This window comes from Chitinophaga varians (assembly GCF_014529945.1).
In the GTDB taxonomy this organism is placed as follows: Bacteria; Bacteroidota; Bacteroidia; order Chitinophagales; family Chitinophagaceae; genus Chitinophaga; species Chitinophaga varians.
The window spans coordinates 230,686-288,356 of record NZ_JACVFB010000006.1; the positions used below are offsets into that span (position 1 = coordinate 230,686).

The 57,671-nt window shown below is 50.1% G+C and carries 46 protein-coding genes (2 of these 46 only partly in view); 25 read left to right on the plus strand and 21 right to left on the minus strand.

What is annotated here, in order from left to right; translation table 11 throughout:
- From ICL55_RS27340 to ICL55_RS27355, 4 genes are all read right to left on the minus strand, one after another.
- Nucleotides 1-619 carry the 5' end (the start) of a RagB/SusD family nutrient uptake outer membrane protein gene (locus ICL55_RS27340; protein ID WP_188103595.1) on the minus strand. 842 nt of this gene lie to the left of the window's left edge, so only the first 619 of its 1,461 coding nucleotides appear in the window; its start codon is at nt 617-619; its stop codon lies beyond the left edge, outside the window.
- A 24-nt stretch (nt 620-643) separates the two neighbouring features.
- Entirely contained in the window at nt 644-3,979 is a 3,336-nt protein-coding gene (locus ICL55_RS27345) for a TonB-dependent receptor (protein ID WP_188103597.1), read from the minus strand.
- Nucleotides 3,980-4,152: 173 nt separating this feature from the next.
- Nucleotides 4,153-5,334: a FecR family protein gene (locus tag ICL55_RS27350; protein WP_188103599.1), complete on the minus strand. Its 1,182-nt coding sequence runs from the start codon at nt 5,332-5,334 to the stop codon at nt 4,153-4,155.
- Between the two features lie 51 nt (nt 5,335-5,385).
- Complete coding sequence (locus ICL55_RS27355) at nt 5,386-5,994, minus strand: RNA polymerase sigma factor (protein ID WP_188103601.1); 609 nt, start codon at nt 5,992-5,994, stop codon at nt 5,386-5,388.
- Between the two features lie 293 nt (nt 5,995-6,287).
- On the opposite strand from ICL55_RS27355, the gene ICL55_RS27360 reads away from it, so the two are divergent.
- The 5 genes from ICL55_RS27360 to ICL55_RS27380 are packed head-to-tail and all read left to right on the plus strand — an operon-like array spanning nt 6,288 to nt 9,859.
- Entirely contained in the window at nt 6,288-6,689 is a 402-nt protein-coding gene (locus tag ICL55_RS27360; RefSeq protein ID WP_188103603.1) for a VOC family protein, read from the plus strand.
- A gap of 30 nt (nt 6,690-6,719) precedes the next feature.
- A complete protein-coding gene (locus ICL55_RS27365) occupies nt 6,720-7,769 on the plus strand; it encodes a metallophosphoesterase (protein ID WP_188103605.1) in 1,050 nt (349 codons plus the stop codon).
- Nucleotides 7,766-8,461 carry an SH3 domain-containing protein gene (locus ICL55_RS27370; RefSeq protein ID WP_188103607.1) on the plus strand — a complete coding sequence of 232 codons (696 nt, stop codon included), beginning with the start codon at nt 7,766-7,768 and terminating at the stop codon, nt 8,459-8,461. The genes ICL55_RS27365 and ICL55_RS27370 overlap by 4 nt, the downstream gene beginning before the upstream one ends.
- Before the next feature lie 55 nt (nt 8,462-8,516).
- Entirely contained in the window at nt 8,517-9,101 is a 585-nt protein-coding gene (locus ICL55_RS27375; RefSeq protein WP_188103609.1) for a GrpB family protein, read from the plus strand.
- 53 nt (nt 9,102-9,154) lie between these two features.
- Nucleotides 9,155-9,859: a membrane or secreted protein gene (locus ICL55_RS27380; protein WP_188103611.1), complete on the plus strand. Its 705-nt coding sequence runs from the start codon at nt 9,155-9,157 to the stop codon at nt 9,857-9,859.
- Nucleotides 9,860-9,944: 85 nt separating this feature from the next.
- Here ICL55_RS27380 and ICL55_RS27385 read toward each other — a convergent pair whose 3' ends face one another.
- Nucleotides 9,945-11,876 carry a gamma-glutamyltransferase family protein gene (locus ICL55_RS27385; RefSeq protein WP_188103613.1) on the minus strand — a complete coding sequence of 644 codons (1,932 nt, stop codon included), beginning with the start codon at nt 11,874-11,876 and terminating at the stop codon, nt 9,945-9,947.
- Between the two features lie 168 nt (nt 11,877-12,044).
- Here ICL55_RS27385 and ICL55_RS27390 point away from each other — a divergent pair, with 168 nt between their 5' ends.
- The gene (locus ICL55_RS27390) at nt 12,045-13,511 is read left to right on the plus strand and encodes a sialate O-acetylesterase (protein WP_188103616.1); all 1,467 of its coding nucleotides are present in this window, start codon (nt 12,045-12,047) and stop codon (nt 13,509-13,511) included.
- Nucleotides 13,512-13,547: 36 nt separating this feature from the next.
- On the opposite strand, the gene ICL55_RS27395 is transcribed toward ICL55_RS27390, so the two are convergent.
- Both ICL55_RS27395 and ICL55_RS27400 read right to left on the minus strand, forming a co-directional pair.
- Nucleotides 13,548-14,045 (minus strand): DinB family protein, encoded by a 498-nt coding sequence (locus ICL55_RS27395; protein ID WP_188103619.1) that lies wholly within the window; start codon nt 14,043-14,045, stop codon nt 13,548-13,550.
- Between the two features lie 13 nt (nt 14,046-14,058).
- Nucleotides 14,059-14,466, minus strand: a complete 408-nt coding sequence (locus ICL55_RS27400; protein WP_188103621.1) for a Dabb family protein — start codon at nt 14,464-14,466, stop codon at nt 14,059-14,061.
- 127 nt (nt 14,467-14,593) lie between these two features.
- On the opposite strand from ICL55_RS27400, the gene ICL55_RS27405 reads away from it, so the two are divergent.
- From ICL55_RS27405 to ICL55_RS27430, 6 genes are all read left to right on the plus strand, one after another.
- Nucleotides 14,594-16,105 (plus strand): sensor histidine kinase, encoded by a 1,512-nt coding sequence (locus tag ICL55_RS27405; protein WP_223151621.1) that lies wholly within the window; start codon nt 14,594-14,596, stop codon nt 16,103-16,105.
- Nucleotides 16,106-16,111: 6 nt separating this feature from the next.
- Nucleotides 16,112-17,317 carry a DUF4407 domain-containing protein gene (locus ICL55_RS27410; RefSeq protein WP_188103623.1) on the plus strand — a complete coding sequence of 402 codons (1,206 nt, stop codon included), beginning with the start codon at nt 16,112-16,114 and terminating at the stop codon, nt 17,315-17,317.
- 32 nt (nt 17,318-17,349) lie between these two features.
- Complete coding sequence (locus ICL55_RS27415) at nt 17,350-18,057, plus strand: LytR/AlgR family response regulator transcription factor (protein ID WP_188103626.1); 708 nt, start codon at nt 17,350-17,352, stop codon at nt 18,055-18,057.
- A 262-nt stretch (nt 18,058-18,319) separates the two neighbouring features.
- Complete coding sequence (locus tag ICL55_RS27420; RefSeq protein WP_188103628.1) at nt 18,320-18,910, plus strand: TetR/AcrR family transcriptional regulator; 591 nt, start codon at nt 18,320-18,322, stop codon at nt 18,908-18,910.
- Nucleotides 18,911-18,970: 60 nt separating this feature from the next.
- The gene (locus ICL55_RS27425; RefSeq protein WP_188103631.1) at nt 18,971-19,840 is read left to right on the plus strand and encodes an alpha/beta hydrolase; all 870 of its coding nucleotides are present in this window, start codon (nt 18,971-18,973) and stop codon (nt 19,838-19,840) included.
- Between the two features lie 138 nt (nt 19,841-19,978).
- A complete protein-coding gene (locus tag ICL55_RS27430) occupies nt 19,979-21,019 on the plus strand; it encodes a sugar phosphate isomerase/epimerase family protein (RefSeq protein ID WP_188103633.1) in 1,041 nt (346 codons plus the stop codon).
- A 116-nt stretch (nt 21,020-21,135) separates the two neighbouring features.
- Here the strand turns inward: ICL55_RS27430 and ICL55_RS27435 are convergent, their stop codons facing one another.
- On the minus strand, nt 21,136-21,978 hold the full coding sequence (locus ICL55_RS27435; protein WP_188103636.1) for a dienelactone hydrolase family protein: 843 nt from the start codon (nt 21,976-21,978) through the stop codon (nt 21,136-21,138).
- A 145-nt stretch (nt 21,979-22,123) separates the two neighbouring features.
- A complete protein-coding gene (locus ICL55_RS27440) occupies nt 22,124-22,918 on the minus strand; it encodes a FecR family protein (RefSeq protein WP_188103638.1) in 795 nt (264 codons plus the stop codon).
- Nucleotides 22,919-23,224: 306 nt separating this feature from the next.
- On the opposite strand from ICL55_RS27440, the gene ICL55_RS27445 reads away from it, so the two are divergent.
- Nucleotides 23,225-24,403 (plus strand): proline dehydrogenase family protein, encoded by a 1,179-nt coding sequence (locus ICL55_RS27445; RefSeq protein WP_188103641.1) that lies wholly within the window; start codon nt 23,225-23,227, stop codon nt 24,401-24,403.
- A gap of 84 nt (nt 24,404-24,487) precedes the next feature.
- Here ICL55_RS27445 and ICL55_RS27450 read toward each other — a convergent pair whose 3' ends face one another.
- Nucleotides 24,488-25,798 (minus strand): RagB/SusD family nutrient uptake outer membrane protein, encoded by a 1,311-nt coding sequence (locus tag ICL55_RS27450; protein WP_188103643.1) that lies wholly within the window; start codon nt 25,796-25,798, stop codon nt 24,488-24,490.
- A gap of 29 nt (nt 25,799-25,827) precedes the next feature.
- The gene (locus ICL55_RS27455; RefSeq protein ID WP_188103645.1) at nt 25,828-28,821 is read right to left on the minus strand and encodes a SusC/RagA family TonB-linked outer membrane protein; all 2,994 of its coding nucleotides are present in this window, start codon (nt 28,819-28,821) and stop codon (nt 25,828-25,830) included.
- 326 nt (nt 28,822-29,147) lie between these two features.
- Here ICL55_RS27455 and ICL55_RS27460 point away from each other — a divergent pair, with 326 nt between their 5' ends.
- Complete coding sequence (locus ICL55_RS27460; protein ID WP_188103648.1) at nt 29,148-29,969, plus strand: thymidylate synthase; 822 nt, start codon at nt 29,148-29,150, stop codon at nt 29,967-29,969.
- A 1-nt stretch (nt 29,970) separates the two neighbouring features.
- On the plus strand, nt 29,971-30,465 hold the full coding sequence (locus tag ICL55_RS27465) for a dihydrofolate reductase (protein WP_188103650.1): 495 nt from the start codon (nt 29,971-29,973) through the stop codon (nt 30,463-30,465).
- 3 nt (nt 30,466-30,468) lie between these two features.
- On the opposite strand, the gene dnaG is transcribed toward ICL55_RS27465, so the two are convergent.
- Entirely contained in the window at nt 30,469-32,442 is a 1,974-nt protein-coding gene (dnaG, locus tag ICL55_RS27470; protein ID WP_188103652.1) for a DNA primase, read from the minus strand.
- A 372-nt stretch (nt 32,443-32,814) separates the two neighbouring features.
- Here dnaG and ICL55_RS27475 point away from each other — a divergent pair, with 372 nt between their 5' ends.
- Nucleotides 32,815-33,987 (plus strand): acetyl-CoA C-acyltransferase, encoded by a 1,173-nt coding sequence (locus tag ICL55_RS27475; RefSeq protein ID WP_188103654.1) that lies wholly within the window; start codon nt 32,815-32,817, stop codon nt 33,985-33,987.
- A 95-nt stretch (nt 33,988-34,082) separates the two neighbouring features.
- On the opposite strand, the gene ICL55_RS27480 is transcribed toward ICL55_RS27475, so the two are convergent.
- Complete coding sequence (locus tag ICL55_RS27480; RefSeq protein ID WP_188103656.1) at nt 34,083-34,703, minus strand: hypothetical protein; 621 nt, start codon at nt 34,701-34,703, stop codon at nt 34,083-34,085.
- Nucleotides 34,704-34,948: 245 nt separating this feature from the next.
- On the opposite strand from ICL55_RS27480, the gene ICL55_RS27485 reads away from it, so the two are divergent.
- Nucleotides 34,949-35,932, plus strand: a complete 984-nt coding sequence (locus ICL55_RS27485) for a pyruvate dehydrogenase complex E1 component subunit beta (protein WP_078672086.1) — start codon at nt 34,949-34,951, stop codon at nt 35,930-35,932.
- Nucleotides 35,933-36,068: 136 nt separating this feature from the next.
- Here the strand turns inward: ICL55_RS27485 and cysM are convergent, their stop codons facing one another.
- On the minus strand, nt 36,069-36,941 hold the full coding sequence (gene cysM, locus ICL55_RS27490) for a cysteine synthase CysM (protein ID WP_188103658.1): 873 nt from the start codon (nt 36,939-36,941) through the stop codon (nt 36,069-36,071).
- 9 nt (nt 36,942-36,950) lie between these two features.
- Nucleotides 36,951-37,763 (minus strand): serine O-acetyltransferase, encoded by an 813-nt coding sequence (locus ICL55_RS27495; protein ID WP_188103660.1) that lies wholly within the window; start codon nt 37,761-37,763, stop codon nt 36,951-36,953.
- Nucleotides 37,764-38,036: 273 nt separating this feature from the next.
- On the opposite strand from ICL55_RS27495, the gene ICL55_RS27500 reads away from it, so the two are divergent.
- The 5 genes from ICL55_RS27500 (at nt 38,037) to ICL55_RS27520 (ending at nt 42,969) form a co-directional block, all read left to right on the plus strand.
- Nucleotides 38,037-39,221, plus strand: coding sequence for a sigma-54-dependent transcriptional regulator (locus ICL55_RS27500; RefSeq protein ID WP_188103663.1), 1,185 nt, complete (start codon nt 38,037-38,039; stop codon nt 39,219-39,221).
- Between the two features lie 13 nt (nt 39,222-39,234).
- On the plus strand, nt 39,235-39,888 hold the full coding sequence (locus ICL55_RS27505; RefSeq protein ID WP_188103667.1) for an alpha/beta hydrolase: 654 nt from the start codon (nt 39,235-39,237) through the stop codon (nt 39,886-39,888).
- Between the two features lie 260 nt (nt 39,889-40,148).
- On the plus strand, nt 40,149-41,336 hold the full coding sequence (gene lepB, locus ICL55_RS27510) for a signal peptidase I (protein ID WP_188103669.1): 1,188 nt from the start codon (nt 40,149-40,151) through the stop codon (nt 41,334-41,336).
- A 137-nt stretch (nt 41,337-41,473) separates the two neighbouring features.
- The gene (locus tag ICL55_RS27515) at nt 41,474-41,965 is read left to right on the plus strand and encodes a cytidine deaminase (protein WP_188103672.1); all 492 of its coding nucleotides are present in this window, start codon (nt 41,474-41,476) and stop codon (nt 41,963-41,965) included.
- Nucleotides 41,966-42,090: 125 nt separating this feature from the next.
- Nucleotides 42,091-42,969 (plus strand): tetratricopeptide repeat protein, encoded by an 879-nt coding sequence (locus tag ICL55_RS27520; RefSeq protein ID WP_343067894.1) that lies wholly within the window; start codon nt 42,091-42,093, stop codon nt 42,967-42,969.
- A 299-nt stretch (nt 42,970-43,268) separates the two neighbouring features.
- Here the strand turns inward: ICL55_RS27520 and ICL55_RS27525 are convergent, their stop codons facing one another.
- The 4 genes from ICL55_RS27525 to ICL55_RS27540 all read right to left on the minus strand — a co-directional run bounded on the left by ICL55_RS27525 (nt 43,269) and on the right by ICL55_RS27540 (nt 47,974).
- Complete coding sequence (locus ICL55_RS27525) at nt 43,269-45,197, minus strand: arginine--tRNA ligase (RefSeq protein WP_188103676.1); 1,929 nt, start codon at nt 45,195-45,197, stop codon at nt 43,269-43,271.
- Nucleotides 45,198-45,348: 151 nt separating this feature from the next.
- On the minus strand, nt 45,349-45,930 hold the full coding sequence (locus ICL55_RS27530) for a porin family protein (protein ID WP_188103678.1): 582 nt from the start codon (nt 45,928-45,930) through the stop codon (nt 45,349-45,351).
- 82 nt (nt 45,931-46,012) lie between these two features.
- Entirely contained in the window at nt 46,013-46,489 is a 477-nt protein-coding gene (locus ICL55_RS27535; RefSeq protein ID WP_188103680.1) for a GNAT family N-acetyltransferase, read from the minus strand.
- Between the two features lie 123 nt (nt 46,490-46,612).
- Nucleotides 46,613-47,974: an OmpA family protein gene (locus ICL55_RS27540; protein WP_188103682.1), complete on the minus strand. Its 1,362-nt coding sequence runs from the start codon at nt 47,972-47,974 to the stop codon at nt 46,613-46,615.
- 304 nt (nt 47,975-48,278) lie between these two features.
- On the opposite strand from ICL55_RS27540, the gene dnaK reads away from it, so the two are divergent.
- The 3 genes from dnaK (at nt 48,279) to ICL55_RS27555 (ending at nt 54,123) form a co-directional block, all read left to right on the plus strand.
- The gene (dnaK, locus tag ICL55_RS27545) at nt 48,279-50,183 is read left to right on the plus strand and encodes a molecular chaperone DnaK (protein WP_188103684.1); all 1,905 of its coding nucleotides are present in this window, start codon (nt 48,279-48,281) and stop codon (nt 50,181-50,183) included.
- A 197-nt stretch (nt 50,184-50,380) separates the two neighbouring features.
- Nucleotides 50,381-53,038 (plus strand): 4-alpha-glucanotransferase, encoded by a 2,658-nt coding sequence (locus tag ICL55_RS27550; RefSeq protein WP_188103687.1) that lies wholly within the window; start codon nt 50,381-50,383, stop codon nt 53,036-53,038.
- Between the two features lie 68 nt (nt 53,039-53,106).
- Nucleotides 53,107-54,123, plus strand: a complete 1,017-nt coding sequence (locus ICL55_RS27555; protein ID WP_188103689.1) for a dipeptide epimerase — start codon at nt 53,107-53,109, stop codon at nt 54,121-54,123.
- Here the strand turns inward: ICL55_RS27555 and ICL55_RS27560 are convergent.
- Nucleotides 54,120-56,714, minus strand: coding sequence for a hypothetical protein (locus ICL55_RS27560; RefSeq protein WP_188103691.1), 2,595 nt, complete (start codon nt 56,712-56,714; stop codon nt 54,120-54,122). The genes ICL55_RS27555 and ICL55_RS27560 overlap by 4 nt on opposite strands.
- Nucleotides 56,711-57,671, minus strand: the 3' end of a protein-coding gene (locus ICL55_RS27565) for a hypothetical protein (RefSeq protein ID WP_188103694.1). 1,388 nt of this gene lie beyond the right edge of the window; 961 of the gene's 2,349 nt are visible here — the last part of the coding sequence; its start codon lies off the right edge, out of view — the gene reads right to left on this strand; the stop codon is at nt 56,711-56,713. Before ICL55_RS27565 ends, ICL55_RS27560 begins: the two co-directional genes overlap by 4 nt.

Below are 57,671 nucleotides of genomic sequence, written 5' to 3' on the forward strand. Positions count from 1 at the left end.
TGGTGGCGCGACCTACATCGGCGCCGGAATATTTGGCGGGCAGTTTACTTTCGGCGTCTGTCAGCGCGGTTACCAGCTTCTCCCGGATATCGGCAGCGGATACACGGGGCAGGCTTTGTGTACTTTCGATGGCGTAGTTGGTTTCGTCATAGTACACCACATCGCCAAAGAGACTGGTGAGATAATAGTAGTACAACGACCGCAGGAATTTGGTTTCGCCGATAACGCGGTCTTTCACTGCTTTGCTGACACCGGCGGAGTTACTCACTTTATCGATGACCAGGTTAGCGTTGCTAATGCCGCGGTACATGGTGGTCCAGATAGCGGAAGTATAGCCGGGATTAAAAGAGGTGAGCTGGTACGTAGGTACGGGATCGTTCGCCCAGATGCGGCCGCGGATAACATCGGTGCCTTCGTCGAGGGCGCGCCACAGGCTGCTCTTGAAGCCGCCGGAAGTGCCCAGCCAGGAATATACGCCGTTTACGCCCAGGATAGCTTCTGCATCGTTGGAATAAAAAGTATTGGTGCCAATCGCGCTTTTCGGGTCTTCTACCAGCTGCTTCCCGCAGGAAGAAGCGAGTAACACACAGGCGCTAAAGAGGATATATATCTTTTTCATGTTGTTTGTCTGATTTCGGGGAGATTAAAGATCTATTTTGATACCGGCCACATAGGTCCTGCTTTGCGGATAGTTGGTCGCGTCAAAACCACGTACGGTGGAACTTCTGCCGTAGGCATTGCTCTCCGGGTCGTAGTACGGATAGGAAGTGATCAGGAACAGATTAGAACCGGACAGGTATACGTTGATATTCTGAAACCAGCGTGCATGCACAGCTTTGGCGGGGATATTATAACCCAGCGTGAGTGATTTCAAACGAATAAAGGAGCCATCGTATACCCAACGGGTATTCGGAATATAATCCCTTGAGAGGGCCGGTATGTCGGAGGTAGGGTTCTGCGGAGACCAGCGGTTGACCATTGTTTTATATTGATTGGACAGGAGGTCGCCGGAATTGTAGAAGGCATCGGCGATGTTCATGATCTGGTTGCCCGCTGAATAGGAGATGTAAAAGTTGAGCGTAAATCGTTTGTACGTGAAGTTGTTGGCCATACCCCCGAAGATGCGGGGATTGGCATCGCCGATCACGTGATAATCATCCACGCTTAATTTACCATCGCCGTTGCGGTCTACGTACAGCGCTTCGCCCAGTCTGGGTGTGGCATTGGGAGAAACGGCGCCGGGTATTTTATCCAGCGTTTTACGGGTACCGTAATAATCAGCGCCCCAGAAAGTGCCCACAGGATCGTTGAGCGTAAGGCGACTTACATTGCCTGCATAGGTAACGTTTTGGGTGAGAATATAATCTACCCCGCCCAGGTCTACCACTTTGTTTTTGTTATGGGCGATGTTAAACGAAGTATTCCATTTGAAATTTTTTCTGTCGATGTTAACGGTGTTGATCATCAGTTCCACGCCGCTGTTGCGGATGGCGCCGATATTGGTACGGATGCTGGAATAGCCTGTTTGTTCCGGCAACTGTTTATTGTTGAGCAGGTCGTTGGTGCGTTTGGTATAGAAGTCAGCTTCTATGGTGAGGCGGTTGTTGAAGAAACCGGCTTCGAGGCCTATATCGTACTGGCCGGTAGTTTCCCAGCGGAGATCGGCATTGCCGTAATTGCCCTGTACATAACCGAGGGTATTGTTATTGTTGCCCAGTATGTAGCGGGAACCGGTGAGGGTGGGCAGTGAGCCATAAGGCGCAATCGCCTGGCTGCCTACTTTGCCATAAGAGGCACGCAGTTTCAGGTTGGAGAACACATGCAGGTTTTTAATGAACGGTTCTTCGATGGCGCGCCATGCCAGTGCCACGGCGGGGAAGAAAGCGTATTTGTTGTTAACGGCAAAACGGGAAGAACCATCTACCCGGCCGGTAAGCGTTAGCAGGTAACGGTCTTTGTAACCGTAGTTAACACGACCCAGATAAGATACGATGGCAAACTGCGAATAAGAGGAGTTGATGTTAAACGTACTCTGATCGGTGCCATTGAGGTTATTGTATTCCATACCGTCCGTAGGATATTTGGAGCCTTGTGCGCGCACGTATTCTGTATTGGCGGTCTGGAATGTCATACCGGCTACCGCATCGATGCGGTGATGTTTCCGGAACGTCTGGTTGTAGGACACGGTGTTTTCCAGCAGGTACATCATGTCCTGTGTGGTGGCCACGCTGGCTACGCCGCCACCATTACCGTTTTTAGCTACTGGTAACTGACCGGAAGAGTAGGAGTTGTTTTTGGTGAAGTTCAGCTCGGTGCCAAAGGATGTTTTGAAGGTCAGGTTTTTGATCGGTTTATAGTTGATGGTCACATTGCCCAGCAGGTTGTTTCTGCGGATAGGGTTACTGATATATGTAGCCTGTGCCAGCGGATGGTTGAGGTTACCGGAGCTGTATTCCCTTTTCAGGGCGAAAGTACCATCGTCTTTATATACCGGCATGGTAGGCGCTACGCCCAGTGCGGAAGAGTAGTAGTCGAGGCCGCCGAGGGAAACGGGGTTGTTGTTGGTAAGACCGCTGCCTGCGTTCAGGGTGGTGCTTACCTGTACTTTGGAGGATATGTTTCTGGAATAGTTCAACCGGAACTGGTAGCGTTTGAAACCGGAGTTAAGGATGATACCTTCCTGATCGGCGTAGTTGCCGGAGATCATATAACTCGATTTGGCGTCGGCGCCGGAAGCCTGTGCCGTGATGCTGTTCTGTCTGGCGGCACGGGTAATTTCTTTCTGCCAGTTGGTATTAGGCACATTGTTCACATCCGGATAGAAGGGTACTTTGCCTTGTGAGGCCAGCTGGTCGTTGACCATCTGGGCGTATTCCGGTCCGCTCATCATGTCAATAAACTTCGGCAGCTCCTGGTAGCCGGAGTTAACGTTAACGGATATACGATCTCTTCCGGTCTTTCCTTTTTTGGTGGTGATGAGGATAACACCGTTAGAGCCACGGGCGCCATAGATGGCGGTGGAAGAAGCGTCTTTCAATACATCAATGGAAGCGATATCTTCCGGATTGAGCAGGTTCAGGTTAAATTCATCACCGGCGGCAATGATACCGTCTATGACATACAGCGGTTCGTTGGACGCGCTGAGGGAGTTGCCGCCACGGATGCGGATACTGGTGCCGTCGCCAGGCTGGCCACTGATGGAGGTGACCTGCATACCGGGCGCTTTACCCTGCAGCATCTGGTCGAGGGTGAGGATAGGCACGTTCTCAAAAGTTTCTCCTTTGATCGTGGCTACAGATCCGGTCAGGTCTTTTTTAGCGACCTGTCCATAGCCTACCACCACTACTTCGTCCAGACCGGTGGGTTTTTCTTTTAAGACCACCGTAAAGCCGTCTTCACCGTTGTAGGGTACCTCCTGTGTAACAAAACCCACATAGGACACCACCAGCACGGCATTGTTGCCGGCTTCCTTAAAGAGAAATTCTCCGTTGCCATTGGTGGTAGTTACCGCTGTCGTGCCTTTGATTCTGACAATGGCGCCAGGGAGACCGGTACCTTTTTCATCGGTGACTTTCCCTTTTACCTGAAGGAGGGCCAGGGGATTGAAAGGGGCCGGTTGTTTGGCGGTGACCACAATCACATTGTCCACGATGCTGTAGGCAAGGGGCTGATCTCTGAAACAGGCGTCGAGCACCTGTTGCAGGGAGGCTTCTTTCATCTGTATGGTGACCGGTTTCGTACGGTGGAGGCTGGCATTTTCGAACCAGAAAAGATAGTGGCTCTGTTGTTCGATCTTTTTGAAAATACGCTCCAGTGGCATGTTCTGCTCAGACAACGTGAGTTGCTGGGCATAGCTGGCAGCGCTTAGCTGCAGGCAGGCCACGAGGAGTAAAAATACCGTCAGTTTCATGAGCAGCAGGATTTTGAAATGCTTCTTCCATTGTTCTTTTGGAGGAACATAAAGCGTAGAAAATTTCATACTTTTGAAAAGTTTGAGTGAAGTGTTTAATCGTCTATTGCGGATTGTTAACATGCGCTCAACAGGGCAGTTTTGAGAAAACAGCTCCCACCGGTAGTGTTACCAGCACTACCGGATTTTTTTTGAACGGCATGAAAGTATGGATGTCGTTGTGTTATTTCATGTCAGGTTTGTTAAGGTGTTACAATGATCTTTCTTCCGTCTATCGTAAAATGAATATTGCTTAGTTCAAGAATCTTCAGCACTTTGGAGACATTGGCGTGGCGGGGTATTTTACCCGTGAATTGCCGTGGTGGTATCTCTCCCTGATAGACGATCTCCACATCATACCAACGGGCTATCTGCCGCATGATGCTGTGTATATCGGCATCGGAGAAAACGGTCATTCCGTTTTTCCAGGCCACCGCTGCCTCGGTGTCCGCATCCCGCACCTGTATGCCGTTGCCGGCGATGGCCTGTTGGCCGGGCTGCAGCACTTTACCGGCATCGCCTTTGGTAACGCGTACAGCGCCTGTCAGCAGCGTGGTGCGGCTGTTTTTTTCATCAGCATAGGCCATGATATTGAACTGCGTGCCCAGCACGTCGATGGTCAGGTCATTTACCTTTACGGTAAAGGGTTGGGCATGGGGCGTGGCGGCTACTTCGAAATAGGCTTCCCCGTTAAGGTGGACGGTGCGTCCGTCGGCGCCGAAGGCTGCGGGGAATGTCAGGGAGGTGGCTGCGTTCAGCCATACCTTGCTGCCATCGGGCAGGTTTACCTGATACTGCCCGCCTTTGGGTGTTTGGATGGTGTTGTAGCCGGTGTCTGTCAACTGGTGGTTGCCGGTAATAGTATATACCAATTGGCCGTTGCTGGTTTTATGGATGCTGATGCCGCCCTGGCTGGCCACAGTTCCTTCGGCCGTGTCATCGAGCACAATACGCGAGCCATTGGCCAGCGTGAGCGTCGCTTTATCACCACCGGCCGGAATGTCCTGCGGAGTGGTGTTTACAGCAGTTGGCTCGGACAATGGGGCGGTTGGCCGTGTGACCGCATAAATACCCCATAACAGCAATGCCAGTACGGCTGCTGCGGCGGGTATCCGGTACCATATCCTGTTTTTCTTCTGCGGAGCGGGTGCTGTGGCGGCGCCCAGCTGCTGTTGTAGCAGTTGCCATTGTTGTCGGGCTTCCTGCTGCTGCGAGGCGGTGGCCAATGCTATGACCAGCGGTTGGAGCGCTGCGGCTTCCCTGGCCAGCACCGGGTCCTGACGGAGCCGCTCCTCCCAATACTGTACGTCAGCGGCATTGCGCTGCAGGCAGTAGTTGATGAACTGCTCGTCGTGAACGAGGTAAGAGAAGTCATTTTCAGACATATGTCATCCGCTGTTTAATCAATAGAGCAGGAAAAAAATCATTTTCACTACTCAGTGGGAAAATAAAATGTGAGAGAAAAAAAGCAGGTAGATCAACACGGTGATCAACTCCTTGTTGATACTGGCTTTCAGCTTGTCGAGTGTTTTGTAGATGGTGTTGTAGACGGTATTGACAGACACGCCGTTGGCAGTGGCTATTTCGGCATAGGAGAGGTTCAGGAAAAATTTCTGGTAGATCATCTGCCGTTGCCGCGACGGGAGGTTCTCCAGCTGCCGGTTGATGGTTTGGTACAGTTGCGCGCTTTGTTCCCGGGCTATCAGCTGCTCTTCTGCGGAGTCAGACAGCAGCCAGTCGGGGACTTCGGCTGTCATCACGGTGGCGTCTATAGCCGGACTGTCCTGCCGGAACAGTGCCCGCAGGAAGATGGTCACGATATAGTTATGGAAATGTGCTACCTGCTGTAGTTTATGCCGGCCTTCCCATAATTTCAGGAAAACATCATTGATGATGTCTTTTACCAGTTCGCTGTCAAACCCTTTTTTCAGGCCCAGATAAGAGAGGTAATGGTAATAGTGCATGTAGATGCTGTAGAAAGCTTCCTGGCTTTCCTGTGTTGCAAATTCCCCCCATTCTTTCTTTAAATCTTTTCCTGAGATCATGAACTGCGATGCGCCTTTAAAGAAAAAACAAAAAATAAAAGTAGTATCTCCACTGGCATATTTTCCTACCGTGCATTAGTCTTAACAGAAACTTTACATGACCGGGTTGATGGCGGTCTGTGGCTTCATTGTTCGTTTTCCATTCCCTTAAAACGTGGTTATTGACCGCCATAATACAACAAATAATCCGGTATTTTCATACCCGAACCTGCCAGTATACCGGAAGAACCTTTATTTATACCATTTATGCCCTTTTCTCCTGTGCTACATTTGATTATCAAAATGATCATCATATGAAAGTAAAAGAATTACGGCTTGTATTGACAGTGGATAATCTGGAAGAAATCATCCGGTTTTACCGGGATACGGTAGGCCTGCCTGTTTCCAAATCATGGGACGAAGAAACCGGTAGCGGTGTTATCCTGGAAGCCGGCAGAGCATCATTGGAGCTCATTGACGCCAAACATGCCGCCACCATCGATGCCCTTGAGGTAGGCCGCCGGGTGGCCGGGCCTGTACGCATCGCGCTTAATGTGGGCAAGGAGATTGAAACGGCTACGGCTACACTGTCGGCCGCCGGGGCGGAAGTCATCAGTCCGGTGGTGGCAGCGCCCTGGAGCCGGGTGTCCCGACTGCAAGACCCGGCAGGCATGCAACTGACCCTGTTCGAAAAATCGACGTTGTTGGAGGAATAACTGTATCTTGCGTCGTATATCCCTGACAGTATGAAAACAGCCCGTCATTTTATCATCGGAGATATCCACGGTTGCTTCGATGAATTGATGATGTTGACCCGGAAAATTGGCCTCACAGACGATGATATGTTAATCTCCCTGGGCGATATTGTAGACCGTGGTAACCAGTCAAAAGAAGTATATCACTATTTCAGGAACAGGCCCCGCGCTGTTGTGTTGATGGGTAACCATGAACGTAAACACCTGAATGGCGTGCTCAACTATGCGCAGGATATTGTGAAACTGCAGCTGGGGGAGGAGTATCCGGCGTTTCTCGAGTGGGCGGCGCAACTGCCATACTATTACGAAACCCCGGAGGCTATCATCGTCCACGCGGCATTGGAAAACGGTGTGCCGCTGCCGGAGCAACGGGAAGACGTGCTTTGTGGCGCCACCGCCGGAGAAAAATACCTGGAAAAAAGATATCCCGATGGAACCTGCTGGTCGGACCATTACACTGGTGAAAAACCGGTGATCTACGGTCATCATGTGGTAGGCGATCAAATCAAAATGTCTGACAATACTTACGGTATTGATACCGGTTGTTGTCATGGTGGTTATCTTACGGCGATAGAATTGCCCGGTTTCATCATACATCAGGTGAAATGTGAGGTGGACTACTGGCGGGTGGCACAAAAGGAATGGCAGGTGCCGGTGTTGCAGGCCAAAGACTGGGCAGGTATGGAGCTCACGGCTATCCGCCGGCAGCTGGATAAACTGGCTTACATAGAAGACCCGGCAGCCAGGAAATACCTTGATGCGCTGCACCATGGCCTCGGCCGGCTGGAAGCGTTGTTTCCGGTGCTGAAGGAACAACTGGATGCTCTTACTGCACAGTTGCTGGAAAAAGGCCGGGAAGCTTTCAATCAAATGGCAAACAGCTATCCGTTCAAAACGTATTTGTTTAAAAGCAGTAATCATAATCTGAAAGTGGAAGATTTGCAGAAAAGCCTGCTTACGCCTGAAAAAATCAATCAGCTGGCAGTAGCGTTGGGCGTGCTTCCTGTTGAATTTCCACCTTTCGTTAATACAGTAAGATGAAGTATATCGGCGCGTTAGTGTTATTGTTAGCGGGAATGCAGGCGCAGGCCCAGTTTGGCATCGTACGGGATAAAAATGGTTATACCAATGTAAGACAGGGCGCAGCCATCTCCAAAAAAATTACAGACAAGGTATTGGATGGAGAAGTTGTGTATATGTGGGAGCGGGAAGGAGAATGGTGTGATATTAATTATCGCCGGAATGGTGAAATAATGGGCGGGTTTGTCCATGGTTCCCGGGTGAAAATGTTGGAAGATGTTTTTGATAAAATCAAAATAAGACAACAGGACGAGACGAATGCGGTGTTTCAGCAGGACTCCGTGACAGTCATGTTTACGACCAGGTCCTTTGTGGAAAAGGCACATCAGATTGGTCGCAGTAAAACCGACGATGGTTATTCCATTGTGGAAAAGATAGACGGCAAACAATTTTACGGCTGTGATGGCGGCTTGCCTACCCAGGAATACAACACTTTTACGATACAAATCGGCAACCGCGCCGTGGTGGTACCGGACAAGGCTATACGTGATCTCTATCAGCCCAACCCTGAGCTGACGGCAGTGTATTACGATCGTAAAAACGACCGGCTCTATATCACTGCCACCAATAGTGACGGCGCAGGTAGTTACGAAGTGTTGTTACAGTTTGATCATGGTGTGTATACCAGCAGAGCTATTTTCTTCGGATTTTAGCAACCAGCCTAACCGGAAAATTCAGGATCTTTATCCCGGACCAAACCCGACAGCCATGGAAAACAGAACGATCACGGTAGTGCCTTATACCACTGAATGGGCCCATACTTTTGAACAACTGGCCGGCATTTACCGGGCACAGCTGGGGCAACTGATCACCGGCGTAGAACATGTAGGCAGCACTTCGGTGCCCGGACTGGCAGCAAAGCCGATCATCGATATTGATATTCTCATAAAGGAGCCGGCAGGTTTATCACCGGTAGTGGCCGTGCTGGACCAGCTGGGATACACCTGGAGAGGTGATCTGGGCATCCCGGGAAGAGAGGCTTTCGGCAGAAATACGGACACCACCCCGCTGGATGGCAACGGTACTTCATGGCCGGCGCATAATTTGTATGTTTGTATAGAAGGGTGTGTCAGTTTGAAAAACCATCTACAGCTGCGCGATTATCTGCGGCAGCATCCCGACACGGCCCGGCAGTATGGCACGCTCAAACAGGAACTGGCGGTAAAATATCCCCACGATATTGATAGTTATGTGGAAGGTAAAACAGCCTTCATTACAGGGATACTGGCGCACACAGGCATGGAAGAAGACGCGCTGAAAAATATTACAGCGCAGAACAAGGCTGCAAAGTAAGGATGGATGGCGCCTCATAAGATGCTTATATTTTTCACTATAAAACAGCTTATATGAGAACATTATGCCTTCTTTTATCTTTCCTGTGTGCCTTTGCGACCATCGGGAAAGCGCAGGATAACATCCGGGGCGCCTGGAAATCGGCTCATGGAGGCGTGAGCAGCATCCTGCTGATCACGCCGAATTATTTTTCCATCACCAGCTACAAAGACACCAGTTTTATTGACACCATGGGCGGCACCTGGAAATCCGATGGCAGCAGCGATGTGGCCGTAAAAATTGAATTCAATACAGAAGAGCGTAATCAGATAGGCTGGCAAGGCTCAGTGCCTGTTTCTTATGCAGACGGCAAACTTTTCACTACCCAAAGCGGTGGGCAGCGTGTGGAATGGACCCGCGTGGACAATGGCGACGGTCCGCTGGCCGGCAGCTGGCAAATCACCGGCCGCGAACAGGACGGGAAAATGAACACCATCAGCCCCGGCGCCCGCAAAACCGTTAAAATCCTTACCGGTACCCGTTTCCAGTGGGTAGCTATTAATACCGATACCGGCGAATTTTTTGGTACCGGCGGCGGTACCTACACCTTCGAGAATGGCGTGTACACAGAAAAAATTGATTTCTTCTCCCGTGATAATTCCCGCGTAGGCGCCTCTCTTACCTTTAAAGGCAAAGTGGACGGCAACTCCTGGGACCATAGTGGCTTAAGTTCCAAAGGAGAACCCATACATGAAGTATGGACGAAACCCTCCATGTAGAAATGTAGGAATTTTGATATTTAGTTATTTTGATATTGAAGATGTATAATATCAAAATAACTAAATATCAAAATTCCTACGTGCTTTACCAGCCTATTCCGTAGTCTTCGCCATGGTTGCTGCTGCCACCCCACAGGGTACCATGTTTACGGTCCAGGTAAATTGCGTTGATAGGCCCGCTGGTGCGCTGTTCAAAGCTGAGATGATATCCCATGCCTTCCAGCATGCTGCGTGTTTTTTCGGGTGTATTGCTGTTGAGCAGCAAACTTCCCGGCCTGGGCATACGATCGCTGACCTTACTGCCGCCGAGCGACAACCATAACTGGTTGGTATTGATATTGGCCGCTTCCGTCGCCTGTTGTACTGTCATGCCAAAATCCACCACGTTGAGAAAGAACTGCAACAGGTTCTGGTCCTGTGTATCTCCGCCCTGTACGGCGAAGGAAAGAAACGGTTTGCCGTCTTTCAGTGCCATGGACGGTGTAAGGGTAACGCGGGGCCTTTTGCCAGGTGCTATCACGTTAAACGGACAGATGGCAGAATCCAGCACAAAGCTTTGCAGGCGCTGGCTCATACCAATACCTGTGCGGCCTGCGATGCAGGCTGGCAGCCAGCCACCGCTGGGCGTAACAGATACTACCCATCCGTCTTTATCCGCTGCTTCCACGCTGGTGGTGCCCCGCCACAGGCGATCGTGGTAGGCGCTGTCTGCGGCCTGTTGTGCATACAGCTGGTCCATATTTGTTTCGGCCCTGAAAGTGGTCGCATCATGTTTGGGGACAAAACCACCGGGCTTGCGGCCGTTGGTGGTATCCATATAACCTTTGCGCTCTTCAAGGAAATGCAGATAGGGGTTGGTTTTGCCGATATAAGGATACGGATCGCCCGGACCGGCGGCAGCATCGTTGCGTTCAGGCAGGATTTGTCTGGCCCGCGCTTTCGCATAGTCTTTGTGCAGCAGTCCTTCGATAGCCCTGTTCTTATTGAAATAGGGATCGCCATAATAAAAATCGCGGTCAGCAAAAGTCAGGTTCATGGTCTGATAAAGCGTATGGATATACTGCGGAGAGTTGTAGCCCATCGCTTTGAGGTCGAAGTTCTCAAGGATATTGAGGCTCTGCAGCAACATCGGTCCCTGTGTCCATTCCTGTAATTTGTAGACTTCAATACCGCGGTAATTAACATGCAGCGGCGTTTCTTCGATCGGTTTCCAGCGCGCCAGGTCTTCGAGGGTGATGAGGCCGCCCTGTTCCTGGCAACCGCGTACAAATTCTTTTGCGATGTCTCCTTTGTAAAACCGGTCGTATGCTGCCATGATGGCTTCTTTTCGGCTTTTATGTTTTTTCAGGGCCTCCTGTTCTGCTTCCACCATTTTGGAGAGCGTGGCCAGCAGGTCTTTCTGTACAAACATTTCCCCGGCTTCCGGCGCTTCTCTTTTTTCACCGGGGTGGGTGAGGAAGACCGCTTTGCTATAGGGCCACTGTTGAATATATTTTTTGCCGCGTTCTATGCTGTTAGCGGTCTGTGCTTCTATCGGATACCCGGAGGCCATGTCCATAGCGGGTGCCAGCACTTCTTTCAGGCTCATGGTGCCGTATTGTGCGAGCATATAACAGAGGCCGCCGGCGGTACCGGGGGTAACAGCCGCCAGTGGACCGTATTCCGGCGGAAAATCATATCCTTTTGATTTGAAGAATTCCGGTGTGGCGCCGGTGGGTGCTACGCCCAGCGCGTTGATGGCGATCACCTTCCCGGTCTTGGGGTTGTAGATCAATGCCTGTGTTTCGCCTCCCCAGCTTAATACGTCCCACATGGTACAGGTAGCTGCCAGCATGGCGCAGGCAGCATCTACGGCATTACCGCCCCGTTGGAAAATCATGGCGCCGGCAGTGGCAGCCAGCGGTTTGCCGGTAACGGCCATCCAGTTTTTTCCGTGTAGTGGTGGCTTCTGTGTTTGTTGCGCCTGTAGGCCGGTCCACATAAGACTGACGGCCAGCCATAAAAAAAGATGTCTCATAAAGCAAATTTGCAATGTTGGATACTGGTTTTGATAGCGGGCAACACATGACTGTGCCGCCGGTAGACTAAAATTAATAAAGTATCCCTGATTGTACCAGTGTCTGTTGCACCGGAACATTCTTTTTATTACTTTTTACCTTTCAAAAGCACGCAAATTCTATCAACCATGATCAAACCCACCTGGCTGTTGGCAGCCTGTTTGTTAATAGCAGAGAGTATATCCGCCAACGTGACCTTACCGGCATTTTTCGGCAGCGGTATGGTATTGCAACGCGACCAGCCCGTGTACATCTGGGGCTGGGCCGATAAAGGCGAAAAAGTAACCGTACAGTTTAAATCACAAAAACAGTCCGTGAAAACCGGCAGCGATGGCAAATGGATGGTGAAACTGAAGCCGGAACAAGCTGGCGGCCCATTCGTGCTGACTGTCAACGGAAAAAATAATATCACCTGCGACAACGTCATGATGGGCGATGTGTGGATATGCTCCGGGCAGTCCAACATGGAATGGCATGTAAAAGATGCCAGCAGGGGCGCGGAAGAGATACAGGCCGCCAATTACCCGCAGGTGCGGGAATTTACCGTGAAAAGGGCCGTCGCCAAAGAGCCGCTGGACAACGTGGCAGCAGCCAGCTGGCTGCCCGCTACTCCTGAAAATGTAGGCAGCTTCAGCGCTGTCAGCTATTTCTTCGGTCGTGAACTGTATAAAGACCTGCAGGTGCCGATAGGATTAATACATACCTCCTGGGGCGGTACCCAGGTGGAAGCCTGGATCAGTAAAAAAGGCTTCCTGGGCAGCGAAACATTCAAAGACATGATGTCTGCACCATTGGGCATCGATTCTATCACAGGCCCCAATGGTTATCCTGCCTGCCTGTTTAATGCCATGATACATCCGCTGCTGCCGTATGGCATCAAAGGCGCCATCTGGTATCAGGGAGAAAGTAATGCCGGTCGCGCCTACCAATACCGTCAGTCGTTTCCGCTGATGATCACCGATTGGCGCAACCAATGGCGACAGGGCGATTTCCCTTTTTATTTTGTGCAGCTGTCCAGCTTCGATGCCACCCATGGTAAAGGAGAAGGTAACAGCAACAACGGCAGCAGCTGGGCCGAACTGCGGGAAGCGCAAGCCATGACGCTGTCGCTGCCTAATACAGGCATGGCCGTTATAACGGACATCGGCGAACGAAATGATATCCACCCCAGAAACAAACAGGACGTGGGCAAACGCCTCGCCTGGAATGTGCTGAAAAACGTATATGCCCAACCGATGGTGGCTGCCGGACCGGCATTCAAATCCATGGACATCAGCGGTAATAAAGCGCTGATATCCTTCACCGATACGGGATCGGGGCTGGTGGTAAAAGACCGCTACGGTTATCTGAAAGGCTTCGAGGTAGCCGGTGCCGATCAGCATTTTCACTATGCCAAAGCAGCGATCGTGAATGGGAAAGTAGAAGTATACAGCGATCAGGTGACAGCCCCGGTGGCGGTGCGCTACAACTGGGCAGACGATGCCGCCGATGGTAATCTCTTTAACCGGGAGGGCCTGCCGGCTGCACCCTTCCGCACAGATAAGTGGAAGGGCGTGACGGATAATGCGGTGTATCAGTTGCCCGCTCGTAAATAATTCAACAAGAAAAAATAACCAAAGAAAGAGGGCTGATTACAGCCCTTTTTTGATGACGTTTACCGTCACCAGCAGCTGCCCCGTATGCCGCATCGTATGTTCTGCCGCATGGAACAGCAGCCCTTGTACAGTGGAAGGCAGTTGCTTGCGACCAACGCCTCTGAAATCCGTCAGCGTGGCCGGATCTGTCTGCGATAGCTGCGCCAGCGCTTTATCTACCTGCTGATTAAAAGCTTCCAGCAGGGCGGCAGACCCGCCAGCGGGCTTACCTTCCGCAGCCAGTTCTTCCAGCTGCTGCGGCGACAGCAGCTGTGCCTGTGCATAGGTAAAAAGCCGGTCGAGCACGCCGCGCAGGTGTTGTAAATGAAAACCGGGAGAAGCTATGCCGGCAGGCTGTTCCCACAATCGGTCTTCGGGGAAACCGGCCATCAGCGCGTTAATTTCGGCCCTGGCTTGTAAGAGCGCATGGGCTACGGGCTGCAATAAAGCAGGGATACCTGCTACAGGTCCCTGCATCCAGTATTCTGTTGCCATGGTTGTGATGCGTTTATACTTCCTGTGCGTCGTATACTACCACCTTCTCCCACAGGGAGCTGTAGTTTTTCACGAAATCGAGGTGGACGGGATGTGTCTGATAAGCTGCCTGTGAGGCCAGGTCACGGAAGAAAATCAGTTCAGATACGGCCCAGCTGCTGTCTACCACTTCCCGTTTCTCTGTGCCGGCTACGATGCCTACATGCAGCTGGCCCACGGCCGGAATACGGGAGAGCGTTTTGATACCTTCCACCAGTTTGTCGCGGTCGGCAGTGGAGCCGGGATTTTTCAGCCAGAAAAACACATGATGCACGATAGGGAATTTGTGGTTGCCGGCGGACAGTGGCATAGCGGCTGCGGCACTGCCGGCACATAAGGTGGCGGCGGTACCAAGAAATTTTCTTCTGTTCGATGTTTTCATAAGGTGTAAATTTGAAGACCTGAAAATAATAAAAGATCAGAGATTCATCCCATAATCCGGCCTTTTCATCCCATTTTGACTGGCTGCACCTTTTCAATAGCTAATATTGCCGTAAATATTCCCGCTTATGGACCAATTCAGGAAATTAGAGTTTGGTGTGGCATCAGGGTTAGCACTGCTGCTGTTGTTCGGCCTGCTGTATCCCAGTGTTATCTACAATGTATTTGAGTTACAACAAATCTATGGACGAAAGTTCGCCCAGTATGATCAGGTGTTCGATTATTATATCCATTACCTGCTGCCGTCTATGACGCGTATTGTGCTGGTGTATACCGGTTTCCTGGCGGTGAACTTTGTGATCGTTCCCCGTTTTCTGGAGCAGAAAAGATGGTGGGGCGGTATTTCCCTGCTGGCGCTGACCGGGCTGATATTTTTCCTGGGGATGATGATCGCCGGCTCTTATTACAACGGGTACCTTTTCGGTGTGTATAATACGATACAGGGCGCCCATACGCATTTTGCGAAATCAGCCTTCATCGCAACGCTCTTCAGCGGTGTGCTGTATGTAGTGTATTATTTTGTGAAGCAGACTTATTTCAACTATCTGCACGAGCGCATCCTTCTTAATCCCTACTACCGGAAAATAGCCCGTGAGGTGTTGATCATCTCCGGTATACTGCTGGCCATTATGGCGCTTATTTTCAGTGATTCCAGAGATGCTTTCTGGTTGATGTTCTACTTCGGGCCCATTATCATTGGGGTTGCTTTCATCCTTTACTATAAAATCATCCCGGATTTTAAGCTCGTACATCATAATCAACGGGTCATGATCCGGGATGTCGCGCTGCTGGTGCTGGGAACGAACTTCCTGATGGGGCTGATTATCAGGGCTGTCCGCCACGGCGGCGCCGGTACGTTCGTGCCCCTGATCGTTTTTGGCGTGCTGATATGCGTTGGAGTTGTGTTGCCGGTCGCCTGGTTTCTTTATGTATCCCGCCAGAAACAGGTGACCACCGTCAGGAAACTGCAAACAGCGCTGGGTCATTCCACGGCCAACCTGGATTTCCTGCGGGCGCAGATCAACCCCCACTTTTTGTTCAATGCGCTGAATACCCTGTATGGCACTGCTTTACAGGAAGAAGCACCCCGTACCAGCGAAGGTATTCAGAAGCTGGGCGACATGATGCGGTTTATGTTGCACGATAACCATCTGACTAAAATTCCGCTGGACAAGGAAGTGGCCTATCTGCAAAATTACATCGATCTTCAACGGCTGCGGGTATTGTCTTCCCCGGATATCCTGATCGAAGTGAATATCGATGACAGCCAGTGCGGGCATGAAATAGCGCCGATGTTGCTCATCCCGTTTGTGGAGAATGCCTTCAAGCATGGTATCAGCCTGCGAAACCGCTCCCGCATCGTGATCTCGCTTAGCTGCAACAGTGAACAACTTTTCTTCGACGTATACAACAGCGTGCATCCGCGCCCGGAAAATGATCCGGAACGTGATAGCATGGGCATAGGACTGAACAATGTGAAAGAAAGACTGGCGTTATTATATCCTAATCGCCATGAGCTGAGCATACGACATACCACCACCGAATTTTTTGTACACCTCACGATAGATGTTAAAGATTAATAGAAGATGTTAAAGAAAGATATCAATACCAAAGATGAAATTAAGCCGTTGCCGGCACCGGATGGACTCACGCGCTTCCTGTGGTGGCTGGCGGCCGCTGACGCCGATATTCTGGCAGAATGCCGTACGGAGCGGGAGAGGTACCGTATCATCGGTCTTTCCGTATTCGTGACCTGGATGTTTGCCACCCTGGCATGGGGGTATTTTTTCTCCACCATCGTGAAAGATGATATGATCGTGCTGGCGTTGGCGTTATTCTTTGGCTTTGCCATTCTGTCCATCGACAGAACATTGATTGCAGCCATGTCCCGGGGTAACGGTAATATGCGGTTTATGCCGGTGGCATTTCGTTTATTGCTGGCCGTTACCATCGGGCTTTTTATATCCCAGCCGGTGGTGCTGATGCTGTTTAAGAAAGATATCACCGCTCAACTGGAACTGAGTAAACAGACCAAGCTCGATGCTTACCGTAAAAAGCTGACCGCCATGAATGCCGGTCAACGGGCGGAGTTGCAGCAATCGCTGGACCGCGGCCGGCAACAACTACAGCAGAAAGAGAGCGAACTGAAATTTTATAAAGACGCCTATATCAAAGAAACCGATGGTACCGGCGGCTCGGGCAGAATAGGAGAGTCTTCTGTTGCCCGCGTAAAAAAATCGGCTTACATGAAGTCAGAAGAAGAACTGGCACTCATGAAGCACGAATGGGAACCTAAAGAGCAACAGTTGCAGGTACAGGTGGCAGCCATGCACAGCGCCGACAGCCTGAAGGAGACCATCTATCAGGGCACGCTGACAGACGGTTTTCTGGCGCAGATAGAAGCCCTGCATGAGCTCACCGACGAGCACCCCGCTTTACAACAACGGTACCGGCTCATCGTATTTATCATCACGTTGATAGAGATCATGCCACTGCTCAGTAAAGTGCTGATGCCTAAAGGTGAATATGAGGAAAGACTCGCCAGCGCCACCACACAAAGCACCGCTGCCGCAAGGCTGGAAACAGAAGCCGGCAAAGAACTGCTGCAGCATTATCAGGAAGCTGCGCTGACAGCCGATAAGGAAATTGTGGACGAAGTGTTTGAAAGTACCCGGGAACTGCGCCGCGAAGAAGCTGCGGCTATCGTAAAGGACTGGCAGCGCCGTGAAAACCGGCAGTACCGCCAACTATGGCAACAGATCAAGAACCTGTTGCTCGGCAGAATTTCGTAAATCCCTATCTTGTTACCGGAAAATGTAGTGTTATGAAGCTTGCCGCCATTGCAATTGATGATGAACCAGTGGCCCTGGCCGTGATAAAAAATCACGCTGCCATGGTGCCCTTCCTGGAAATGAAAGGCTATTTTACCAACGCCTACGAAGCCATGGAGTTTCTGAGCAGGGAGAAGGTAGACCTCCTTTTCCTCGATATAAAAATGCCTGATATATCCGGACTGGATTTTATTTCCAGTCTGCCGCAACCACCCATGACCATTTTTACCACTGCTTATTCCGAACATGCGGTCAAAAGTTTTGAGCTGGACGCGGTGGATTACCTGCTGAAGCCATTTTCCCTTATCCGTTTCATCAAAGCATGCAACAAGGCCCACAGCCTGTGGCAGCTGAAACAACAAAGCCCTCAGCCTAAAGAAGCGCCGGCCTATATTTTCCTGAAAAGCGGATATGAGCAGTTTAAGATCATGCTGGAAGATATCTTATACCTCGAAAGTGCGGGCAACTACGTGAATTTTATCCTGAAAGACCGCCGGCTGATTTCCCGGCTGTCTATGCAGGAAGCCATGGACCTCCTGCCGGCAACGTTTTTTACCCGTGTGCACCGTTCCTATATCGTGGCGAATGATAAGGTAGAACGTGCCGACCGTACCTCGCTGTATATCCGTAATATAGCCATTCCTATTGGCGCCGCTTATGGCACCGCTGTGGATAACATACTGGGCTCCAACGGACGCTAAAATGATCATACTGCGTCTGCAAAACAATATTATCCGATTGCTGAAAACAAATCAGCGCGCCTTTTCTAAACCACGACAGCTTCAATGACGCTGAATAACATTGCCCCGGGCGTAAGCCCGGGGATTTATGATCAATTCCATCGGAGATGCGCGATCACCACCCGCCTGCATCATCCCGGATTCCCCGGGAAATTTAACTGCATTGCCCCGGCCGTCAATTTTTTATTTGCTAAATAAGACCGAAAGGTCTAATTTTAGGATCATGAGTAAAGCAGCGAGAACGAGGCAGTTTATCATTGAAACGGCGGCGCCCATTTTTAACCAGAAAGGGGTGGCCGGCACAGCTATCAGTGATATTATGGAAGCCACGCGGCTGGCCAAAGGCGGGCTGTATGGCAACTTTTCCTCCAAAGAGGAAATTGTGGCGGAAGTATTTGATTACATCGCGGAGCAGGAAAAGCAGCGGCTCAAAGCGGTAACCGGACCGGAGCCAACAGCCCTTCGGAAATTCGAGGCTTTATTTTCGTACTATGCCCGTTACCCGCTCAACCGCGATATCGCCGGTGGCTGTCCCATGCTGAATTTCGGCGTGGAAGCAGATGATACCAATCCGCTCCTGAAAAAGAAAGTACAGGAACTGGTGCAGTATTTTCAGGACCGTATCCGGCTATTGGTGCTGCTGGGCAAGGAAAACGGAGAGTTTAAGAAAGACTGGGATGAAGATCGGTTTGCCGTGTTGATGTTCTCCATGCTGGAAGGCGCTATTTTCGTCACCGGTATAACGAACAACAACCGCCAGATGCTGGTGGTGCTGGATTTTTTAAGAAAGGAAATCAAACGTCACTGTAAATGATGCGGGACATCTTGGACAGTGATTTTTTTAGGCTAAAAAATAAACCAATCGGTCTGAAAGATGCAACAACAGATTTTACCGCTGTCACTGCGGATGACAGCCTTCCTGCTATCCGGCATGAGTAAACCCTTTCCGGGGCTTACGGCCCGCCTGTTTTATCGTTTGTACTGTACGCCACCCGGCACGAAAGTCCGCTCATCTCACCTGGAACTGCGTGACACGGCACAGCTGAGTCATCTCACCGTTACCCGTTATCCGTTCGATGAACGGCCTATGGCCATCACAACTTACCGCTGGGGCAATTCGGACAAAAAAATACTGCTGTTGCACGGCTGGGGCGGCAGTCCGTTCCATTTCAAAAAGCTCATTCATACACTCGTCACACAGGGATATGAAGTGGTGGCTTACGATGCGCCGGCGCATGGTGATTCGGACGGCAAACGGACCAATCTGGTGCAGTGGAGCCATGTGCTGGAACAGGTGATAGCCCGGGAAGGCCCGCTGTACGCTATTATCGGGCACTCACTGGGAGGGCTAAACGCAGCGCTGACACTTTCCCGGAAAATGGTACAGGTGCCCCGTCTGGTGATGCTGAGTTGTGCACTCAGCGCCCCGGTGTTTTTTAACGAAGCCCTGCAGCTATTCCGGATACATCCTGTGGTGATGCCGCCACTGCGCCAATTGATACACAAACGGCTACACGAAGACCTGGAAGAGCTGGACCTCCACCGCTACATCAATCAGATCAAAGCAGAAAAAATATTCTTCGCCTACGATACCACAGACACACTGGTGGATGAAAAGGAAGTCACCGCTTATGTGGAACAGTATCCGTCTATACACGCGCTGCGTATCACCGGGGAAGGGCATTTCCGCATCATGCGCCAGGAGCCGGTGATCAGAGAAGTAATGCAGTTTCTTGAAAACTAGGTCCCTGTCATCTTTGCCTGTCATCATATTGCCCGGGGCCAACGCTCCGGGCTTTTTTGTCATTTCTGGCAACAAACTTGCTTTACCCCGCTGAAATCAATATTTTTAGTCACTGTTAATTTTAAAAACCCACGTTATATGAGTAACACGAACAACCGCCGTCAGTTCCTGCGCCAAATGGGCCTGTACACGATGGGCATCGGTTTCCTGCCGGCTGTACTGGCAGCCTGTAATGAAGGTAAATCCACTAAAGACGCGAATGGCACGAAAGACAGCGCTGGTCAACCGGAAGCCGGCGCCGGTACGGAAACTGCCAAAGAACTGTTCTTTAAAATCTCTCTCGCGGAATGGTCTTTCCACAAAGCGCTCTTCGCCGGTAAAATGAATCACCTCGACTTCGCCGCCCGCGCTAAAAATGAATTCGGCATCACCGGCGTAGAATATGTGAACCAGTTTTTTAAAGACAAAGCGAAAGATCAGGCTTACCTCGCCGATATGAAAAAACGTGCCGATGATAACGGTGTACGCAGCGTCCTGATTATGTGCGACGGAGAAGGAGAAATGGGAGACCTCGACGCTAAAAAACGTATGCAGGCTGTGGAAAACCATTACAAATGGGTGGAAGCGGCACAGTTCCTCGGTTGCCACGCTATCCGTGTTAATGCTGCCGGTGAAGGCAAAGCAGAAGAGGTGGCCAAAGCGGCTATTGAGTCATTGACCAAACTGGCTACTTTCGGAAAAGACCACGGCATTAATGTGATCGTGGAAAACCATGGTGGCTTCTCCTCTAACGGCAAATGGTTAAGTAATATCATGAAAACGGTGAACATGCCTAACTGCGGTACGCTGCCCGACCTGGGCAACTTCTGTATCAAGAGAAGTAAACCGGAAAACAATACACCGGAAGCATGGGCCAAAACTACCTGCCTGGAAGAATATGACCGCTACGAAGGAGTGAAGGAACTGATGCCTTTTGCTAAAGGGGTGAGTGCTAAAACTTACGACTTCGATGATGCCGGAAATGAAACGACCATCGACTACAAACGCATGCTGCAAATCGTAAAAGATGCAGGCTATAAAGACGGCTTCATTGGCATTGAATACGAAGGTAATCGCTTGTCTGAGGAAGAAGGGGTGAAGAAGTCGAAAGAACTGCTGCTGCGCCTGGGAGCCATCTAGCTATTTTTTTATTTGATTATTTTTTTATTGAAAATGCAGCGAAGATCAGCGAACAAAACATGGTCTTCGCTGCATTTTCAATAAAAAAATAATCAAATAAAAAAATAGCCAAATAATTACTTGAATCTTTCCCTCAGAAACGCGATGGTATGCGTATAGGCATCTTTGGTAGCATCGCTGTTGTAAATTGGATTACTGGGGTTAGCGAAAGCATGTTCTGCATCATAACGTTCAACCGTTAGCGTTTTCCCTGCTTTTTTCATGTTTTGCTCAAACTCGTCCACCACCTGCGGGGTGATGCCTTTGTCTTTATTGGCGAAAAGTCCCAATACCGGGCCATGTAGCTGTTTCAGCGCATTGACGTCTTTTTCCGGCATACCGTAATACATCACACAACCCATGTTCCTGTCGCCGTTAATCAGTGCGGATTGCAGCGCAATGGCGCCGCCAAAGCACCAGCCGAGTGTCACTATGCTCGCGGATTTGCCGGCATAATTGCGGGCTGCTTCCATGATCGCTTTCAGTCGTTCCCTGGGCACGGATTGCATGGTTTTAGCTGCCTCTTCGCGGTTGGTAGCCACTACCTTGTCATACATGTCCACTGCCAGCACGTTTACCGCGCCGCCGAGGTCGTTGTAGAGCTTTTCGGATTCCTTTTTTACGTAGTCGTTCAGGCCGTACCATTCCTGAAATACAAACAGGTATTTGTCGGTAGGCTTCCTGGCCTTAAAGAGAAATCCGTAGGCTGTTTTTCCATCAGGTGCCGGGAAGCTCACTTCCGTGCCGGCAGTGCCCTGATAGGTGTAGGGGAGCGGGTCCTTGTGTGCCATCCGGAAGTCTTCCCGGTTAGCGAGCCCGGTAAATTCTGTCACGGCGTCTGTATGGCAGCACGGCGCTGTTTGTGCGTACAGTCCGAGTGCGCTGCCCAGCGTCAGCAGCAGTAAGGATAGTTTTTTCATAAATGGAGCGCTTTAATTGTACTAAAATTACAAAAATGTCGGGTGAATCGCTAATCGGTACCATCGGCCGGTGCAGGTCGTTATGAGGCACATGGAAAGGCCCGGCGTGGATTAACGCCGGGCCTGAATCACGTTGATGGATATACTAAAAAGTGAGTATCACTTTATTCTTATCAATTTTGTACTTAAAGCCTTGCTGGTCGCTGAGGTTACTCAACACATCATCGAGAGAGGCGTTGAAGAAGAGCGCTTCGGTAATAATGCGTGCCTTGGAGGCGTCGCCGTGCATTTCCACTTCCACGCCAAACCAGTCTTCCAACAGGCGGGACACGGCCATCGGATTGGCGTTCTGAATACGCAGGATATCGGACAGCCAGGTCTCCAGCTCTTCGGGATGATAGGTTTCTTTTTCCATCAGGTCTATCTCCCGGTTAGCCAGCACCATCTGTCCGCGTTCCAGTACTTCCGGCTGATTGTCGGTGGCAGAATGATAGGACTTGCCCACCCGGCTGGCGCCTTCCAGCTGGTAGAAAGTGGCTCCCTGCTGACTGGAGAAGGAACGCATACGGAAAGCGGTGCCCAGCACAGTAGCTTTGAGGATAACGCTGGTCACGGTGAAGCTGTCTTTTCCGGGCTTCACATCAAAGAAAGCGTCGCCGTCAAGGATCACGGAACGGTTGCCGGATGCGTAGTTTGTCGGGACATACAGGATAGATGCAGCATTCAGGATGACGGACGTGCTGTCAGGTAAAATGACCTCCGTACGGACGCCGGTCTTACCCTGATGCTGTTGGTATTCAACATTGGGTGTCTTTAATTCGGCAATGGTATGCACCGGTGTTTTCGGTGACGCTGGCTCCCGCAATTTCCAGGTCAATAAAACAATAACGCCTAAAGCCACTAGAATCAATGCATAAAGCCAGGTACGGGATTTCTTCATATTTCCGGGTGTTTGTCAACAGAAAAGCCTAAAAATAAAGAAAATAAACCGGTCCAGGCAAGAAACAGCATCCCCGCTGTCGTTCCTCCAATATTTTTTTCGGTATAGCGCTTAGATATTATATGTGGATAATAATATATTTGATAAGAATGATGTCAGATAAATTCTACCCCGGTACAGTCCACTTTTTCGGGGGTAACAATTTCTGTGAAGCAATAGACAATATCGGTTTATGCTATTAAAAATATCTGCTGATATTATAATGATTTTTGTTTAGAATGTAGGCGCACCCTAACTTTGCGCCTCATGGAAAAGCAGCTAACTTTATCATTCGATAATACGGCTATTGCATTTGAGGCAAAGACCGACAAGGCGTTAAAAAAAGCCAACTTTCTGTTCAGCAACATCGGAAAGCCGTGGCTGGTGAAAATGGGCGCGGCACTCACTCCGCTGGCGTTCAAACTCAGATTACCGATCAAAGGCATTATCAAAAGCACGATATTCTCTCAGTTCTGCGGGGGAGAATCCCTGGATGAAGCGGCACACACGGCGCTGCAACTGGGAAATTACCATGTGGGCGTAGTGCTCGACTATGGCGTGGAAGCGATGGAAGGGGAAGAAAGTTATGATCAGGCGGTACCTGAATTTATCCGGGCTATCCAATATGCGGCCAGCAAACCGGATATTCCTTTTATCGCCATCAAGATCACCGGTTTTGCCCGCTTTGAACTGCTCGAAAAAGTGCACCGCGGTGATACCCTCACGCCACAGGAACAACAGGAGTATATCCGCGTGCGTTCCCGCGTGCATGCTGTGGCGGAAGCGGCTGCTCAGTATAAAGTAGGGCTGCTGATCGATGCGGAAGAATCCTGGATACAACAACCGGTAGACGACCTGACGGATGAAATGATGTCTTTGTTCAATAAGCATCAGGTGATCGTCTACAATACGTTCCAGATGTATTGCCACGACCGCTACCCATTCCTGCGGAAGTCACTGGAAAAAGCGGCCAAAGAAGGTTATCTGCTGGGCGCTAAGCTGGTACGCGGCGCCTATATGGAAAAAGAAAACAAACGCGCGGCAGAAAACAACTACCCGACACCTATTCAGCCCAGCAAAGAGGCCACTGACAGAGATTACAATGCTGCTGTTCAGTTCTGCCTGGAGCACCTTGATAAGCTGGGCGTATTCATCGGTACGCACAACGAAAACAGCTGCATGCTGGCTGCCCGTACCATGGATGAAAAAAATATTCCGCATAGCCACCCGCATGTCAGCTTCTCTCAGCTGTTGGGTATGAGCGATAACATCACTTTCAACCTGGCGCATGCCGGCTATACTGTCACCAAATACCTGCCTTATGGCCCGGTAAAAGACGTCATGCCTTACCTGATCCGCAGAGCACAGGAGAATACCTCCATCGCTGGCCAAATGGGCCGTGAGCTGTCGCTGATAAGAAAAGAAATGAAGAGACGCGGTATTTAACTGTACGTCGACTACATAAAAGCGAAAACCGCCTGATGTATCATCAGGCGGTTTTCGCTTTTTATACCCTTTAAGACGGTTTATTTACTGATTGGACTCGTTCATCGGTATGGGATACCGTGACCATACATCGTCGCCAGGTCTGTCTACCGGCAGCTGGTTAAGCCGGTTGTACCTGCGCATGTCTATCCAGCGATGGCCTTCCATGAACAGGGAATAGCGGCGTTGATAGAGCAGTTCGGTGATGAGCGCGTCTGTGGTAACAGCGCCGGCATAAGGCGTCAGATTATGGCCTGTCCTGATTCTGTTGATCGCCACCAGCGCATCCGGGAATTGTCCCAGTTGTATTTTGGCTTCTGCATAAATAAGGACCAGTTCCTCATTCCGGATGATGGAGATGGGGCTGCTCAGGGTAGGCCAGAGTGTCAGGTCGCGGTTGCCGGTGAGGCCCACGCTGCTTACAGGAGAGGTGCGAGGCGCCGTTTTGTTGATACGGTCATCGGTCCCAATGATGTCGGCAGCAAAAGAAGGATGTGCCACCCTTACCTCCCCGGTAGCATTAGGCTGCAGATACATGGGGTTGATCAGGTCACCGCCATTGGTGGAGTAGGCAGAGTATATACCTGTGTTGAAAGGACCGTTCAGGTCAAAGAAAGACTCATTCAGGGCTGTCAGTGCAGCGGCCCAGTTTTTCCGGTACACATGCACCCTTGCGGCAATAGCCCGGTTGAATTTCAGCAGGCCCGCAGCGTTTTTGAAACCGGCAAATCCGTCGGAGAGCGGGAAGAGCACTTCAGACCCGGTGAGATCTGTTTTGCCGGCGTCGAGGAATTTCAGCACGGAATCCAGGACTACACCCGGATTGGTGATGATAGGGCCCAGGTTGGCATTGTCCGCTACCGGGATTCTGGCGCCGTTGGAATCTGTCATGTTGATATTGAGCAGCAGCTGATAACCGATCAGCGTTTCTGCAAAACCCTGAAAGGCTTTTTTCTGCGCGTCGCTGGCTACTTCGGTACGGGCGGTCTTCAGCGCCTGCATGAGGATAAAACACTGACGGGCTACCTGGTACCTGGCGGCAAACGGATTGGTGATGTAGAAGGTATTGTTGTCGAGCTGTTTGGAACCTCCACCGAGCATATCGGTTGTCCAGCGTGGCTCGGAACCGGAGAAGCGGTACTGCTCACGTCCCAGCACGCCAAAGCCGTCGAGGTAGGTGCCGAAGCTGTTGCGTAACCCGGATTCTGCACCGGTAACGAGGTTGAAAAGGTCACTCCGGCTGGGATTGACGACGATGCCGCCTACCACCGGTGTATTCAGACTGTTGATTTCTCCTTTCTGGCAGGCACTCAGGGCGAGCAGGACGCCGGACAGGTATATAATAAGCTTCTTCATTTGTTACAGTTTTAATAGTCAGATAATGATCAGAAATCGATGCCTAAGTGGAAGCTGGCCCTTTTGTTGGACGGGAAAGGCATTACGTCCACACCGGTAGACAAACCGTTGCTGCCGCGGCTTTGCGCAGTGGTAATGGTGTTACTGCCGAAGTTGGATACTTCCGGATCATATCCGATATATTTTGTCCAGGTGAAAAAGTTATTGGCGGAAACGCCCAACCGGATACCCTTAATAGTTTTGGTATTCTTCAGCGGAACGTTGTAATAAAGACCGATCTCACGGATACGCACATAGGAAGCGTCCTGCACATACACGCCGGCGCCGGCTCCCGGCCTGTATACACCGGCTTTCACGCCGTTGATCAGGTCATCATAATCGGGGGAAGTAGCGCCGCCATCATTGAGCAATTGGCTCAGGTTGAGGTTGTCGCCACCTTTCTTCCAGTGAATGAGGAAACGCACGGAGAAGTTCTTCAGGAAAGTAAGATCGTTGTAAAAGCTCATCTGGAACTTGGGTTCAGAGTTACCGATCAGTTTCAGCTGATTGTCCACAATACCTTTGATTTGGGTAACCGGCTGTCCTTCTTCCAGATAAAAAGTACCCAGGGAAGCACCAAATGCACCAATAGCATAAGGCGGAATGATCAGTTTGGTCATCTTGGAACGGTTCCTCCACCAGTTGATGTTGGAGGTCCATTTGAAATTGGTGGTATTGACAGGGATAACGGTCAGACCCAGTTCCACGCCGCTGTTGGTAAGGTCGCCACTGTTCTTCCATTCTGTTGCGTAGCCGGTGGAAGAGGGGGTCGCATGCCTTAACAATACGTCGTAGATACGTTTGTTATAGTAAGTAGCTTCGAGTGCCACACGGCCGTTGAACAGGCTGAAGTCGATACCGGTTTCCAGTTCTGACTGTCTTTCCGGTTTGATGTTCGGGTTGCCCAGCAGGTTGTCTACCAGTACACCGGGGAAACCACCGATGTTGCTGCCGATCATGCCGGTGAACTTACTGCCGTAGGGCGGTACGTTACCGGACTGGCCGTAGGCGATGCGTACCTTCAGGTTGTCTACTTTATCTACATGCCAGAAGGGCATCTTGGAGATATTCCAGGAAAAAGCGCCTTTGGGGAAAACATAATATTTAAGATAATCACCGTTGTTGGTGGAGCGGTCAAAACGTACGCCTGCACTGATGGTGAAGGCATCCATCAGGGAGAGGTCTTCCTGGGCGAAGATACCGTTGTCACGGTATTTCTGCCGGAACTGACGGGTGCTGGTGTTACCACTGGCATCGAGGTTGGTTTGGCCGGACACGAGGTTGGTGGCCACGGTCACGATATTGTCCAGGTAACCTGTTTCCAGTGTGGCACCGGCGGTGCTGGTGAGGCTGATTTTTTCATTCGGTGTCCAGGTGTTGGCCACAAAACCCAGGAGGTTGGTGTTGATGTTATTGGTATTACCCTGGATGGAATGGCCTTGCTGGGCTTTTTCTTCAAACTGAAGGTCGCGCGGGAATACGGCGATGGTTTTCAGGTTGAAGTAGTCCACACCGGCTCTGACAGCAACTTTGGTAGAGGAGTGGTTGCTTTGCTGGATACGGTATTCGATGTTGCCGCCGCCTACAAAACGATTCACGCCTTCGTTGTTCATCATCTTATCCCGTGTTTCTATCGGGTTGGATGCGGCGAACGCGTTGCGTGGGTATTCCCCGATAGCGTTGGGGTGAAGCTCCACAAATCCCGGGGTGGTGGACAGGGCCACACCAAGGGATACACCGTTGTTATCGTTATTGGTAACACCTCTGTCGGAAGAGGAGTTAATATAGTTGGTAGTAACGCCAACGGATAAACGATCATTTATCTTGTGGTCTACATTCAGGCGGAATGAATTGTTGAAGTAGCCGGTACCTTTTACGATGCCGTTTTCCTGCCTGCGGTTGCCTGCCAGATAGAACGTGGTTTTTTCTGAACCACCGCTGAGCGCGACGCCGGTATTGAGAATGAGGCCGGTTTGACCGAACATCTCTTTTTCATAGTCATAGATTTTACCGGCAGCCTTGGCAGCTTCAAATTGTGCTTTCATCGCGGCGCGGGCAGCGATCACATCCGGATCGGTGCTGCTGGCGCTGCCTCCCAGATCGGCGGCTGTTTCGGCGGTAAATTGCCGTACGCCTACGAGGTGACGCACTTTCGCAAAGCCCACTTCCTGGTTGAAAGTCACCCTGGTTTTACCGGCTTTACCTTTTTTAGTGGTGATCACGATAACGCCTGCTGCTGCTTTGGCGCCATACATGGCCGCGGCGGAAGCACCTTTGAGCACTTCTATGTTCTCAATATCTTCCGGGTTGAGATCAGCGATACGGCTCGACGGGTTGTCCTGGTTGTTGGGGTTGCCGGAAGTAGCGGCGCCGGTAACATCGTTCAGGCCGGCGGGGATACTGCTGTTGTTAAAGAAAACACCATCTACCACATACAATGGCTGTGAGTTGCCGAACACGGAGGTGATACCACGCAGTTTCACGGAAATGCCGCCACCGGGAGCGCCGGAGTTGGCGGTGATCAGTGCGCCGGGCACCTTGCCGCTGAGGGCGGCGTCGAAAGTCTGGGCCGGTGCTACGCCATTCAGTTCCTTGCCCGAAATAGTGGCTACGGCATTGGCCAGATTACTACGTTTGATATTGGTCGCCAGACCCGTCACCACGATCTCGTCCAGTCGGGCGAAATCCTCTTCCAGTGTGATATTCAGGGTGGTAGCGCCGGGAGGGATGGCTACGGTCTGTGTTTTGTAGCCGGTATAACTAACGATCAGTTTGGACACCGTTGCCGGTATACTGATCGTATATTTGCCGTCCATGTCCGTTATGGTTCCCTTGTTACTGTTGGGCACGCGTACTGTGGCGCCCGGGATGGCATTGCCATGGGTGGCATCCTTGATCCTGCCCGAAATGTTTTGTTGCGCAAATAAGGCAAGCGTACTGCATAAGCAAAGCAGCACCAGCATGCCGGATTTTGGTAGAAGCATAGCACGAAATTGGTTTAGATTAAAATGATGGTGGCATAATCACGATAGCGTAATTAAGATTTTGGTGAACGGGGAATTATGACGTTTGAGTTCGATTTTGGTTTCGGTTTTGGTTGAATCTATCTTATCTTCTGCTACCGTACTGGCAAGTATCAGGCTTTTCAATATCAGGGCGCACCTTCCGGCAGTGGTCTTCGTAGTCGTCTAATGCTGTTGTTGTAACTTCTGGCTATTTTGAATGTCAGTTTACGAAAAATCAGGCTGACTTTCACTTTTTTTGTTTGACTTATTTAGGTTATATTTTTCTCGTAACTTGCCGCCTGATTATGGAACAATATCTCACTTTATTACAACATATTATCAAGGAAGGCGCCGTTAAAACTGACCGCACCGGTACCGGTACCACCAGCTGTTTTGGTTATCAGATGAGGTTCGACCTCAGCAAAGGATTTCCGTTGGTGACTACGAAAAAATTACACCTGAAGTCCATTATATATGAACTGCTATGGTTTCTGAAAGGAGATACCAATATCGCCTGGCTGAAAGAACATAACGTGAGCATATGGGATGAATGGGCGGACGCTAACGGCGATCTGGGCCCCGTATACGGTAAACAGTGGCGCAGCTGGGAAACTACCTCCGGTGATGTGATCGATCAGATCACCATCGCGGTGGATACCATCAAAAAGAACCCGGACTCCCGCCGTATTATCGTCAATGCCTGGAACGTGGGCGACCTGCCTAAAATGGCGCTCAGCCCCTGCCACTGCCTGTTCCAGTTTTATGTAACGCCTCCCGACGCTGCCAAAGGAGAAACCAGGGGTAAACTCAGCTGTCAGCTCTACCAGCGCAGCGCCGACGTATTCCTCGGTGTGCCGTTTAATATTGCCTCCTATGCGCTGCTTACCATGATGATGGCGCAGGTGTGCGACCTCGAGGCGGGTGACTTTATCCATACCTTCGGAGATGTACACCTGTACAGCAACCACATGGAACAAGCGCAGCTGCAGCTGACCAGAACACCTTTCCCGCTGCCGGTGATGAAAATAAACCCGGACGTGAAAGACCTGTTCGCATTTAAATATGAAGACTTCGAACTGGTAGATTATCAGTTCCATCCTGCTATTAAAGCACCCGTAGCCATCTGATATGAGGGTATCCATTATAGTGGCCGCATCAGAAAATAATGTGATCGGCATCAACAATCAATTGCCCTGGCGCCTGTCTACTGACCTGAAGTACTTTAAAAGTACGACGCTGGGCAAACCCATTGTCATGGGAAGAAAAACGTTTGATTCGCTTGGAAAACCGCTGCCCGGAAGGCCTAACATCGTCATCACGCGGCAAACGGATTTCCAGCCGGAGGGCGCGTATGTAGTGGCTTCCATCGAAGAGGCCATTGCCAAAGCAAAAACATTCGACGGTGACGAGCTCTTTGTTACCGGCGGCTCCCAGATATTTGAACAGGCCTGGCACCTGATAGATCGTATCTACCTCACACGGGTATACGCAGTCGTGCCGGGAGACGCTTTTTTCCCTGCCATACACGGTAACGAATGGACGCTCGTAAGCGACGAACGCCACGAGGCAGACGAAAAGAACGAATATCCTTTCTCCTTCCAGGTATGGGAACGCAAGCAGTAAAATCTATTTGAAAATAACGGTACCGAGGCCCTGGGTAAGCTCCTTTTCCAGGGCCTTCAGGTGTACCTGCATCTCGAGGCAGCGCATCACCTGCTCCATGTCAGTGGCTTTCTCCGCTTCTTCCTGATTTTCCGTGATCAGCTTTTTGATCTTCCGGAGAATAAGATAGTTGGTAGTAGATATGGTGTCTTTCAGATAGGCATTGTCGCCATAAACGGTATCAATCTCGAACCGCTCCTTCCAGTTAACACTTAAATCGGCTTCTTTGTCTTCCAGTATCAGCGCGGTGTATTTGCTCATGTCCGGGTCCTGGTGATACAGGAACCATTTTTTATCCGGCAGGCTGCCTTCATCATACAATGCTTTGTATTCCCGGAGAATACGTTTCACCATCTCACTGTCGGCCAGCGATTCAAAATCATAGGGGAGATGGAAAATATAATCGGCTACGGTGTTGTTTTCTTCTTCGCTGAAAGGCTTGTCGCCAAAACGCAGCAATATCTTCACCAGCTCCTTCTCCTGCTTTTCATCCTTGTTGAGCAACGATGAAATGGACACACCGGTTTCGGCGGCTTCCATGGCGGCAATGGCCTCTTCGCTCAGTGCGTCGTCCTGCTCTGCCGGCGATGGGGCATTGCGGGCGATGGCTTGCTCGCGTTTGACCAGCCTCTCCCGGATGAACTTGTTGACCAGCGCCACAAGTCCCTGCTCGTCGATTTTGAGCAACTGGCTGCATTGACGGATATAGTCCTGCTGCCGGGTAAAATCTTCGGCTTTATCGATCTTGGAAATAGTTTCCGCGATCTCATTCACCAGCTGTGATTTTTTATTACTGTCGTTGCCGGCCTCCTGCATGCTCAGCTGCAGTTTAAACAGCACGAAGTCCTGCTTGTTGTCCTCAATGAACGTGCGGAAAGCAGCGGCGCCGATGCGCTGTACATAACTGTCCGGGTCTTCTTTGTCGGGCAGCAGTACCAGTTTTACGTTGAGGCTTTCTTCCACGGCCATATCGAGGCCGCGCAGCGCTGCTTTGATACCGGCACTGTCGCCATCATAGATGATGGTGAGGTTGTTGGTATATTTTTTAATGAGCCGCAGCTGGTCCTGCGTAAGGGAGGTACCACTGGAAGCCACCACGTTTTCCACGCCTGCCTGGTGCAGGGAGATCACGTCGGTATAACCTTCCACCAGCAGGCATTCATTGAGCTTGTCGATGGCATGCCGCGCGAAATAGGTACCATACAGCACCCGGCTCTTGACGTAAATTTCGTTCTCGGGGGAGTTGATGTACTTGGGGGCCCGGTCGGACTTGACGAGGATACGGGCGCCGAAGCCCAGGATTTTACCCGACTGGTTATGTATCGGGAAGATCACCCTGCCGCGGTAGTTATCCGCCGGTTGCTCGTTACGAATGGTGACCAGCCCCGTTTTCTGAAGATACTCCAGGTTATAACCTTTGGACAATGCCGTCTGGGCAAAGGTGTCCCGTTGGTTGAGACAGTAGCCCAGCTGGAATTTGCGGACGGTTTCCTCGGTGAAACCACGTTCTTCAAAATAACTTAACCCTACATTCTGCCCTTCGTCCGTATTAAACAGGGTGTCGGTGAAATACTCCCGGGCAAAACCGTTGATAATAAACAGGCTGTCGGACATCAGCTGATGCTGCCGCAGCTCGGGGCTCACCTCGGTTTCTTCAATCTCAACCTGGTACTTCTGCGCCAGCCATTTAATGGCTTCCACGTAGGAGTACTTCTCATGCTCCATGACAAAGCTGATGGCGTTGCCACTTTTGCCACAGCCAAAGCATTTGTAGATCTCCTTGCTGGGAGACACGGTGAAAGAAGGGGATTTCTCATTGTGGAACGGACAAAGGCCCATGTAATTGGCGCCTCTTTTTTTCAGTTTCACGAAAGAACCCACAATCTCCACAATATCAATGCGGCCGAGGATTTGTTGTATGGATTGTTGAGATATCACGGTTTGATCAATGCAACTGCAAACATACGGTAATTTCTCCGGAGCGGGAATATGCCAGCTTATCAAATGGCAGGAAATGATCATTCCTGTTTAAAATATATATAATTCACGGCACCGGGACCTTATGTAGCCTGTGTCGCGCCCCTGAGGGCGGCAAAGAAAAACAAAACCGGTACGGATAAGTATTCAATAAAATCAATAAAAACAGGTATTTAAAGCAGGCGGATAACGAATCCCGGGCGATACATTAAACAGCTTTCACCATTTGCTGTTTTTCGCTCAAAATTCGTTATTCGCCTGCTGTTTTTTCCAAATCAGCTTTCCTTATATTTGGTAGATTATCCAAACAAGCCAAACAATCTTAATAAACAGATGAAAGAAGTTTTTATAGTAGCCGCAGTCCGTACGCCTATTGGTGGTTTTAACGGCACACTGTCCGGCGTTTCGGCCGTAAAGCTGGGTTCTACCGTTATTAAAGCTGCACTGGAGCAGGCGGGAGTAGATGCCGCCAAAGTGAATGAAGTATACATGGGTAATGTGATCAGTGCCAACCTGGGACAGGCGCCTGCCACACAGGCCAGTCTGGGTGCCGGTTTGCCGAATACAGTGCCCTGCACGGGTGTCAACAAGGTTTGTGCTTCCGGTATGAAAGCCATCATGATGGGGGCGCAGAGCATCCTGCTGGGCGATAACGATATCGTGGTAGCAGGCGGCATGGAAAACATGAGCGGCGTCCCTTATTATCTGGATAAAGCCCGTACCGGTTATAAGCTCGGTGCCGGTGCCGTGATCGACGGTATCATCCGCGACGGCCTCTGGGACCCTTACAAAGATTTCCACATGGGCAATGCAGCGGAGCTTTGCGCCGCTGAATACAAGATTACCCGGGAAGATCAGGACGCTTATGCCATTGAAAGCTACCGCCGTGCGGCAGTGGCCTGGGAAAAAGGCTACTTCAAAAAAGAAGTGGTGCCGGTGGAAATACCTGGCAAAACAGTGGTGACCGTATCAGAAGACGAAGATTATAAAAAGGTGATCCTGGAAAAGGTGCCTACCCTGAAACCTACTTTCCAGAAAGATGGTACCATTACTGCCGCTAATGCCTCTAATATCAATGATGGTGCAGCTGCGGTGGTACTGGTGAGCGGAGAGAAACTGAAAGAGCTGGGACTGAAGCCACTGGCTAAAATTATCAGCTTTGCAGATGCTAATCAGGCGCCGGAATGGTTTACCACCACTCCTGTGAAAGCGGCTGAAAAAGCATTGGCCAAGGCCAACCTGAAAATCACGGATATGGATTTTGCAGAGGTGAACGAAGCGTTTTCCTGCGTGCCCATTGCCAATGCCAAAGACCTGAACATGCCGCTGGACAAAGTGAACGTGTGGGGCGGTGCTGTAGCCATGGGCCACCCGATCGGTTGCAGCGGTGCCAGAATCGTGGTAACGCTTAATTCCATCCTGCATGAAAATAATGCCCGCTATGGCCTGGCTGCCATCTGTAACGGTGGTGGCGGCGCCAGCGCAATGATCATAGAAAAAGCATAACACCTGGTCATTTAGTTATTTGATCATTTTGATATTGAAAGCGTTTTTTCGAAACAGCACAATATCAAAATGATCAAATAACTAAAATGATAAATTTATTCCAGCGCCAGCAGCGTATCTTTTCGCATTTTGCCATAACCCCATTGTACCAATACACTGTCAACTCCTTTCTTCTTCAGCCGCAGGTTGCCTATTGCCTGTTGGGGTTTAATCACGTCGGGCGTAATTTCTTCAAACAACCAGTATTTATCGGTGATCAGGCTGTAGGTCGGGGCGATCGACAGAATTCCACTGGTTTTACTTTGCAGGGCGTGGTCATCATCAATGGTGTACCGGCGAAAGTCGCTGTCAGACAGTAGGGTGAGTGTTGCCACCAATGTCAGGATGCGCAGGGGAGGTATGATCAGTCCAAACAGCAATACAAACGGAAAGCCGAACAGTACTGTCAGGTAAGCATACCGGGCATCGGTGTCGGGTTTGCTCAGGCCAAAGAGGACCATGCCACTGCCGGCGTAGAGCGTAAAGAATACTCTTTCCGTCTGGGTTCCTTTAAACCCGTATCCGTTGATCATCAACAACAGGCAAATCACTGAAAAGAACAGGAAAATAAGATGAACGTACCAGGTAAGGGCCAGCGCTATGGGTGATTTTACTTTTTTGATCCTGCAGGATATCGCTGTGAGAAAACAGATAGTAAGGATGGTCAGTGTAACCATTATTTGTTGATTTGATGATTGGGAAATTTTGATATTGCATGACATGAAGGCCCTGTTGCACCTCCCTGAAACCCACTCAATTCACATGTTAAAATAATCAAATATAAAAATAATAAAATAACTAAATATTATAGCAGGGTTGTCATATTAATTATTAATCCTTTGCTTTTTCGTCAACAAACAATATTTTTGCCCTGCCTTACGACAATCAGGCACTTAAACTTTCAAACTTTATTAAGAATAGCATGCGTCAGATAGCTTTCAGACAAGCCTTAAGAGAAGCCCTGCAGGAGGAATTTCGCCGTGATGAACGGGTATTACTGATGGGGGAGGAAGTAGCCGAATACAATGGTGCTTATAAAGTGAGCCAGGGAATGCTCGATGAGTTTGGTCCAAAACGTGTGATTGACACGCCGATCGCTGAACTTGGATTTGCTGCCATTGGCGTTGGTGCTGCGCAGAACGGCCTTCGCCCGGTAGTGGAATTTATGACCTGGAACTTCGCAACACTGGCTTTAGACCAGATCCTGAATACGGCTTCCAAAATGCTCGCCATGAGTGGTGGCCAGGTTGGTTGTCCGATCGTTTTCCGCGGACCTAACGGTTCTGCCGGTCAGCTGGGCGCTCAGCACTCTACTGCTTTCGAAAGCTACTATGCTAACATCCCCGGCCTGAAAGTGATCTCCGTTTCCAATCCATACGACGCGAAAGGTTTGCTCAAAGCGGCTATCCGCGATGACGATCCGGTTGTTTTCATGGAAAGTGAAGTGATGTACGGTGATATGGGTGAAGTACCGGAAGAAGAGTACATCATCCCTATCGGTAAAGCCGATATCAAACGTGCCGGTAAAGACGTGACCATCGTTTCTTTCAATAAAATGATGAAAGTGGCCCTCGGCGCTGCGGAAGAACTGGCTAAGGAAGGTATCGAAGCAGAGGTGATCGACCTGCGCACCATCCGTCCGCTGGACTGGTTCACCATCCTCGAGTCTGTGAAGAAAACCAATCGCCTGGTGATCGTGGAAGAACAATGGCCATTCTCCAGCGTATCTTCTGAAATCGCTTACCGCATTCAGAAAGAAGGTTTCGACTACCTGGACGCTCCCATCCGTCGTATCACTGCGCCTGACGCTCCGATGCACTACGCACCCAACCTGGTGAAACTGTACATGCCGGATGTAGAACGCACTGTGAAACTGGTGAAAGAAGTAATGTACATGAAGAAATAACCGGGGATTTACGGATTTAGAAATTTACGGATTTACGAATTTATAAAAGCGAAGACCTGAGCGACCTATATTGCTCAGGTCTTCGCTTTTTATAAATCCCAAAATTCGTAAATCCGTAAATCCCAAAATTCCTGAATCAGGCAAACAAGTCGCTCGACAGGTACCGGTCGCCCCGATCGCAGATAATGCCCACGATCACGCCGCTGGTCAGTTCCCGTGAAAGCCGCAAGGCTGCTGCCATAGCGCCACCGCTGCTCATGCCGCAGAAAATGGCCTCTTCTTTCGCCAGCCTTTTGGTCATCTCCCGGGCCTCTTTTTCATCGATCTCCATGGTCACATCTACCCGCGATTTTTCGAATATTTTAGGGAGATAAGCCTCCGGCCATTTGCGGATACCCGGTATTTTGGAGCCGTCGGTAGGCTGACAGCCCACAATCTGTACCGCCGGGTTCTGCTCCTTCAGGAACCGTGATACGCCCATAATAGTGCCCGTAGTGCCCATGGCGCTCACAAAGTGCGTGACCTTGCCGGCCGTGTCCCGCCAGATTTCGGGGCCGGTCGTTTTATAGTGCATCCCATAGTTATCGGGATTGGCAAACTGATTCAGCATCACATAGCCGCCTTTGGCCACCTGCGCATTGGCGTAGTCGATAGACGCCTCCATTGACTCTTCCAGCACCACTTTGGCGCCATAGGCCTGCATGGTTTGTACCCGCTCCAGGGTGGAGTCGGCAGGCATCACCAGGTCTATCTCGATGCCAAATAAATTGGCGATCATCGCCAGGGCAATGCCCGTATTGCCGCTGGTGGCTTCTATCAGGCGGGTGCCTTTGCGTATTTCGCCCCTGTCCAGCGCTCCTTTGATCATACCATAGGCAGCCCTGTCCTTCACACTTCCGCCGGGATTGGTACCTTCCAGTTTAGCATAGATTTTAACATCCGGGTTCTCCGGGATCCGTTGTAATTCCACCATTGGCGTATTGCCAACGAGGTCCAGTATTGTCGCCATAATCGGTTATTATTCGTGATTGCTCTCCAGGTATTTGTGTTCTGCTTTGTAATAGATACGGGAAAAAGGCTCGATGCTCCGTATCAGCCATACGTTGCCGCCAATGACGCTGTGGTGGCCGATGATCGTATCGCCGCCCAAAATGGTGGCGCCGGCATAAATCACCACATGATCTTCAATGGTAGGGTGCCGCTTGCTGCGCGCCATCGTTTTTTCGATGCTCAACGCACCCAGGGTTACGCCCTGGTATAGCTTTACATGCTGACCAATGACGGTGGTTTCCCCGATAACAATACCGGTACCATGGTCTATACAGAAGAACGGCGCAATCACCGCTCCGGGATGGATATCAATACCGGTGCGGGCATGCGCCAGCTCCGTGATCATCCTGGGCAGCAGTGGTATTTTCAGTTCATACAAGGCATGCGCCATACGGTAAAAGGCAATGGCATAAAACCCGGGATAGGCACGGATCACCTCATACAGACAAGTGGCCGCCGGATCGCCCTGAAAAATGGCGTTCGCGTCTTTGGTCAACTCATCATATATCAGCGGTACCCTGCTCATGAAATCCCGGCTGATATGGCCTGCTTCTTCGGGCAACTGATGCTGCATGGGCAGCAGCAATGTCTCCAGCTGTTTCTCCAGCTTGCGTCCGTACTCTTTCAATAGTACGGGATCGGCCATCACCTGACCGGTGTGTTCGGGGAATAACCAATTAATCAGACTATTGGCAAAATCACTTACAACACTCGTGGCGGGATAAGCATTTGCGGCAGCCAATTGGTGTCTTCGCTTCAGTTCTTCCAAAAAGTCGCTCATATGCGGAGGAATTACAGATCTATATTCGTTTGTATTTAAAATTACTCATATTCCCTGTAAAGTTAGTAGACTTTTCATTTAGATATTTTGATATTTGGTTATTTACACAGAGCGGAGATGGTCATTAGTTAATTTACGTATATTCAGTGCAATGATTCTTCAGCACAATATCCAAATAACCAAATAACAAAGTGAAAAAATAGGCAAATCTCCTTTATTTTTGGCGCTGATTACTACCGGACTATACCGGTATTATAAATCTCAACATTCGCTATGGCTAACATTTTAATTATTGACGACGAAAAAAGCATCCGTAAAACACTCACTGAAATTCTGAGTTATGAAGGCTATAAGGTAGAAGAGGCGGCGGATGGCTTGGAAGGATTTAAAATGTTCCAGGCAAAACAATACGATGCTGTATTGTGTGATATCAAAATGCCTAAAATGGATGGCCTGGAATTTCTGGAAAAAGCCCGGGAAATCAACCAGGACGTGCCCATCATCATGGTATCCGGCCACGGTAACATCGATACCGCCGTTGACGCTGTGAAAAAAGGTGCGTATGACTATATCTCCAAACCACCAGACCTGAACCGCCTGCTGATTACCCTGCGCAACGCGATGGATAAAACCAAGCTGGTGACGGAAACGAAGACCCTGCGCCGCAAGGTCAACAAAGTACCGGAAATGATCGGTTCTTCTGCTCCCATCCTGAAAATCCGGGAAACGATCGAGAAAGTGGCACCTACGGATGCCCGCGTACTGATCACCGGCGAAAACGGGGTAGGGAAGGAACTGGTGGCCCGCTGGCTCCACGAACGCAGCAACCGCGCCTCCGGCCCCATGGTGGAAGTTAACTGCGCCGCTATCCCCAGCGAACTGATAGAAAGCGAACTTTTTGGACATGAAAAAGGCTCTTTTACCTCCGCGGTGAAACAACGGATCGGTAAATTTGAACAAGCCAGCGGTGGCACCCTTTTCCTTGACGAAATCGGCGATATGAGCCTCAGCGCACAGGCTAAAGTGCTCCGTGCCCTGCAGGAAGGCAAAATCACCCGCGTGGGCGGCGACAAAGAAATCAGTGTGGACGTACGCGTGGTGGCCGCTACCAATAAAGACCTCCTCAAAGAAGTGGAAGACAAAAACTTCCGCCTCGACCTCTATCACCGCCTGAGCGTTATCCTCATCCACGTGGCGTCCCTCAACGACCGCCGCGATGATGTGCCACTACTGGTAGATAACTTCCTCGACGCGGTATGCAACGAGTATGGCATCGCCCGCAAAGGCATTGATAAAGAAGCCATGAAAGCACTGCAAAACCACAACTGGTCCGGTAACATCCGCGAACTGCGCAACGTGGTGGAAAGACTGGTGATCCTCTCCGGGAAAACCATTACCACAGAGGATGTGGAGGACTTTGTAGTGCCTTCCCGTGAAAGAAAAAAAGCAGGTTCCTGAATCTGAAAATGATATGTCCAGACAGCTGTATCTTATTAGTGGCCTGGGTGCCGATGAACGCATCTTCAACAACCTGCGTTTCCCGGCCGGCTATGATATACACCACCTGAAATGGATAGACCCGCTGCCCAATGAGCCCATCAGCAGTTATGCCACCCGTATGGCGGGCGGTATCACCGCCGATGGGCCCATTTCTTTAATGGGCGTGTCTTTCGGCGGTATCATGAGCCTGGAGATAGCCAAGGTGCGACCTGTCGCACAGAATATCCTGGTGTCCAGCATTAAACAGACGACCGAAAAGCCGCCATATTACAACTGGGTACGCAAGCTCCGGCTGCATCAGTTGCCCGATGCCATCATCTACCGGCAAAGAGGCATGGTAGTAAAGAAGTTCCTCAATATCGAAAGCAGGGAAGAAGGACAACTGGTAAAGGAATACCTGACTAAAAGCGACTTTACCTACACCCGGTGGGCTGTTAACGCTATCCTGCACTGGGAAAACGATACGGTGCCCCCCAACCTGGTACACATCCATGGAGGTAAAGACATGCCCTTCCCCATCCGCTTTGTGAAGCCCACGCACGTTATTCCCGATGGCGGCCACTTTATGGTTCTCAACCGGGCAACGGAAGTTAACCGCATCCTGGGCGAAGCCATGCTGGGGTAGTTCACGCAAAGGCGCAAAGCAGCAAAGACGCAAAGACTATATAAAAGCGAGCAGAGAAAGCCAGGGAAAGGGGATCAAATTTGATCTCCGTTCCCTGGCTTTCTTATAACTCTTAAAAAAATAATCTTTGCGTCTTTGCTGCTTTGCGCCTTTGCGTGCCTATTTAAGCTATTTTTAAGAAAACTTTTCTTCGGGAAAAGCTACTCACTAACAACAGAATATTATATTTGCCTTTTTAAGCATCTAATAAGCGTACTTGAATGAATCTGGCATTTTGGAAAAAAAATAAAGAAGGTCAGCCAAAGAAAAAGAAATCTACGGCGAGAGAATGGTTAGACGCTGGTATCTTTGCTATCATAGCAGCCACGCTTATCCGCACTTTTATTTTTGAGGCCTATACCATTCCTACACCTTCCATGGAAAAGACCTTGCTGGTAAACGACTTCCTCTTCGTAAGCAAGATCAGCTACGGGCCCCGGATTCCAATGACGCCGCTGGCCATGCCTTTTGTGCATCACACCATGCCGTTCACCAAATCTACCAAAGCTTACTCTGAAGCCATCAAATGGAAATACAAACGTCTTCCGGGTTTCTCCGATATCAAACGATATGATGTGGTGGTGTTTAACTTCCCGGAAGGAGATACAGTGGCTATCGGTGCAGCTGACCCGAGTTATTACAACATGGTAAGACAGAACGGCTGGCAGGCAGTCAACAATTCCTATGAGATCATTCATCGCCCGGTAGATAAAAGGGAAAACTATATCAAACGCTGCATGGCAGAAGCCGGTGACACACTCAAAATCGTACACGGCGTAGTATATGTGAATGGCCAGCCGGCCCCTGTACCTCCCGGCAGCCAGCATAAATATATCGTGGAAACGACCGGCGATCAGCTCAATGCCAGCCGTCTGGATGAATTGGGCATTGTTGGTCCGGAATATACGTTCGACAACAACAAGTACGTGTACAACCTTACACCTGACAACGTAGCCGCGCTGAAACAATTCCCGATCGTGAAAAATATCAGTGTGTACGAAGAATCCAACTATGTTGATTTTAACTATAGCATGGTATTCCCGCATGATACGGCACATTTCAAATGGACAGAGGAGAATTTCGGCCCACTGTATATCCCGAAGAAAGGTGCTACCATAAAACTGGACGACAACAATATTGCTATCTATGACCGCGCCATCCGCGTGTACGAGGGCAATACGCTGGAGCAGAAAGAGGGTAAGATCTTCATCAACGGTCAGCCTGCGGATTCTTACACTTTCAAAATGAACTATTACTGGATGATGGGGGACAACCGCAACAATTCCCTCGATTCCCGCTTCTGGGGCTTTGTTCCGGAAGATCACGTGGTAGGTAAGGCATGGCTGATCTGGATGAGCTATGGTGAAAATGGCATCCGCTGGAGCCGCCTGTTCAGAGGCATCAAATAAGCACTGGCTGAAAATATTTTTTAAAGTAAATTACGGACTGGCATATTGCCGGTCCGTAGTTGTCTTTACCCCTTTACAGCCCCAACTTGCAGGTGTATCCCGGTAAAGGCTATACGTAACAACTTCACACTTTTTTTATGGAGAAACAATTGCAACAATTCGAATTTTGGGTATATAATGATATTACCGGTCTGGATGACAGGGACGCATGGTTGCTGAAAGAGGCCCGTGATGTAACCCGCCATGCGTATGCGCCTTACTCCCATTTTCAGGTGGGTGCGGTGATACGGCTGGTCAACGGAGAGATTGTGGCTGGTTCCAACCAGGAAAATGCCGCTTTCCCCGCCGGCCTGTGTGCTGAAAGAGTGGCACTGTCTGCCGCCTCCTCCGCTTATCCGGATGTACCGGTAGATACCATTGCCGTTAGTTATAACAACATGCATGGCGACAGTGATCATCCTATTTCGCCCTGTGGTGTTTGTCGTCAGACGCTGGCCGAATATGAGCTGCGTCAGGAAAGCCCGATACGCCTTATCCTGGGGGGCCTGAGCGGAAAAGTGTACGTGATCAGCAAGGCCAATGACCTGCTGCCTTTAGGGTTCTCTGCTTCCGATATGACAGAAAAATAGTCCAACTGGTTGAAAGTTAAATTATTATCATCTGAATAATAATATATATAAATATTTAAATAATATTATCTTTGTAGGGAAGCCTACACATGATGACCTTTCGCCTTATCCTATGTTTGCCTGTTGTGATACTCAACATGGCCATCCATACCGTCACCGCTGTACCATTAAACAAATGGTACGACAAAGCCCGTGATCTTTACCGCGAGGGTATTGCCTTCAGAAAATCCGGTCAGCACGAAGCGGCCCGTGAGCGTTTTGCTGCCGCCATTAAGGCGGATAGTGCTTTTACTGCTGCCTATAGTGCCCTGGGAGATATTTACTTTGAGAGAAAATCATACGCGGACGCCCTGTTCTGTTGCCGTAAAGCGCAGCAGCTCGGAGCAGCCAATATGAGCCGGCAGATAGGACTGAGTTATTACTATCTGCGTCAATACGAAAACGCGCTGGAAGCGCTGCAACAGGCCCTGCAGGAAGAACCGGGCAATAAAATGGTGCCTTATCAGCTGGCACAATTGTATGCACAGCTGGGCAACTACCGGGAAAGCATACACTATTATCAGGAAGACCTGTTGTTGGACAGCACGCACATTGCTGCCTGGTACGAACTGGGCATGATGTGGTTTAACGTGACTGAACCGGCAAAAGCGGTGCAGGCTTTTGAAAAAGCAGCAGCGCTGGGATGCAGACAGGACGCCGTGTTTCTGTTCAATACCGGCGCGGCGTGGTTGCAGTTGGAAGAGACAGAGAAAGGCATCGCCTGTCTGTTAAAAGCACAGGAACTACAGCCGGATGATGAACAGGTGGGCTTTAATCTCGCCCAGGCGTTTTATGGTAAAGGCGATTTTGAAGCCGCTATTTCTCAGTGGGAAAAGCTGTTACACTTGCAACCCACCAATGCTTTTGCTATGTTTATGCTCGGAAAGTCGTATATGGGTAAGGGTGAGATGGAAAAAGGCATCGCACTTTGTGATAAAGCCACGGCTACCGGCACCATCAGATAATATCAGACATACCTTATTTGCCACAGTGAGGAAGGATTAAAAACAACGCATCAAGGATTGGCAAGCTCCTTTTTCGTTGCTGCTAGCTGTGGTATTTTCTTCGGCAGTTTCGGCCACGGCGGCCGTAAGCTGCTAACGCTGCGGCCCGCGAGGACCGCAGCGTTTCTTTTTTTCACGCAAAGACGCAAAGCAGCAAAGAGCGCAAAGATTTTTTAAGATTGTATAAGAAAACAAAGGAGCGGAGATCAAATTTGGTCTCCGCTCCTTTGTTTTCTTTGCTGCTTTGCGCCTTTGCGTGATTACATACGCTCCGGTACATTGATACCCAGCAGCTTCATACCCTGACGAAGGGTACGTGCAGTAAGGGTGATCAGTTGCAGTCTTAATTTTTTCTTGTCTTCGTTTTCTTCACGCAGTACGGAATAGGTATATACGCCCTCTACTTTTGCGGCATAGAAGGAGTTGAATGTCTGTGCCAACAGGAATACATAGTTAGCGATAACAGACGGACTCATTTCGCGGTGCGCCTCCGCTACGGTGCCGGAGAACTGTTCGTTGAGCACAATCAGTTCTTTTTCCAGCGGCAGCAGTTCGCCGTTGTAACGGAAATTTTCAAGTCCTTCCACAGGTCCCACATCTCTCAGGATAGATTTGATACGGGCATGCGCATACTGGATAAACGGCCCGGTAAAGCCATGCAGATCGATGGATTCTTCCGGATTGAAGATCATTTTTTTCTTAGGATCTACGCGCAGCAGGAAGAATTTCATACCACCCAGGCCAATGGTTTCATACAGTTCATGCAATTCAGCTTCCGTGATATCGGTATGTTTCTGCAGGGCCTTTTCTGTGGCTTCTTTAGCGGTATTCACCATTTCTTCGGTGATGTCATCTGCATCCACTACGGTGCCTTCCCGGCTCTTCATCCGGCCATGAGGCAATTCCACCATGCCATAGCTGAGATGGTAAATGCCGGGGGCGGAAGGATCGCCGAGTTTGGACAGGATCAGTTGCAACACTTTGAAATGGTAGTTCTGTTCGTCGGCCACTACGTGGATGCTTTGTTCCATCTGGTAGTCGTCGTATTTCAACCGGGCGGTGCCCAGGTCCTGTGTGATGTATACGGAGGTGCCGTCACCACGGAGCAGTAGTTTTTCGTCCAGCCCGTCAGCGGTGAGGTCTATCCATACGGAGTTATCCTCTTTTTTAAACAACACACCTTTTTGCAGCCCGTTTTCAACGAGATCTTTACCCAGCAGGTAGGTATTGCTTTCGTAGTAGGTTTTGTCGAAGTCGATACCGAGGCGTTTGTAGGTTTTGGCAAAGCCTTCGTATACCCATCCGTTCATGGTGGCCCACAGGTGGCGTACTTCCGGGTTGCCGGCTTCCCATTGTTGCAGCATGATTTTAGCCTGCTGCATGATTTCCGTTTTATTACGGGACATCTCTTTGATGTCGCCCATAATTTTATCGGTTTTATCTTTATCGGCTTTTACTTCCGGCTTGTGCAGGGCGGTTACCAACTTGGTGAGTTTCTCCACCTCAGCGCCTTCAAAGTCCTGAAAATCGTTTTCCAGTACCCGGTCGATGATAGGTTCGGCCTGTTCTTTTACGACGCTTTCAAATTTCACGTAGTAGTCGCCCACGAGATGGTCGCCTTTGATCCCGGTGGATTCCGGCGTGTCGCCATGTGCAAACATCTGCCAGGCGAGCATGGATTTACAGATGTGAATACCACGGTCGTTGACGAGGTTAGTTTTAATGACCTCGTACCCGTTGGCCTTCAGGATTTCTGCGATGGAATAACCCAGGAAGTTGTTACGCAGGTGCCCGAGGTGCAACGGTTTGTTGGTATTGGGGGAGGAGTACTCCACCATGATTTTTTTGCCATTGGAAGGCTGTATACCGACGTTTTCGTTGTTATAGTTCTCTTGCAGGAAAGCAGTCCAGTAGTCCTGGTTGATGTCCAGGTTAAGAAAGCCTTTTACCACGTTAAAACCAGCGATCAGTTCGGGATGGTTGGCTGTGAGCCAGGTACCGATATTTTGAGCGGTATCGTCGGGTTTTTGTCGGCTGAATTTGGTGAATGGGAAAACAACAATGGTATACTCACCCTGAAACTCAGGCTTGGTAACATTGATCGAAACGTCGGCCAATGCGATGTCCTGGTTATAAAGTGATTTAATGGCGGCTACTGCAGCCGTTCTGATTGATTGTACAACACTCATGCTGAAAATGATTAATGCGAGGAGCAAAGATAGTTGAATTACGAATTACGAGTTACGAATTACGAATTAAGGGCTTCGTTATGGGAAGTTTATTTAATAACCTCTCCATAAGGAAGCCCTTAATTCGTAATTCGTAACTCGTAATTCGTAATTAGAACATGTAGAACAGGCCGATCTGTGCTACGGAGTTTTTATTGGTAACTTTATCAGCGTCATAGATGTTGGTCAGGCCAAAGTTGTAACGGCCGGACACGCCCAGGCCCATATCAAACTTGTAACCGAAACCTACGCCGATGCCAAAATCGACTGTTTTCATCTGATCTTTTACATCTACAGACACGCTACCACCTTTCACTTTAGCACCGGCGAGGATGCCCAGTTGCGGACCTGCTTCGAGGTAGAAGGCAGGAACAATGGAATACTGCACCATTACCGGGATATTGATGTAATCTGTTTTCAGGGTGCCTTCAGTAGTGATGAGGCCACCGAGGTAACTGGATTTCAGCTTGGCTCCCTGTCCGGAATAGAGTAGTTCCGGCTGGATAGCCCAGTTTTCATCCAACGCGATGTTGACCAGACCGCCGGCATAGAAAGAGGCACGGGTTTTAGCGGAGCTTTCGTTGGTGATTTTAGCCAGGTTAAGACCACCTTTAACACCAAATTTTACAGTTTGTGCTTTTACTGCCAGTACAGTACCAATGGCGAGTATACCAGACAGAATAAGTTTTTTCATGATATGAATTTTTGCTTCGCCCCTCATACCAAGAAATATGCCGGATTTAATCAGTGCATAAAAAACAACGGAACGTGGAATCCTATAAATCCTTCAGCATCCAGCTGTCACAGCCAAAATGACCGGTGTTTCCCATGGGGCCTGTCAGGTACCTGAACCCGAATTGCTCGTATACCTGCCTTGCTCTGGCCAGCCGGGGATCTGTTTCGAGATAACAGTGGGTGTAACCGTTGGCTTTGGCGTATTCGAGGCTCATGGTGATCAGTTTGCCGGCGAGGCCTTTACCTCTGGCTGCGGGAACGAGGTACATCTTCTGTAGTTCGCAGATATGGGCTTCTCCGCCATCCAGTGGATGGATGCCGGCGCCGCCGAGGATAATTCCGTTTTCTTCTGCTACAAAATAAGTGGCCCGTGGTTTATCGTAGATGACCGACAGGTGGTCGGTGGTAGGATCAGTATAAACGGTCCCGGGTATGTCCATCCCGAATTCTGCAAGGGAGGTCCGGATAATGTTGGCTAGTGTCGGGTCGTCGGCGGGTGTGATGGTTCTTATTGTCATAATATAAAATTACAAATTACGGAATTACGAATGACGAATTAGGGGCTCTTTTATGGGAAGTTTATTTAATAACCTCTTCATAAAAAAGCCCCTAATTCGTCATTGGTAATTTATAATTCGTAATTAGAATATGGTGAATTCCACCCTTCTGTTTTTCTGTCTGCCGGCAGCGGTTTTATTGCTGGCGATGGGTTGTGACATGCCATAACCCACGGCTTCAATTTTAGAGGCATTGACGCCTTTGGCCACCAGGTAAGATTTTACGGATTCCGCTCTTTCTCTGGACAGGGCCAGGTTGCGTTCTTTGCTGCCTACGTTGTCTGTATGGCCGCTGAGTTTGAGGTTCAGGTTCTTCCGTTTAAGCAGTTCTGCCACCCTGTCGAGTGCGGGATAGGAATGTGCTTTGATCGTAGCCTTTGCGAAGTCGAATTCCAGGTTCTGGATCGCTTCTTTTACGATGCGGGTATCTTCTTCTGTAATGACCACCTTTTCTTCTTTTTTCTCGATTACCGGAGCTGGCAGCGGGCAACCGGCGCCATCTACAGCAGTATTAGGCGGTGTGCCGGGGCATTTATCGAAGAAGTCGGAAACGCCGTCGCCGTCACTGTCTTTGGTCAGTTTGTCCACATCGGCTGTCAGCTTAGCATTAGCCTGACTGGCAGCGTCGAGGGCGGTGCGGAGAGAGGCTTTCTGGGCTTCCAGCTCGTCGTAGGTGGCGGCAGCAGGATTATGCCACTGCAGCTGGGGTTTGCCTTTTTTGCCCAGCGCAAATTCCAGTCCGGCGTAGCCGTAGGAATATTTATCCTTGTTGGGACCATGATGGTAGCCGTCGAGGTTGTCCCCGTCAGTATAATACATGGTATATCCCAGGTCGAGGTTGATGAATTCAGACAACCTGAATTTCAGGCCGGCGCCTACCGGAATGATCAGTTCCTTGATCGTGCCATCGGGTTTGTAGTCGAAAGATGTGTTGCTGCCGGTGGGCGTAAGGGTAGGACTGTAGCCGGCGATACCACCGCCTACCGAGCCATACAGCATCACGAAATTTTTACGGAACAGCCAGTTGACCGTCGTGATGTTGAACACTGCGTTGAGGGAGGCCGACCATTTCAGTTTGGTTTCATAAGAGCTGTAGGGGCTGATCGGTGGCTGGCCATTACCCCAGTTTTTACTGTTGTCGGCCTTTAATTTACCGCCCACATAGTCGGCCCGCAGGGCCATGAAGTGCAGTATCTGATATTTGACATAAGCACCATAGCCGCCTGACGCCTTCCATTTGGTGAAGTCGTTACTGCCGCCGGTGGCAGCCACAGGGGCCAGTAACCCGCCGTTGATGCCAATTGACCATGTTTTGTATTCCTGGGGGCCTCTAAATAGCTGTACGGTGGGAACAGCAGAAGTTGTTGTTTGGTCCTGGGCATTGCTGAAGAGGGGCAAAAGGGCCATGAGGGCACAGGATGCCCGCCAGATAATGGATTTGTTCATAAGAAAACACTTAAGTGATACAATTGCTTTGTCTGATAAAATGATTGAAATACAGGCTAGGAGACGAATAGGCTGCTAAAGGAAGGCGAGGCTAAGAACGGGTAACAGAACTACACAGGTGGCCACACTGCCTGGCCATTTTGTCGGGTTCTACAAATGACTAAATAACCAAATAATCAATCCACTTGTTCAAATATAGGACACCTGACTGACATAATTTCATATTTTTTTGCTTGGCATAATCATTGACAAACCTAAGACAAATACGACTTTTAACTTACAACTAAAGGAGAATCTTAATACTATGGGAAAAATAATAGGCATTGACTTAGGAACTACCAATTCATGCGTTGCCGTTATGGAAGGTAACGAGCCGGTAGTGATTGCCAATGATGAGGGAAGGAGAACAACCCCGTCAGTAGTGGCATTTTTGAAAAACGGAGAAAGGAAAGTAGGTGACCCTGCAAAGCGTCAGGCTATTACCAACCCCGTTAACACCATTATGTCAGTGAAACGTTTCATGGGACGTCATTTTGACGAAGTGTCCAACGAATTGACACACGTTAGCTACAAAGTGGTAAAAGGTGATAACAACACCACCCGCGTTGATATTGACGGCAGATTATATACGCCGCAGGAGATTTCCGCAATGATCCTGCAGAAAATGAAAAAAACGGCCGAAGACTACCTGGGCCAGGAAGTGACCGAAGCGGTAGTTACCGTTCCTGCTTACTTTAACGACGCACAACGTCAGGCTACCAAAGAAGCCGGTGAAATCGCTGGTCTGACCGTACGCCGTATCATCAACGAACCTACCGCAGCTGCACTGGCTTACGGTCTGGATAAAAAACATACCGACACCAAAATCGCTGTATTTGACCTCGGCGGTGGTACCTTCGATATCTCCATCCTGGAACTGGGTGACGGTGTGTTTGAAGTAAAATCCACTAACGGTGATACGCACCTCGGTGGTGATGACTTCGATAAAGTGATCATGGACTGGCTGGCCGACGAGTTCAAAAAAGACGAAGCGGTAGACCTGCACAAAGACCCGATGTCCTGGCAACGTCTGAAAGAAGCTGCCGAAAAAGCTAAAATCGAGCTGTCTTCTTCTGCTGAAACAGAAATCAATCTTCCTTATATCACCGCTGTTGATGGTGTGCCTAAACACCTGGTGAAGAAACTTACCCGCGCTAAATTTGAGCAACTGAGCGACAGCCTGGTGGAAAGAACACTGGAACCTTGCCGCAAAGCCCTGAAAGATGCCGGCATGAACACCTCTGAAATCGACGAGATCATCCTCGTAGGTGGTTCTACCCGTATCCCTAAAATTCAGGAAGTGGTAGAGAAATTCTTCGGCAAAAAACCTAACAAAGGTGTAAACCCTGACGAAGTGGTGGCCGTAGGTGCTGCTATCCAGGGCGGTGTACTCACCGGTGAAGTAAAAGATGTACTGTTGCTCGACGTAACACCACTGTCTCTCGGTATCGAAACCATGGGCGGCGTGATGACCCGACTGATCGAGTCCAACACGACCATCCCGACCAAAAAATCCGAAACTTTCTCTACTGCCGCTGATAGCCAGCCCAGCGTGGAAATCCACGTATTGCAGGGTGAAAGGCCCATGGCTAACCAGAACAGGACCCTCGGACGCTTTATCCTCGGTGATATTCCTCCGGCCCCACGCGGCGTTCCGCAGATCGAAGTAACCTTCGATATCGACGCCAACGGTATCCTGCATGTAACAGCCAAAGATAAAGGCACCGGTAAAACGCAGAATATCAAAATCGAAGCTGGTAGCGGTTTGAGCAAAGACGAGATCGAAAAGATGAAAGCGGAAGCGAGAGCCAACGAATCATCCGATAAAGAACAACGCGAAAAAATCGAAAAGCTCAATAAAGCAGACAGCCTGATCTTCCAGACAGAAAAACAACTGAAAGAGTACGGTGATAAAGTACCTGCTGATAAGAAAACTACGATCGAAACAGCGCTCAACAAACTGAGAGAAGCCCACAAATCCCAGGACAGTGCACAGCTGGATGCTGCCACTACTGAACTGGAAGCTGCATGGACCGCTGCTTCTGAAGAAATCTACAAAGCATCCCAGGGTCAGCCGGAAGGCGCTGCTGCCGGCGCAGGCCAGCAAGAAGGCCAGCCTAACGCAGGCGCTGACGGTGTAACCGATGCTGAGTTTGAAGAAGTAAAATAAATCCATTTACGGATTTTTTGATTTACGATGTCTTGATGTCGTAGATTGATAAACGAGAAGACCGGAGCGAGTAAATAATTCGCTTCGGTCTTTTTATTTAATGGGATCATTTGCTTTGATCATCCCCCAAATCAAAAAATCGTAAATCAAAAAATCCCTAAATATCTTTATTTTGTTCCCGCTTAGCCAGGGAACAGATGCATCAGACAATACGGTTTAACCTTCGTTATCACACCCGTTACGGGCAGGAAATCTACCTGCTGGGAAACATTCCCGCACTGGGTAATGACGTGCCGCACCAGGCCCTCCGCCTGCAATGGGAAAATGACGACTGGTGGAGCGCTACTGTCCATATTACCACCGAAGGCCCCTTTGTTCTCCAATACCAATACATACTCCGGGAACTGGAAGAAGTGGCCTACGAAGGCGGCACCCGGGAAATACAGCTTGACGCGGCCAGAGAAACGTATCAGTTCACCGATACCTGGAGCGATGCCGCACAACCACCGCAGGCCTGGCAAACAGCCCCTTTTACCCGCGTATTTTTCCGCCATCCGGTACAGGAGCCCGACAACCGTCAGGCTACGCATGTTTTCCGTGTACAGGCGCCGTTGCTACCCGCCGGCAAAACCGTTTGCCTGCTTGGCAGTATCCGGCAGCTGGGCAGCTGGAACATCGAAACGCCATTACTGCTGCAATATGATGCCCTGGGCTGGTTCACCGCAGCGCTGCAGCTACCGGCCGCTATCTCCACCCCGGTGCGGTACAAGTACGGCATCTATGATCTGGACAATCATACCTTCGAATGCTATGAAAACGGTACCGACAGAGAGCTGCCGGCCCCTACTGCTACTGCCGGAGGCCTGCATGTACTGCACGATGGTTTTGCCCGGCTGAATTATCCTCACTGGAAAGGCGCCGGTGTATCCGTGCCCGTATTCAGTCTGCGCAGCAACGATGGTTTTGGTACCGGCGAATTCGCGGACCTGGCGCCGCTGGCGCAATGGGCGCGGCAGGGCGGTCTGCAGCTGATACAGCTGCTGCCGGTCAACGATACCATCAGCACCTGGACCTGGCGCGACTCCTATCCGTACGCGGCCATCTCCTCCTTTGCGCTGCATCCCCTCTATATCCGCCTGCAGGACGTAGGGCAGCTACCAGCTACCCATCCGCTGCAACGGCAGTTTCATTCCTTACGGCAATGGCTCAACGAAAAAGAGGACGTAGACTATGAAACTGTGCTGACCTATAAAATGGCTTATCTCAAAGCCCTTTATGAAGCCGAAGGGGAGAAACTGCAAACCCGCGCCTACTGGCAATGGTTTGCCGCCAATGAACACTGGCTGCTTCCCTACGCCGTTTTCTGTTACCTGCGCGATAAATATCATACCAGCGATTATTCCCGCTGGCCTGAATATAACACATACGACTACACGGCTATCAACCAGCTGGTGATAGCAGACAGTGCTGCCGCCAACACGGCACACTTTTATTTCTTTATACAGTATCACCTCCATCTTCAGCTGCAAAGTGCTGTGGAGGCCGTCCACCAGGAAGGAATAGCCCTGAAGGGAGATATCCCCATCGGTATTTCCCGCTATGGCGTAGATGCCTGGATGAACCCCGACGGCTATCATCTGGACGTGCAGGCCGGCGCCCCACCCGACAGTTTTACCGCAGAAGGACAGAACTGGGGCTTTCCCACCTATAACTGGAAAAAAATGGCAGCCGACGGCTGCAACTGGTGGCAGCAACGCCTCCGGCACATGTCAGTTTATTTTGACGCTTTCCGTATAGACCATATCCTTGGGTTTTTCCGTATCTGGCAAATACCGGAACATGCCGTACAGGGACTGCTGGGGTATTTTCATCCAGCCATTCCCGTTAGCCGGGAGGAACTGCTGCAGAAAGGCATTCCTTTCGAAGAGGAACGTTTTTGCCAGCCCTGGATTACAGAGGCTATGCTGGACCAGCTGTTCGGCAGTTATGCCGGGATTATTAAAGACCGTTACCTGTATGCCTTGCCCAACGGGCATTATGCCTTTCAGTCGCATTGCGATACCCAGCGTAAAATCAGGGCGTTGCAGCTGCCGGAAGCCGTGGAATCGGCGCTGTTCGGCCTGATAGCAGACGTGCTGCTGATAAAGGTCACCAAAGGAGAGCGGGTGATGTACCACCCCCGTTACGATCTGGCTTCTACGGCCTCTTTTGCCGCACTGGACAACGTTACGCAACAACGGTTGCTGGCGCTGTACCACCACTATTTTTATGTACGGCAGGAGAGCTGCTGGCGTAAGGAGGCCATGCATAAACTGCCACTGATCAGACGGGCCACCCATATGCTGATCTGTGGGGAGGACCTGGGCATGGTGCCCCATTGTGTGCCCGGCGTGATGCAGGCACAGGGCATCCTGGGACTGGAAGTGCAACGCATGCCCAAACACAGTGGGCATGATTTTGCGGCTATTTTTGAAGCGCCTTATCTGTCGGTGCTTACCCCGGCCACTCACGATATGAGCACCCTCAGAGGATGGTGGGAAGAAAACGCAGGCATCTCCCGAAAATATTATCAACAGGTATTAAAACATAATACCCCCGCACCATCACATGCCAGCGCTGCCCTCATAAAGGAAATTATCGACCAACACTTGCAGACTAACGCCATGTGGCGTATCTTTCAAATACAGGACCTGTTGGCTGCTTCCGGCTATATCCCGGAACAGCATCCCGATAAGGAAAGAATCAATATTCCCGCAGTGACACCACATTACTGGAGATACCGAATGCCTAAATCAATTACAAATTACGAATTGCGGATTACGAATGGTGGAACATTTGTAATCAATAATTCGTAATGGACTTTCTTATAATAATCAACCCTTCATTCGTAATTCGTAATTTGTAATTCGTAATTTTTTTTAAAATGAAACTCACACTTTATCCTTTTGAGCTGAAATTCCGCCACACGTTCACCATTTCACGTAAATCGAAAGACGTACAACCCTTACTGGTAGTGGAACTGCAGCAGAATGGCCTGTCCGGCCTCGGAGAAACGGCTGACAATTCCTACTACAATATGACCGTTCCGCGGTTGATGGAAGCCATCAATGCCCACCGCCCGTTTATTGAGGGCTATACCCTGGACAGACCGGAAGCTTTCTGGCAGGACATGTTCCCGCTGTTGCAGGACAATATGTTTGCCCTCTGTGCGCTGGACCTTGCTGCGTGGGACCTGTACGCCAAACGGCAAGATAAAAAGCTCTATGAAGTGTGGGGACTGAATATCGCCCATAATCCACTGACAGATTACACCATCGGCATCGATACCATTGAAAATATGGTGAAGAAATTAAAGGAGTTCCCCTGGCCGATTTATAAAATTAAACTGGGCACCAAAGAAGATATCGAGATTATCACCGAGCTGAGAAAACATACCAGCGCTGTATTTCGTGTGGATGCCAATTGTGCCTGGGGCGTGGAAGAAACACTGAATAATGCAGCTGCCATGAAACCATTGGGTGTGGAATTCATCGAGCAGCCGATGCCGGCGGCAGACCTTGAAGGCATGAAAACTGTTTTTGAACAATCTGCCCTGCCGGTGATTGCGGATGAAAGCTGTATCGTAGAACAGGATGTGGCCCGCTGCCACGGCTATTTCCATGGTATTAATATCAAGTTGACAAAATGTGGGGGCATCACGCCGGCGCTGCGCATGATCAAAGAAGCACGGCTATACGATATGAAGGTGATGACGGGCAGCATGAATGAAAGCACTGTTGGCACTTCTGCGGTCGCACATTTGTTGCCCCTGCTGGATTACGTAGACATGGACGGGCCGCTGTTGCTGGCTGAAGATACCGCAGATGGTATCCGCATCGATAACGGCCGTATTATCTATGCCGACAGGCCCGGCGTGGGCGCTGTGCTTCGGCAGGCTTAAGCCGGCAGATCAAAAATACTGAACAACCCTTCTTCGTTTAGGGTGCCTATGCTGTTCGGCTGTGGCATCGGGAGTATGGCCCTCACAGTGGCAGCGGTGGTGCATTGTGCAACGCTGGTTGCTGTGATCGGGCTACCGCTGAGCTTATATACGGTCATCTGCAGGCGGTCACTGATGACCAGGCGGTTGCCAGGCAGCCAACTTAATACGGCATCGCGTGTAGCCGGTTCCGTTATATACCCGCTCCTGGCACTTATCACTCCTCCTTCGAATTGCATGATCATTACGCCCTGTGTGGTAACGATGGCCAGTTGGAGGATATCAACCACCATAGTGGCATTCATGTGTCGTATTTCTGCGTCTATGGAGAACGCCTCCAGCTGTCCGTCCCGTTTACAACGAAGGATATCTGATCCGTTGAAGAAATAATAAAAGTCCTGATGACAGAAGACTTCCTGGACTTTACCATAAAGTGGTTGCAGGGAAAAGGGTTTCCCATCCAGCCGGCATTCTTTGGGGTCACCAGCTATGCCGGATAAGTTGTAATCTTTGAATACCAATACTCCACTGGCGGAATAAAGTGTAATGACAGATTCCTCTGTCATGCAAGCCCCGAACAGGTTTGGCGGGAGCCAGGAAGGCATTTCAATACGAGGTGCGTTCTCCGTTTCATCCCGTAATCCCCTTGCCGGTAAAGAAGGAAAATTTCCCAACAAAAGGACACGGTTGACCCTGTTGGGCCGAAAAATCATGGTGACGGGCTGCAAATGAAGTGTATTCATTTTCCACTGATAATAATACCATTTTTTCTCCATGTCGAAGTTCAGCACGTAAATACCAGTTTCATTGAAACCCACGAAAAACATTTGATGGGGTAATCTCAGTCCACATAGCCACTTCACATCTTTGGCAAACTGTAATGCGTGTATTGGGCGTATGTCAGCTACTGTCGCGGGTTTTTCTCCGGTGTAGTGGTGGATATCTCCGGATATCAGTTTGTCGTCAGGAATGAAATACCGGAGGTACGCCAGAAAGGAATCATCGTGGCGCTGCAGCCGCCTGTGCACGATCTCGTAGGTAATGTCCAAACCGGTGTCCCGGATGGCTGCTTCCGGATGTTGCACGGTTAGGTCCTTCAGCACTATCAACAGATCGGTTTCATGGCCGGCTGGCATATGATGACGGTAAACAGTTTGTATAGCCTGTTGCAGGTGATCAGTCTGTAAATCGAAATACTGTTTCAGGGACTGTTGCGGGTCTATTTTTTTCTCCCAGCTGGTTAATAACAGTTGAGAGGCCATTGCGTTGTCCTTCATTTTCTCCCGTGCGATGCGGGCGGCAAATTGATAATTGCCATGCTTTAGTGTGATGTCGATCATGCATTGATATTCCAGCATAGCCTGATCATGCTGGTGGAGCTGTACGTACAGGTCGCCGGCTTTTTCATGTGCCTCGAGGCGGATATAGATGTCGATGGCTTCTTCCAGGAAACCACCTTTTTCCAACGCGACGGCCGCCGCTTGTTCGTTTTTCAGGTGGTCGAGATATAAAGCAGCCGCTTCCCGGTAGTAACCGCCTTTTTCCAGTGTATTGGCGGCCTTATGAAAGTCGCCTAACAGGTGCGCATATATGTAGGCCGCTTTGCGGTAATTACCAGCGGCGATGGCTTGTCTGGCGGCGTTCTCATATTTCTCTCTGAGTGACTGGTGGTATTCCGCAGCGTTCCAATAGCTGACAGGGCCGCCTCCACCCAGTTTGCCCAGCGCAAAATCAGCATTGTTCCGTTGCAGGGAGGTACCGCCGCCAACAGACATTCCTCTTGGTGCATAAGGGCTGTCTAACGGTATCGCATACTCGAGCGCTTTGATGGGATCGATATCAAAGAGATCGCAGAGGCGTTGCAGCGCCTTCCTCCGTTGATCATCGGGTGATAATGACCTGGTGATACTAAAAGGGATGATCGTCGTTAGCAAATAAAAGAGCTTACCAAGCAGCGTTGACGCGCCTTGGGGTGAAGGTTGGGCGGGGAGAATATCTTCCAGTGGCTGATGTCCGATTTCCTGTTGGAGATCGAGGAAGATGGTATCGGTGGCTACCGCTTCCAGTAAAATCCGCTGCAAGGAGGGGGCCGGGAAAGTCCCCATGCGCGCATGCTCCCAGTCGGTGGACAAAGGTGTGGGCAGCGTCAACAAAGACGACAGCGGGATAAGCTGATCATGATGAAACCCGGTAAATCCCAGCACGGGATGCAGTATTTGTTTGTCCCATATCAGGAGCCTTTTGCGTTCACTATTCGTTAATGCAGGCGTCAGCACGGCATTGACAGGGATGAAGAGATTGTCCAGCTGCTGATAAGGATATTGCAACAGTTCCGGAAAAGGCGGCGCCGCATTATTGAACAGCACCAGCAAACCTGCTGTGGCAGCGCTGTCGCGCTGCGGTACGGGGAGCGCTGTCAGCTGTTCCATCGGAAGCTGCCAGCGACTGATGGTGTCAAGCCATTCGCCGGCATGGCGACCGTATACGAAAGCCGCGGCGATGGTGTCCGCCGGTGCTGCATCATGATATTGTAGACCCAGTGTCAGTTTCATCTTAATTGTGCGATAAACCGGAGAATGTATTGACTGAAAAATGTGTCCACCGGAACAATGGTATCTTCTTTATGCAGTTGAAAATACGTATTGCCGGTGAAGTGATGATTGGCCCAGGCCGCAGCAGGTGCACCTAAAGCGGCCGCGATCACAATATCCGGGATGCTGGTGTCGGAGCTGCGCAGGAAGAGCAGACCCCGGCCGTCACAGGTGATATGGCTGCCATCTGCCCAGGTAAAGCGGGTGTGGCTGACATGCGGATTTCCGGGATGGGTAATGATTTCAGGTCTTTTACTAACAGGTTCCAGTCCCGGCTTGAAGTTGTCACGTTCAGACAGCCAGAGATGTGCAGTATTCGCCCAGATACTGTGTATGTGTAACCGCCTGTTTTGTATGATCAGCTCCCCTTCTTTACTAATAAATAGCTGTAGTACCGCAGAAAGGCCGGAGACATGCTGGCTCATTTGACGGAAGAGTGATTTATGCGCAATTGCTCTTTGCTGGTGAATTTGCTCTACTTCGGGGGGGATGTTGTCCATATTGGTCTGGACAACTCCTGTGATGGCATTCACTGTTTTAAAAGAAGGATAAAGGCAGAAATCATCTTTGTGCAAACCAACAGTATAGTTGGCTATTGGCGCATCTGTCAATATCCGTTTACAGGAAAAGGTGTTGCCCTGCTGGGTAAAATGATACAGTATGAATGTGGGGAATATACTGGTGTTCACCAGCAGGCTGAATGAATTGTCCGGAAATGCCAGTAGTTCGTAAGTACCTGGTTCAACATATGGACAGCACTCTACGGCGCCGGTCTTATCATCGCTCCGCCATTCCACCCGGCCACTGCGGTTGATGGAAATGATGCCGGGGATTCCGTTTACTTCCCTTTTGAAGAAACATCCGATTTTATTTTTGATGTTGGTCGCGGGAAACCTTAAGGGTAGCTGGTCTTCCTGG

What these genes read in the sequence shown, in the direction of transcription:
- ICL55_RS27345 (WP_188103597.1), bottom strand. Translation starts at nt 3,979, where the DNA reads ATGAAATTTTCTACGCTTTATGTTCCTCCAAAAGAACAATGGAAGAAG.
- ICL55_RS27350 (WP_188103599.1), bottom strand. Translation starts at nt 5,334, where the DNA reads ATGTCTGAAAATGACTTCTCTTACCTCGTTCACGACGAGCAGTTCATC.
- ICL55_RS27355 (WP_188103601.1), bottom strand. Translation starts at nt 5,994, where the DNA reads ATGATCTCAGGAAAAGATTTAAAGAAAGAATGGGGGGAATTTGCAACA.
- ICL55_RS27360 (WP_188103603.1), top strand. Translation starts at nt 6,288, where the DNA reads ATGAAAGTAAAAGAATTACGGCTTGTATTGACAGTGGATAATCTGGAA.
- ICL55_RS27365 (WP_188103605.1), top strand. Translation starts at nt 6,720, where the DNA reads ATGAAAACAGCCCGTCATTTTATCATCGGAGATATCCACGGTTGCTTC.
- ICL55_RS27370 (WP_188103607.1), top strand. Translation starts at nt 7,766, where the DNA reads ATGAAGTATATCGGCGCGTTAGTGTTATTGTTAGCGGGAATGCAGGCG.
- ICL55_RS27375 (WP_188103609.1), top strand. Translation starts at nt 8,517, where the DNA reads ATGGAAAACAGAACGATCACGGTAGTGCCTTATACCACTGAATGGGCC.
- ICL55_RS27380 (WP_188103611.1), top strand. Translation starts at nt 9,155, where the DNA reads ATGAGAACATTATGCCTTCTTTTATCTTTCCTGTGTGCCTTTGCGACC.
- ICL55_RS27385 (WP_188103613.1), bottom strand. Translation starts at nt 11,876, where the DNA reads ATGAGACATCTTTTTTTATGGCTGGCCGTCAGTCTTATGTGGACCGGC.
- ICL55_RS27390 (WP_188103616.1), top strand. Translation starts at nt 12,045, where the DNA reads ATGATCAAACCCACCTGGCTGTTGGCAGCCTGTTTGTTAATAGCAGAG.
- ICL55_RS27395 (WP_188103619.1), bottom strand. Translation starts at nt 14,045, where the DNA reads ATGGCAACAGAATACTGGATGCAGGGACCTGTAGCAGGTATCCCTGCT.
- ICL55_RS27400 (WP_188103621.1), bottom strand. Translation starts at nt 14,466, where the DNA reads ATGAAAACATCGAACAGAAGAAAATTTCTTGGTACCGCCGCCACCTTA.
- ICL55_RS27405 (WP_223151621.1), top strand. Translation starts at nt 14,594, where the DNA reads ATGGACCAATTCAGGAAATTAGAGTTTGGTGTGGCATCAGGGTTAGCA.
- ICL55_RS27410 (WP_188103623.1), top strand. Translation starts at nt 16,112, where the DNA reads ATGTTAAAGAAAGATATCAATACCAAAGATGAAATTAAGCCGTTGCCG.
- ICL55_RS27415 (WP_188103626.1), top strand. Translation starts at nt 17,350, where the DNA reads ATGAAGCTTGCCGCCATTGCAATTGATGATGAACCAGTGGCCCTGGCC.
- ICL55_RS27420 (WP_188103628.1), top strand. Translation starts at nt 18,320, where the DNA reads ATGAGTAAAGCAGCGAGAACGAGGCAGTTTATCATTGAAACGGCGGCG.
- ICL55_RS27425 (WP_188103631.1), top strand. Translation starts at nt 18,971, where the DNA reads ATGCAACAACAGATTTTACCGCTGTCACTGCGGATGACAGCCTTCCTG.
- ICL55_RS27430 (WP_188103633.1), top strand. Translation starts at nt 19,979, where the DNA reads ATGAGTAACACGAACAACCGCCGTCAGTTCCTGCGCCAAATGGGCCTG.
- ICL55_RS27435 (WP_188103636.1), bottom strand. Translation starts at nt 21,978, where the DNA reads ATGAAAAAACTATCCTTACTGCTGCTGACGCTGGGCAGCGCACTCGGA.
- ICL55_RS27440 (WP_188103638.1), bottom strand. Translation starts at nt 22,918, where the DNA reads ATGAAGAAATCCCGTACCTGGCTTTATGCATTGATTCTAGTGGCTTTA.
- ICL55_RS27445 (WP_188103641.1), top strand. Translation starts at nt 23,225, where the DNA reads ATGGAAAAGCAGCTAACTTTATCATTCGATAATACGGCTATTGCATTT.
- ICL55_RS27450 (WP_188103643.1), bottom strand. Translation starts at nt 25,798, where the DNA reads ATGAAGAAGCTTATTATATACCTGTCCGGCGTCCTGCTCGCCCTGAGT.
- ICL55_RS27455 (WP_188103645.1), bottom strand. Translation starts at nt 28,821, where the DNA reads ATGCTTCTACCAAAATCCGGCATGCTGGTGCTGCTTTGCTTATGCAGT.
- ICL55_RS27460 (WP_188103648.1), top strand. Translation starts at nt 29,148, where the DNA reads ATGGAACAATATCTCACTTTATTACAACATATTATCAAGGAAGGCGCC.
- ICL55_RS27465 (WP_188103650.1), top strand. Translation starts at nt 29,971, where the DNA reads ATGAGGGTATCCATTATAGTGGCCGCATCAGAAAATAATGTGATCGGC.
- ICL55_RS27475 (WP_188103654.1), top strand. Translation starts at nt 32,815, where the DNA reads ATGAAAGAAGTTTTTATAGTAGCCGCAGTCCGTACGCCTATTGGTGGT.
- ICL55_RS27480 (WP_188103656.1), bottom strand. Translation starts at nt 34,703, where the DNA reads ATGGTTACACTGACCATCCTTACTATCTGTTTTCTCACAGCGATATCC.
- ICL55_RS27485 (WP_078672086.1), top strand. Translation starts at nt 34,949, where the DNA reads ATGCGTCAGATAGCTTTCAGACAAGCCTTAAGAGAAGCCCTGCAGGAG.
- cysM (WP_188103658.1), bottom strand. Translation starts at nt 36,941, where the DNA reads ATGGCGACAATACTGGACCTCGTTGGCAATACGCCAATGGTGGAATTA.
- ICL55_RS27495 (WP_188103660.1), bottom strand. Translation starts at nt 37,763, where the DNA reads ATGAGCGACTTTTTGGAAGAACTGAAGCGAAGACACCAATTGGCTGCC.
- ICL55_RS27500 (WP_188103663.1), top strand. Translation starts at nt 38,037, where the DNA reads ATGGCTAACATTTTAATTATTGACGACGAAAAAAGCATCCGTAAAACA.
- ICL55_RS27505 (WP_188103667.1), top strand. Translation starts at nt 39,235, where the DNA reads ATGTCCAGACAGCTGTATCTTATTAGTGGCCTGGGTGCCGATGAACGC.
- lepB (WP_188103669.1), top strand. Translation starts at nt 40,149, where the DNA reads ATGAATCTGGCATTTTGGAAAAAAAATAAAGAAGGTCAGCCAAAGAAA.
- ICL55_RS27515 (WP_188103672.1), top strand. Translation starts at nt 41,474, where the DNA reads ATGGAGAAACAATTGCAACAATTCGAATTTTGGGTATATAATGATATT.
- ICL55_RS27525 (WP_188103676.1), bottom strand. Translation starts at nt 45,197, where the DNA reads ATGAGTGTTGTACAATCAATCAGAACGGCTGCAGTAGCCGCCATTAAA.
- ICL55_RS27530 (WP_188103678.1), bottom strand. Translation starts at nt 45,930, where the DNA reads ATGAAAAAACTTATTCTGTCTGGTATACTCGCCATTGGTACTGTACTG.
- ICL55_RS27535 (WP_188103680.1), bottom strand. Translation starts at nt 46,489, where the DNA reads ATGACAATAAGAACCATCACACCCGCCGACGACCCGACACTAGCCAAC.
- ICL55_RS27540 (WP_188103682.1), bottom strand. Translation starts at nt 47,974, where the DNA reads ATGAACAAATCCATTATCTGGCGGGCATCCTGTGCCCTCATGGCCCTT.
- dnaK (WP_188103684.1), top strand. Translation starts at nt 48,279, where the DNA reads ATGGGAAAAATAATAGGCATTGACTTAGGAACTACCAATTCATGCGTT.
- ICL55_RS27550 (WP_188103687.1), top strand. Translation starts at nt 50,381, where the DNA reads ATGCATCAGACAATACGGTTTAACCTTCGTTATCACACCCGTTACGGG.
- ICL55_RS27555 (WP_188103689.1), top strand. Translation starts at nt 53,107, where the DNA reads ATGAAACTCACACTTTATCCTTTTGAGCTGAAATTCCGCCACACGTTC.
- ICL55_RS27560 (WP_188103691.1), bottom strand. Translation starts at nt 56,714, where the DNA reads ATGAAACTGACACTGGGTCTACAATATCATGATGCAGCACCGGCGGAC.